Annotated in this window: 49 protein-coding genes (1 of these 49 running past the window's edge); 26 read left to right on the top strand and 23 right to left on the bottom strand. The window is 55.7% G+C overall.

The genetic code is table 11. The features are described 5' to 3' along the window. The 3 genes from B1C80_RS21175 to B1C80_RS21165 all read left to right on the top strand — a co-directional run. On the top strand, positions 1 to 517 hold the 3' portion of the coding sequence (locus B1C80_RS21175; protein ID WP_201723576.1) for a PPC domain-containing DNA-binding protein. Its footprint begins 56 nt before the window's first position; only the last 517 of its 573 coding nucleotides appear in the window; its start codon lies beyond the left edge, outside the window; its stop codon occupies positions 515 to 517. Positions 518 to 666: 149 nt separating this feature from the next. Then, positions 667 to 1,635, top strand: a complete 969-nt coding sequence (locus tag B1C80_RS21170; RefSeq protein ID WP_077923216.1) for a zinc-binding alcohol dehydrogenase family protein — start codon at positions 667 to 669, stop codon at positions 1,633 to 1,635. Positions 1,636 to 1,672: 37 nt separating this feature from the next. Continuing rightward, entirely contained in the window at positions 1,673 to 2,353 is a 681-nt protein-coding gene (locus B1C80_RS21165) for a hypothetical protein (RefSeq protein WP_077923215.1), read from the top strand. A 41-nt stretch (positions 2,354 to 2,394) separates the two neighbouring features. Here the strand turns inward: B1C80_RS21165 and B1C80_RS21160 are convergent, their stop codons facing one another. The 3 genes from B1C80_RS21160 to B1C80_RS29015 all read right to left on the bottom strand — a co-directional run bounded on the left by B1C80_RS21160 (position 2,395) and on the right by B1C80_RS29015 (position 4,056). Then, a complete protein-coding gene (locus B1C80_RS21160) occupies positions 2,395 to 3,090 on the bottom strand; it encodes a hypothetical protein (protein WP_077923214.1) in 696 nt (231 codons plus the stop codon). Between the two features lie 385 nt (positions 3,091 to 3,475). Further along, positions 3,476 to 3,736 carry a recombinase family protein gene (locus B1C80_RS29020; protein ID WP_317126254.1) on the bottom strand — a complete coding sequence of 87 codons (261 nt, stop codon included), beginning with the start codon at positions 3,734 to 3,736 and terminating at the stop codon, positions 3,476 to 3,478. Beyond that, on the bottom strand, positions 3,712 to 4,056 hold the full coding sequence (locus tag B1C80_RS29015) for a recombinase family protein (protein WP_317126253.1): 345 nt from the start codon (positions 4,054 to 4,056) through the stop codon (positions 3,712 to 3,714). Before B1C80_RS29015 ends, B1C80_RS29020 begins: the two co-directional genes overlap by 25 nt. A gap of 330 nt (positions 4,057 to 4,386) precedes the next feature. On the opposite strand from B1C80_RS29015, the gene B1C80_RS21150 reads away from it, so the two are divergent. Both B1C80_RS21150 and B1C80_RS21145 read left to right on the top strand, forming a co-directional pair. Further along, the gene (locus tag B1C80_RS21150) at positions 4,387 to 4,761 is read left to right on the top strand and encodes an antitoxin Xre/MbcA/ParS toxin-binding domain-containing protein (protein ID WP_240699370.1); all 375 of its coding nucleotides are present in this window, start codon (positions 4,387 to 4,389) and stop codon (positions 4,759 to 4,761) included. A gap of 3 nt (positions 4,762 to 4,764) precedes the next feature. After that, the gene (locus tag B1C80_RS21145) at positions 4,765 to 5,232 is read left to right on the top strand and encodes an RES family NAD+ phosphorylase (RefSeq protein WP_077923212.1); all 468 of its coding nucleotides are present in this window, start codon (positions 4,765 to 4,767) and stop codon (positions 5,230 to 5,232) included. A gap of 302 nt (positions 5,233 to 5,534) precedes the next feature. Here the strand turns inward: B1C80_RS21145 and B1C80_RS21140 are convergent, their stop codons facing one another. The 3 genes from B1C80_RS21140 to B1C80_RS21130 all read right to left on the bottom strand — a co-directional run bounded on the left by B1C80_RS21140 (position 5,535) and on the right by B1C80_RS21130 (position 7,848). Next, positions 5,535 to 5,936, bottom strand: coding sequence for a nuclear transport factor 2 family protein (locus tag B1C80_RS21140; protein WP_077923211.1), 402 nt, complete (start codon positions 5,934 to 5,936; stop codon positions 5,535 to 5,537). Between the two features lie 109 nt (positions 5,937 to 6,045). Then, a complete protein-coding gene (locus B1C80_RS21135; RefSeq protein WP_077923210.1) occupies positions 6,046 to 6,909 on the bottom strand; it encodes an AraC family transcriptional regulator in 864 nt (287 codons plus the stop codon). Positions 6,910 to 7,419: 510 nt separating this feature from the next. After that, a complete protein-coding gene (locus tag B1C80_RS21130; protein WP_139361704.1) occupies positions 7,420 to 7,848 on the bottom strand; it encodes a hypothetical protein in 429 nt (142 codons plus the stop codon). Positions 7,849 to 9,315: 1,467 nt separating this feature from the next. On the opposite strand from B1C80_RS21130, the gene B1C80_RS21125 reads away from it, so the two are divergent. The 5 genes from B1C80_RS21125 (at position 9,316) to B1C80_RS21105 (ending at position 16,236) form a co-directional block, all read left to right on the top strand. Further along, positions 9,316 to 9,657: an acyloxyacyl hydrolase gene (locus B1C80_RS21125; protein WP_077923208.1), complete on the top strand. Its 342-nt coding sequence runs from the start codon at positions 9,316 to 9,318 to the stop codon at positions 9,655 to 9,657. Positions 9,658 to 9,904: 247 nt separating this feature from the next. Further along, positions 9,905 to 12,268, top strand: a complete 2,364-nt coding sequence (locus B1C80_RS21120; RefSeq protein WP_077923207.1) for an ABC transporter permease — start codon at positions 9,905 to 9,907, stop codon at positions 12,266 to 12,268. A gap of 196 nt (positions 12,269 to 12,464) precedes the next feature. Beyond that, entirely contained in the window at positions 12,465 to 12,902 is a 438-nt protein-coding gene (locus B1C80_RS21115; protein WP_201723575.1) for a S41 family peptidase, read from the top strand. A 211-nt stretch (positions 12,903 to 13,113) separates the two neighbouring features. Beyond that, positions 13,114 to 15,537, top strand: coding sequence for an ABC transporter permease (locus B1C80_RS21110; protein ID WP_077923205.1), 2,424 nt, complete (start codon positions 13,114 to 13,116; stop codon positions 15,535 to 15,537). A 273-nt stretch (positions 15,538 to 15,810) separates the two neighbouring features. Beyond that, the gene (locus B1C80_RS21105; RefSeq protein ID WP_369822728.1) at positions 15,811 to 16,236 is read left to right on the top strand and encodes a VOC family protein; all 426 of its coding nucleotides are present in this window, start codon (positions 15,811 to 15,813) and stop codon (positions 16,234 to 16,236) included. Between the two features lie 208 nt (positions 16,237 to 16,444). Here B1C80_RS21105 and B1C80_RS21100 read toward each other — a convergent pair whose 3' ends face one another. The 7 genes from B1C80_RS21100 to B1C80_RS21070 all read right to left on the bottom strand — a co-directional run bounded on the left by B1C80_RS21100 (position 16,445) and on the right by B1C80_RS21070 (position 25,272). Continuing rightward, complete coding sequence (locus tag B1C80_RS21100) at positions 16,445 to 16,891, bottom strand: hypothetical protein (protein ID WP_236648874.1); 447 nt, start codon at positions 16,889 to 16,891, stop codon at positions 16,445 to 16,447. 12 nt (positions 16,892 to 16,903) lie between these two features. Further along, a complete protein-coding gene (locus B1C80_RS21095) occupies positions 16,904 to 18,202 on the bottom strand; it encodes a M20/M25/M40 family metallo-hydrolase (protein WP_236648873.1) in 1,299 nt (432 codons plus the stop codon). A 269-nt stretch (positions 18,203 to 18,471) separates the two neighbouring features. Next, a complete protein-coding gene (locus tag B1C80_RS21090; protein ID WP_077923202.1) occupies positions 18,472 to 19,575 on the bottom strand; it encodes a phosphopantetheine-binding protein in 1,104 nt (367 codons plus the stop codon). Further along, positions 19,572 to 19,916 carry a hypothetical protein gene (locus B1C80_RS21085; RefSeq protein ID WP_139361703.1) on the bottom strand — a complete coding sequence of 115 codons (345 nt, stop codon included), beginning with the start codon at positions 19,914 to 19,916 and terminating at the stop codon, positions 19,572 to 19,574. The genes B1C80_RS21090 and B1C80_RS21085 overlap by 4 nt, the downstream gene beginning before the upstream one ends. A gap of 74 nt (positions 19,917 to 19,990) precedes the next feature. Next, entirely contained in the window at positions 19,991 to 20,368 is a 378-nt protein-coding gene (locus tag B1C80_RS21080; protein ID WP_077923200.1) for a photoactive yellow protein, read from the bottom strand. A 48-nt stretch (positions 20,369 to 20,416) separates the two neighbouring features. Next, positions 20,417 to 23,185, bottom strand: coding sequence for a PAS domain-containing protein (locus B1C80_RS21075; protein ID WP_077923199.1), 2,769 nt, complete (start codon positions 23,183 to 23,185; stop codon positions 20,417 to 20,419). Positions 23,186 to 24,048: 863 nt separating this feature from the next. Beyond that, complete coding sequence (locus tag B1C80_RS21070; protein WP_077923198.1) at positions 24,049 to 25,272, bottom strand: ABC transporter permease; 1,224 nt, start codon at positions 25,270 to 25,272, stop codon at positions 24,049 to 24,051. A gap of 189 nt (positions 25,273 to 25,461) precedes the next feature. On the opposite strand from B1C80_RS21070, the gene B1C80_RS21065 reads away from it, so the two are divergent. The 3 genes from B1C80_RS21065 to B1C80_RS21055 all read left to right on the top strand — a co-directional run bounded on the left by B1C80_RS21065 (position 25,462) and on the right by B1C80_RS21055 (position 27,378). Then, a complete protein-coding gene (locus tag B1C80_RS21065; RefSeq protein ID WP_077923197.1) occupies positions 25,462 to 25,839 on the top strand; it encodes a MerC domain-containing protein in 378 nt (125 codons plus the stop codon). Positions 25,840 to 25,868: 29 nt separating this feature from the next. Beyond that, entirely contained in the window at positions 25,869 to 26,822 is a 954-nt protein-coding gene (locus B1C80_RS21060) for an NAD(P)/FAD-dependent oxidoreductase (protein WP_077923196.1), read from the top strand. Between the two features lie 109 nt (positions 26,823 to 26,931). Then, the gene (locus B1C80_RS21055; RefSeq protein ID WP_236648872.1) at positions 26,932 to 27,378 is read left to right on the top strand and encodes a hypothetical protein; all 447 of its coding nucleotides are present in this window, start codon (positions 26,932 to 26,934) and stop codon (positions 27,376 to 27,378) included. Positions 27,379 to 27,565: 187 nt separating this feature from the next. Here the strand turns inward: B1C80_RS21055 and B1C80_RS21050 are convergent, their stop codons facing one another. The 3 genes from B1C80_RS21050 to B1C80_RS21040 form a co-directional block, all read right to left on the bottom strand. Beyond that, positions 27,566 to 28,528 carry an NAD(P)-dependent alcohol dehydrogenase gene (locus B1C80_RS21050; RefSeq protein WP_129602474.1) on the bottom strand — a complete coding sequence of 321 codons (963 nt, stop codon included), beginning with the start codon at positions 28,526 to 28,528 and terminating at the stop codon, positions 27,566 to 27,568. Positions 28,529 to 28,717: 189 nt separating this feature from the next. Next, on the bottom strand, positions 28,718 to 29,173 hold the full coding sequence (locus B1C80_RS21045; protein ID WP_077923333.1) for a hypothetical protein: 456 nt from the start codon (positions 29,171 to 29,173) through the stop codon (positions 28,718 to 28,720). 52 nt (positions 29,174 to 29,225) lie between these two features. Next, complete coding sequence (locus B1C80_RS21040; RefSeq protein ID WP_077923194.1) at positions 29,226 to 29,798, bottom strand: TetR/AcrR family transcriptional regulator; 573 nt, start codon at positions 29,796 to 29,798, stop codon at positions 29,226 to 29,228. A 230-nt stretch (positions 29,799 to 30,028) separates the two neighbouring features. On the opposite strand from B1C80_RS21040, the gene B1C80_RS21035 reads away from it, so the two are divergent. From B1C80_RS21035 to B1C80_RS21025, 3 genes are read left to right on the top strand one after another with little or no spacing between them, the layout of a single operon-like run. Next, the gene (locus tag B1C80_RS21035; RefSeq protein WP_077923193.1) at positions 30,029 to 30,847 is read left to right on the top strand and encodes a 2Fe-2S iron-sulfur cluster-binding protein; all 819 of its coding nucleotides are present in this window, start codon (positions 30,029 to 30,031) and stop codon (positions 30,845 to 30,847) included. Between the two features lie 18 nt (positions 30,848 to 30,865). Next, positions 30,866 to 31,879: a xanthine dehydrogenase family protein subunit M gene (locus B1C80_RS21030; protein ID WP_077923192.1), complete on the top strand. Its 1,014-nt coding sequence runs from the start codon at positions 30,866 to 30,868 to the stop codon at positions 31,877 to 31,879. A gap of 20 nt (positions 31,880 to 31,899) precedes the next feature. After that, a complete protein-coding gene (locus B1C80_RS21025) occupies positions 31,900 to 34,026 on the top strand; it encodes a xanthine dehydrogenase family protein molybdopterin-binding subunit (RefSeq protein ID WP_077923191.1) in 2,127 nt (708 codons plus the stop codon). Positions 34,027 to 34,201: 175 nt separating this feature from the next. On the opposite strand, the gene B1C80_RS21020 is transcribed toward B1C80_RS21025, so the two are convergent. Together B1C80_RS21020 and B1C80_RS21015 are read right to left on the bottom strand one after the other, a co-directional pair. After that, positions 34,202 to 34,762 (bottom strand): GrpB family protein, encoded by a 561-nt coding sequence (locus B1C80_RS21020; RefSeq protein ID WP_077923190.1) that lies wholly within the window; start codon positions 34,760 to 34,762, stop codon positions 34,202 to 34,204. 244 nt (positions 34,763 to 35,006) lie between these two features. Next, positions 35,007 to 35,522, bottom strand: coding sequence for a hypothetical protein (locus tag B1C80_RS21015; RefSeq protein WP_129602464.1), 516 nt, complete (start codon positions 35,520 to 35,522; stop codon positions 35,007 to 35,009). 227 nt (positions 35,523 to 35,749) lie between these two features. Here B1C80_RS21015 and B1C80_RS21005 point away from each other — a divergent pair, with 227 nt between their 5' ends. The 5 genes from B1C80_RS21005 to B1C80_RS20985 all read left to right on the top strand — a co-directional run bounded on the left by B1C80_RS21005 (position 35,750) and on the right by B1C80_RS20985 (position 41,356). Beyond that, positions 35,750 to 36,268 carry an RNA polymerase sigma factor gene (locus B1C80_RS21005; protein ID WP_077923187.1) on the top strand — a complete coding sequence of 173 codons (519 nt, stop codon included), beginning with the start codon at positions 35,750 to 35,752 and terminating at the stop codon, positions 36,266 to 36,268. Beyond that, the gene (locus tag B1C80_RS21000; protein ID WP_077923186.1) at positions 36,252 to 37,052 is read left to right on the top strand and encodes a HEAT repeat domain-containing protein; all 801 of its coding nucleotides are present in this window, start codon (positions 36,252 to 36,254) and stop codon (positions 37,050 to 37,052) included. Before B1C80_RS21005 ends, B1C80_RS21000 begins: the two co-directional genes overlap by 17 nt. Positions 37,053 to 37,236: 184 nt before the next feature. Beyond that, positions 37,237 to 38,016, top strand: coding sequence for a DUF4097 family beta strand repeat-containing protein (locus B1C80_RS20995; protein WP_077923185.1), 780 nt, complete (start codon positions 37,237 to 37,239; stop codon positions 38,014 to 38,016). 39 nt (positions 38,017 to 38,055) lie between these two features. After that, entirely contained in the window at positions 38,056 to 38,757 is a 702-nt protein-coding gene (locus tag B1C80_RS20990) for a hypothetical protein (RefSeq protein WP_077923184.1), read from the top strand. 151 nt (positions 38,758 to 38,908) lie between these two features. Next, on the top strand, positions 38,909 to 41,356 hold the full coding sequence (locus B1C80_RS20985; RefSeq protein ID WP_077923183.1) for a TonB-dependent receptor domain-containing protein: 2,448 nt from the start codon (positions 38,909 to 38,911) through the stop codon (positions 41,354 to 41,356). A gap of 2 nt (positions 41,357 to 41,358) precedes the next feature. Here the strand turns inward: B1C80_RS20985 and B1C80_RS20980 are convergent, their stop codons facing one another. From B1C80_RS20980 to B1C80_RS20960, 5 genes are all read right to left on the bottom strand, one after another. Then, positions 41,359 to 41,643: a hypothetical protein gene (locus B1C80_RS20980; RefSeq protein WP_077923182.1), complete on the bottom strand. Its 285-nt coding sequence runs from the start codon at positions 41,641 to 41,643 to the stop codon at positions 41,359 to 41,361. Positions 41,644 to 41,686: 43 nt separating this feature from the next. Beyond that, complete coding sequence (locus tag B1C80_RS20975) at positions 41,687 to 42,661, bottom strand: arabinan endo-1,5-alpha-L-arabinosidase (RefSeq protein WP_077923181.1); 975 nt, start codon at positions 42,659 to 42,661, stop codon at positions 41,687 to 41,689. Between the two features lie 87 nt (positions 42,662 to 42,748). Beyond that, positions 42,749 to 43,420: a DUF3823 domain-containing protein gene (locus tag B1C80_RS20970; RefSeq protein WP_077923180.1), complete on the bottom strand. Its 672-nt coding sequence runs from the start codon at positions 43,418 to 43,420 to the stop codon at positions 42,749 to 42,751. Positions 43,421 to 43,425: 5 nt separating this feature from the next. After that, on the bottom strand, positions 43,426 to 45,273 hold the full coding sequence (locus B1C80_RS20965; RefSeq protein WP_077923179.1) for a RagB/SusD family nutrient uptake outer membrane protein: 1,848 nt from the start codon (positions 45,271 to 45,273) through the stop codon (positions 43,426 to 43,428). Positions 45,274 to 45,294: 21 nt separating this feature from the next. Continuing rightward, entirely contained in the window at positions 45,295 to 48,459 is a 3,165-nt protein-coding gene (locus B1C80_RS20960) for a TonB-dependent receptor (protein ID WP_236648871.1), read from the bottom strand. Positions 48,460 to 49,208: 749 nt separating this feature from the next. Here B1C80_RS20960 and B1C80_RS20955 point away from each other — a divergent pair. The 5 genes from B1C80_RS20955 (at position 49,209) to B1C80_RS20935 (ending at position 57,348) form a co-directional block, all read left to right on the top strand. Next, positions 49,209 to 49,988, top strand: a complete 780-nt coding sequence (locus B1C80_RS20955; protein WP_077923177.1) for a phytanoyl-CoA dioxygenase family protein — start codon at positions 49,209 to 49,211, stop codon at positions 49,986 to 49,988. Positions 49,989 to 50,267: 279 nt separating this feature from the next. Continuing rightward, complete coding sequence (locus B1C80_RS20950) at positions 50,268 to 52,652, top strand: ABC transporter permease (protein WP_077923176.1); 2,385 nt, start codon at positions 50,268 to 50,270, stop codon at positions 52,650 to 52,652. Between the two features lie 134 nt (positions 52,653 to 52,786). Continuing rightward, positions 52,787 to 55,204 (top strand): ABC transporter permease, encoded by a 2,418-nt coding sequence (locus B1C80_RS20945; protein ID WP_077923175.1) that lies wholly within the window; start codon positions 52,787 to 52,789, stop codon positions 55,202 to 55,204. A gap of 233 nt (positions 55,205 to 55,437) precedes the next feature. Beyond that, the gene (locus tag B1C80_RS20940) at positions 55,438 to 56,577 is read left to right on the top strand and encodes a PA14 domain-containing protein (protein ID WP_077923174.1); all 1,140 of its coding nucleotides are present in this window, start codon (positions 55,438 to 55,440) and stop codon (positions 56,575 to 56,577) included. 321 nt (positions 56,578 to 56,898) lie between these two features. Continuing rightward, positions 56,899 to 57,348: an OmpA family protein gene (locus B1C80_RS20935; RefSeq protein WP_077923173.1), complete on the top strand. Its 450-nt coding sequence runs from the start codon at positions 56,899 to 56,901 to the stop codon at positions 57,346 to 57,348. Positions 57,349 to 57,671 lie beyond the last annotated feature (323 nt).

Here is a 57,671-nt window from a genome sequence, read left to right as displayed (position 1 = left end):
CCAGACGACGGCCTATGCACAAGAATATAGCTCGCCCACACAACCCGTTGAGGTGGGCAAAGCTCCCGGCGTCAAGGTCAAGTTACTGAGCACCAACGGACCCCTCAAAAACTACGTATTGATTTTCGCTATGGGGGATGAAATACGGTCGGGCTTGACGGAATTTGCTCAACAGTATGGGGTAAAGACGGCCCACTTTACCGCCATTGGCGATGCCACCTCAGCCAAGTTTGGTTTCTTTGATTACGGTCGTAAACTCTTCAAAGTCATCCCCATTAGCGAACCCTGTGAAGTATCGTCGTTAACGGGTAACATTGCCGTACTCAATGGTAAACCCATCGTTCATATTCACGCCACGGTGGCCGCCGAGGATGGCACCGTTCGGGGCGGCCATCTGCTTGAACTAGTTACCGGCCCTACTTTGGAAGTGTTTCTCACTGTTGAGCCAACAACGCTCTACAAAAAGGTAAACCCTCAGTTTGGGGCTGGCCTGATTGATCCCTCACTAACGAAGTAACTATTACGGATAGAAATCATAGTAGATCGAAACGAACCAGCTAGTACGTCGTTATTTTGGGAGTAGAGTAACGACCCTGAAAAATAGACTGCTAACTAGTTGCCAACGTGAAGCAGCCATAGCCTTTCTGTAGCACATACCGACCCCTTATGAAAGTAGCCGTAGTATATCAACCCGGAGGCCCGGAAAGCTTTGTTTTAGAGGAACGCCCCCTACCCACGCCAACGGGTGAATGGGTACTGATAAAGGTGAAAGCGTTTGGCCTAAATCGTTCGGAGTTGATGACGCGCAAAGGCTACTCACCCGGCGTTCAGTTTCCGCGTGTACTTGGTATCGAGTGCGTTGGCGAAGTAGAATATGACCCCTCTGGCCACTATGAAAAAGGTCAACCGGTCATGGCTTTAATGGGTGGTATGGGACGGGATTTTGACGGTAGCTATGCCGAGTATACGCTCTTACCCAAAAGCCTGCTCCATCCCTTTGAGAGCACGCTTACTTGGGAAACGCTGGGCGCTATTCCCGAAATGTTTCAGACGGTTTATGGCTCGCTGTATCCAGCCTTGGACATTCAGCCCGGAGAAACGCTGTTGATTCGGGGGGGCACGTCATCGGTGGGCCTGCTGGCAGCACAACTCGCTCACCAGGGGGGGCTGGCGGTAGTAGCGACCACCCGGAATCCCCAAAAAGAAAAAGCCATGCTGGACAATGGGGCCACGCATGTGCTGATCGATTCGGGCCAGGTAGCCGAATCGGTTCGGGCGCTTTTTCCACCGGGTATCGACAAAGTGCTGGAACTGGTCGGTACGGCTACGCTGCACGACTCCTTAAGTTGTCTTAAACCAGGCGGAACGGCTTGTATGAGTGGGATGCTGGCTGAAAGCTGGACGATCTCTGATTTTGCTCCCATGGAGTATATACCGGCTACCGTTCGACTCACCACCTATGACAGCGGTCAGCTTACCAGTCCGACAAGCGTGTTTCAGGACTTTATCCGTCAAGTTGAAGCCCGTCAGGTGAAACTCCCCGTTAGTCGGACGTTTAGGCTGGCGCAAATCGCCGAGGCCCACCAATTCATGGATAACAATCTGGCCACGGGTAAGCTTGTCGTCATACCTTAACTGACTCTTAATCAATTAAACACTTGCATTTCAGGATATGAAACAGATCGTATCGGCGCTGATCAGTAGCCTACTGCTCGGCGCAATGAATGGGAACGCCCAAACCATAAAGCTGGATAAAGCTAAGCTAGCTCCCAACCTGGTATCGATGTCGCTTGAACGAATAAAGGGCAAAGATGCGCTCCGGGTCATCAAGGATTCTACCCTACAACAGGTGGACGAACCTACGTTTGTGCGGCTCATCGACGTTGATTTTACCAACGGCACCATCGAAGTCAAGGTGCTGAGCCGACTCCTGAAAAACGCGCCGGAAACGGCCCGTGGTTTTATTGGGGTTGCGTTCCGGATCAACGCAACCAGTTCGAGTTTCGAGAGTATTTACATCCGCCCCACCAATGGCCGGGCCGACGATCAGATCCGTCGTAATCACTCCATCCAGTACTTTTCTTACCCTGACTACAAATTTGATCGGCTACGGAAGGAAGCACCGGAGCGTTACGAGTCGTATGCTGATATGGCCCTGAATGAATGGATCACAATGAGAATTGTCGTAAACGGGCAGGAAGCAAAACTTTACCTGAATGACGCAAAACAACCCGCCCTGCTGGTCAAGGATCTGAAGCATGGCGTAGGCGCTGCAACAGCGGGGGGCATTGGCCTTTGGGTTGACGTAGGTACCGAAGGCTACTTTGCTGACCTGAAAGTTACCCGGCAATAGAGGTCGTTACCTAGTTCAATTCCCATTGAGCCCGTCTACATTTACTTTTTCGTAATCTTTAAGTCTTTAAAGTAGCCTTCGGTTCCGATGTCTACCCACAAGCCAACGGCCCCTGATTTTAGATTTCCTTTTAGCTGTTTTATAGAAAGAGACGGTTCTTTTTTATCATTGATATACAGGGATGCTTGCTGACCCTCCACTTCAATACGTAGGGTTATCCATTCATCAAGACCAATATCGGCACTTGCTTCAAAGGGACCGCCCGGCGACCGGCCAATATTGTCCATTTTGTAATTAGGATACGAGTAGTACTGAATCGCCTGATTTCGCACAACTGGGTTTCTTACGCGCCCCACTTTAGGCCGTATGTACATCGACTCGAATGCTGAATTGTCGCTGTTGATTCTAAAGGCAAGGCCGATAAATCCCCAGGAATCGCGATAGGGCGTGTTCTTTTGTATCCGGCTTAGCACTTTGACTTCGATCGTTCCGTTTTCAAAATCGGAGTTTTTTAGCCTTGCATAGAGCGGACCGTTAACCGTTGCTCCCAACCGTTTCTCATCAAAAGGCAGTGCTTCTAAATCTCGTTCTACTTTCAGAACTTTCTCGCCATGAAGATCAGCGACCGATCCGGTCACGTTCACCAACTCGAATGACTGATCGTTGAGACGTACTTCCGGCTTACAGGCTACCAGTAAACCAAGGTAATAGACAAAAAATAGGCTATTCTTCTTCATTATCGTTGGTTGAATGATAATGCAAAGTTGCGGTAGCACGATTGGTAGGCCAATAAACTATCTTAAGAAGTAGGCTTAAACTAGATTAAGTCGGCCCAAGACGCTGGGCCGACACTCGGCTCACTGGTTGCGATTTAAGAGCCAGGTCTTCTCTGCTTTTATTCAAAAATTAGGGTAATGGTCAGGTCAACTGGCAAGAAATTCATGAGCTGGCTGAGCCTGAAACAAGGTCAGATGGCTATAATTTTATATATACATTAACAACAATATGTCAGGAATCCGTAATGTTGGTTGCCCCCTTTTGACGGCAAACTGACAACGTATTTTGCAGACCATGCGGTGTAAGGAAAGCGTCTTTTCAAACGCCCATTTAATGAAGCAGCCGTTATTTTACCTCTTGCCAAGCTAAGTAGCGGTAAACCGTTGCTCGGCTTATGTGGAATAACTGACCAATCTCTAAAATCGTATGAGTTTTGAGAACATATATAGACTTAACCGCCCGTGCTTTCGCTTGTGCTTCGGGCGTAAGTCCTTTGGGTCGTCCGCCGATGCGACCCCTAGCTCGAGCCGCAGCTAAACCGGCTTTGGTTCGTTCCCGGATCAGATCACGTTCAAATTCAGCTAATGAAGCAAATAGGTTAAACACCAAGCGGCCTTGAGCGGTGGTGGTATCAATCGCCACCGTGGCGCGGCATCATTTAGACTACGGAAGCCAATTCTTTTGGCTTGAAAGTCGTTGATCAGTGTGAAGAGTTCTTTCAATGACCTACCCAGTCGGTCGAGTTTCCAAACGATGACCATATCATCTTCTCGTGGCATTTCTAGTAACTTTCCTAACTGGGGCCTCTCTTTAGCTGAAGAAACCTTCTCCTGGAAGATCTTTTGACAACCTGCTTTTTTCAGGTCATCCAATTGCAAGTTCAGATTCTGATCTTGGGTCGAAACGCGGGCGTAGCCGAATAGCATACTATTATTTCAATAAAGAAAAGGAAGCGAGTCTGAACTAAGAGCCGCTAACCATATACTCCGTAAGTGAATCACTAAGGGTGGAGCCGATTGGCGAGCTATGACTTCTGCTATAGTTTCTTAGGGAGATGCGACTATCAATCCGTCAGTTGCATCTCCATAAGAAACTATCGTTTTGCGGTACGCTCACTATCACAGGCTATCAAGCTGGCCAAGCATACGGCAAATTTGATCGAGTGAACTTTTGTAGTTATTTTAGTGGAAAAATTCATTCCTATGGCCATCTCTTTGCCTTTCTTACCGCCTAATCAAGCCCTGTTACCCAGGCTCATGACCGAACAGGAGATTATCACTCGCAGTCGACAAGGCGTGCTACGAGCGGAAGCTGACCGCGTAGCAAGGTTAGTTGGGTTAACCGACAAAGAAATGGCTATTGCTTTAGGCTTATCAGCTTCATACCTGCATCGGCTGAAAGTCGATCAACGCATTAGTCAGGATGCCTCCGAGCGACTGCTGCTGTTAGAGAACTTACTTCTACACATGTTAGATACCTTTGAAGGACGTGCTTCAACTGCTCTCAACTGGTTGCGCGCCCCCTTACGTGAACTTGACTACCAAACGCCCCTCCAGATATTAGATACTGTTACGGGCTATACTTTGGTGGATCGGGTACTGGGCCGTATCGACTATGGCATCTTCGGATAAGCGATGGCTATTGTGTATCGAGTGGTGCGCCAGAAGTATGCCGCACAACCCCTAGATGTTACCGGTACATGGCTCAATGGAGGCCGTTGGAATCCACCGGGTGTTGGCATCCTCTATACGGCTGAGCATCCCGCTCTAGCTTTAGTCGAAATCCTAGTACATATGCCACAAGTGCCTTATGATGAGCTACCGGCCTACCGGTTGTTCAGTCTGGAGTTACCCCAGGATAGCCAACGGGTAATAGACGCGGTTGATCTACCGCCTTACTGGCAGGAGAATACCTATAACCGGAGTCAGCATCTTCTGGCTGACTGGCTAGCTAAGCCGGATGTGTTAGCTCTAGGTGTGCCCTCCTCGGTGATGCCATCGGGCATCAATTACTTACTACATCCTGCCCATAGTGGCTATGGCTTTATACGGGTAATTGAAGAGAAGCCTCTAGTGATTGATCCCCGCCTGTGGTCGAAGTAGCCAAGGCAACAGCAATTTTCTTCATCTCACATAGGAGCGATTAATGAGATAGTTATTTTCTAATAAATGTCAAGTGGCCCGCCACCGCGGTCCAGTTAGTAGTATAGGATATAAGAGGCTTTCGTGGCGAATTTAATTCCGAATGTGTTTGCTACCACAGCTATCAAACGCCATTGCGGATTTAAAAGAAAGCCTGCTCAGCTAGCAGGCCATCTAGTTGTTGTATGTGATAAGTGGTAGGCCATTAAATCGGCCTCTTTACCTGAAGTGCGACTAGTACCCTTATTTTGACGTTCGGCATATCATGCAAATACAGGTGATACATCCTGATATACTCGCACCGATTCAACCTGGCCCGTTTCATTTAAATCAGTGAAGGCTACGGCATGGACTGTTGCTTTTTGTCCATCGTGACGAACATAATGATTAAGCGCTTCTAATACATAGTTTCTGTCCGAACCGTAGATATTCGTCAAGTCATGTTCAAGGCCAGCAAACGATTGCCAGTACTGACCCAGACCCTGTAAAACGGCCTCTTTCCCACCTTGTATGGGCGTATCGTTGTTAAACTGCACCGTTATGTTATCGGCTAGAAATTGGCCATAAGCCTCAATGTCCCGGTCGTCCATGGCTTGTAGATAGGCCAGATAACGTTCATAGGCCTGGGTAGAAAGTTGATTGATACGGAGATTGTCAATAATCATGGCTGATCGGATTTGAGTTACTTGAATAACACAAAGTTACGCCAACCAATAGGGTTAGGGGTAGGACAAACTACGGCCTGACTGGCAGTTTCTACTGCATGTAAGCGAGTTAGCCACGATAGGCTAGGGGCGTAACCCCCGTCTTACTTTTGAACAACCGGGTGAAATAAGAGGGGTCATCATAACCCAGCCAGTACACAATCTCTTTGATGCTCATCGCCGTTTGTTTGAGCAGGCTCTTGGCCTCAAACAACACCAACTCGTCAATGCTTTGTTTGGCTGACTTGCCGGTTTCTTGCTTGAGCAACTCCGACAGGTGTTTCGCCGATACATTCAGTTGATCCGCATAGAAACCAACCTCTTTCTGTTGTTGAAAGTGGGTATGTAGCAGCTGGTTAAACTGGCTGACCAACTGGTGATTCCAGCCAACGGCAGTAGTCGAATGGCCCTGTTGGTCGTACAATGCGTTGATGTACTCCAGGAGTGCGAACATAAGTCCTGCCGCTATCTTCGGTACGTCACTATACTGTTGCAGCGGCCTCATCAAGTCCTTCACCCGAGCGTATTCTTGGTCTGACAAGACGAGCACGTGCTGGGCCCCTGCTCTGAAAAAAAGATAATCAAGTAAGAAGTTGTTGTAGAAAGGAGGGCCAAACAAGTCGGGCGTGAAAAAGAAAGTAGTATTCTGAACGTTCCAATTGTTATCAAGCCAAAGACGGGTTATACCCGGCCCAATCAGGGTTAGTGCTTGCTTAGGGACCTCAAAGTCACGAATACCAATTCGAATCCGACATTGATCTTCATGCATGAGCCCAAAGGCATAGAAGTAGCTCCGGTAGGGAAACGAGATGTTACCCGCCCTGGCAAAGTCGGCTTCGGTGGCCACATACAGGTGCCCATCAAGTGCAGGCGTGCCAACTACTTGCCGTAAGAACTGGTGAAACGCAAAGTTGAATGGAGTCTGCTGAACCATAGGGATATATGCTGGACACTAGGAATACTATTTATTTTCTCTTCAGAAAAAATCCCCCACCCTAATATATCGTTATACTTGGTTTGTCCAGTCCTGAAATAACTTTATATTGAGCTTATTAGGACTAGACACAGCTTATCGCGAAATACTCAACAAGCAAGCAGCCTCTGCTAGGGTTCATTTTGACAACAGCAACAGCCAATTTTCAGAGTCATCAGAATTGCAACATCTTACGTTGAGAGCGTATACTGAGAATAGATCAGGAGAACCCTTTTTGTATTATAATTAGTCAAGTTGCATACGAAATCTTATGTCAATGAACTTTTCTAAGTTCATATGCCCTGTACGTGCCCTGAAAATAGGCCGGATTGTACCTTGGAAAGGGGAAAGAAAGAGCCAGTATTATGTTAATGGAATATCTATCGATTAATCCCGCCAACTACGAGTAAAGGACCGCACAAAACGGTCTTATTGTTAACATAACCTTCACTTATACAACAAATTGGGGGCTTAACGAAAGTGTATTGATTGAAATAGTTTGTAAGCTGCAAATTGCTGAAGGGTATCTAAATTTCTCCCATAAATAGTTAGTCTAGTCCCTTTTTGATTTACTTCGGGAAAGTGAATCCCTGTAATCCCCTTTCCTATTCGCTTGGGTAAGACGATTTTCGCTCTTTTACCATTTATGGTGTCATAGAGAAAGTATTCGCTTAAGTGGATGGCTTGCGCTTCATCGATCTCTGGAGTTTTTGAAAAAATCATTCGACCGGGATAATGAAACTTAGCTGCGTCATAAATTTTTTTTCGCTCGAATGAGCGCACAGGTACTACTAAATCATCAAATGAATCCGAGTAAAGTCCGTAGTCTAGGAACAGAGTATCTCCGCTGTCTGTAACAATTCCTTGAACATCAGAGTCAATTCCTTGTAATTGGATCACTTTCCAAGTGTTCGGAGCTCTGGCTGTAAGAAAGGATAAGTTTATCGCCTGTTCACTAACATTTTTTGTTTGGCAAGAGGAAAAGAGCAATAACAGAACGAGACAGATCTTATATCGGAATTGCATTTTATCGATAACAGTTTCTAGAGCCAAAGTAAGACTTTATACTTTACATAAGATTAGGTATAGAACGGGTCTACGATAAGTGCAAACTCACTGTGAGGCAGGAGATTGTATTTTTCCAAGACCCGTTCTATACCATGAGTTATGTTAAGAGTTTTATCTAAGAAACCGGCGTACTACGTTAGATTACCAGATCTAGCAATAATTATATCTGATGGGCCGATCTGCATTAGCTATTTCACTGATATTATTTCTTAATACTTGCTGGACACTAGGGCAAGGTACAAACCTATGCTTGTTCTATGATCCGCTAAAAGCCCAACAAAATATCAGAGATGGCAAACCAAAACTGTTTTTGGAAACTGGCATAGCTCCCATCAGATATACAAACGACTCCACTGTAGAGAAACAGTTTGGTTTTGTCTATGAAGATTTAGGAGACCTTAAGAGTGAAAGTGATAGCTGCTTGATAGTGTATAGTAGGGTAGTTTTTTCCTACCTAGATAGAAGGTATGGCCGAGAATGGAGACGTAGATGTAGGAAGGATGTTCTCTTTTTAAAGTCAATTCGCTATCAATCAAGGTAGGCTTACCTGCTGTATAATCTAACGTTATGTTAGCCAAAGTACAAACTTCAGGCAAAATACCGGCTCACTGAACGCCCGTTTTTTTCAGACGGCTTGTTTAAGCTGAAAACAATAATTATAGAAATTCGCTGCATTCTCAAATTGCCATCTCACTAATCAACGTTTTGCTTTCGTACTATTTGTTGAGTTGATGATGCATTCCAGACTGCCGAGTGACGGACTTTACAGTTGGCCACCGCTGTGCGAAACGGCAAACCTACTCGCTGTGGGGCCCTGTTGCTTCAGATTCCTGCTGACCAGTCTCAAGTTCGAATTTGTCCATTCGATTATGTCAGGCTTGCGGGACCGGCTCAATCCTCCTTGCTTACGACGAACGGGCGTGTATCGTATTACAACGATCAAAGGCGTACGGGGCCATCGGTATCAAGTGACGGTACGCGTCGATCAGAATACGTACACGGCCCTGGCCACCATGCCGCCCAGGGTAGCCCTGGATCAGGTCAGCTACCGAACCGATTCCCGCTTTCAGAACACGGCTATTCAAAGGGTGGCCAGCTATCAGACCCCAGCCCAGCGACCCGCCCACCAAGCTGAGCGGTGGTGCCCTGGGCTATTTCAGCGCGCATACCGTGCAGCAACGAACTCTTGTGATCCCCTGAAGCAATGTATCTTCTCTCCCGTCAGGGGCTCACCATCGCCCTGTTTACCCTGATTACGGTTGCCCATGGGCAAGTATTAACCTATCCGCCCTTCATAAAATGGTATCAGAATCCATTGGGCTTCGAGCCGGTCAAGCTGCATACATCCAGCTGTTTTTCGAGTCCGGGGCCGGACTGATCCTGTTTGCGGAGCCATTCCCGCAACCCACCACTGGTTACGGCCTGTTCTCGGAGTCGCGAACCGGTACACAGCTCAATAGATCACCTAAATACGGCATCGGCAGCGAAATCCGGCTGGCCCGCACTATGTCCCTGCTGGCGGGCATTCGGCATGTGCATATCTCGAACGGAAATAATCCCGGTTACGAGCGCAACCCCGGCCACGACAGCAACGGATTTTACGTGGGCCTAACCTACCGACCAGCCAATAGCACCCGGTAATTTTTTGGATTGTTGGCTGGGCATACATACGAGCCAACAACCCTTCGGCGACACCAGTACCCAGTTTGCCGCTGCCGGGACCATGCTGAAACCGGACAGCTATTGTCCGGAAGCGGACAGGGGAAGCCCGTTTTTTCTGAGTCAAAAAGCCCTCAACAAGCCTCCAGGAGCCTTTCTCAGGAATTGGTCATTGATTTGCGAAGCGTATCGGCAAGCGCCTGTTTTTATCAAGCGCCTGCTCAGGACTATGCTCCGCAATTACCTTAAAATCGCCTGGCAGAATCTCGCCAAAAACCGGGTCTATTCAGGCATCAATGTGTTTGGCCTGGCCCTGGGTATGGCCTGCGCCCTGCTCGTGGGCCTGTGGTTAAGCGACGAGCTAAGCTACAATCGGTACGTTCCCGATGCTGACCGGGTATTTCTGGTGCGGGTCAACTACAACCTGAACGGGGGCGAAACCCAAACTGCATATGCTACGCCAGGTCCCCTACAGGCAGCTATTGCCCGCGACATACCCCAGGTGATGGGCACTACTAAGCTTACCTGGCCTACAGAAGGTCTCGTGCGGGTGGGCAACAGGGTGGCCAAAGAGCAGGGCCAATACGCGTCGGCCACTTTCTTCGATGTGTTCGACCTGCCTGCCGTGCAGGGCAACCCTAAAGTTGCGTTGGCCAACCCCAACCAGATCGTTATCAGCCAAACGATGGCCGCCAAATACTTCCCCGCCGGGCAGGCCATTGGCCAAACGCTTCAACTCGACAACAGCCGGGTTTTTGTGGTGGGGGCGGTGCTGAAAGACTTGCCCGCGACATCGACCCTTGCGTTCGACTGGCTGGCCAACTTTACCGTGCAGGAACAACCGTGGCAGAATCAGTGGGGGTTCAACTCGGTGCAGACGTACCTTCGGCTCCGGCCCGACGTATCGTCGGCGCAGGCCGAAACCGCCATGCGGGGTTTGTTTCGGCGGTATGCTACGTTCGACAACAAGGAGCGCATCGTATTGCAACCGATCACCGACCTGCATCTGTGGGGCGAGTATGAGAACGGTGTGGCTGTTGGCGGACAGATCGAGTACGTCCGGATTTTTGCGGTGGTGGCCCTGTTTATTCTCCTCCTCGCCTGCATCAACTTCATGAATCTCAGCACGGCCCGGTCGGCGGTGCGGGCCAAGGAGGTGGGCGTTCGAAAGGTCATTGGCGCGGGTCGGCGCGGGTTAATGGGGCAGTTTCTGAGCGAGTCGGTACTGTTATGTGCAGTAGGGGCGGGGGTGGCTCTTGGCATGGTGTGGTTCACGTTGCCCGAGTTCAATGCTGTTTTCGACAAACACCTCACACTCGATCTGACCGATCCACTACGTTGGGCAGGCATTATAGGACTGGTGCTGATTACGGGCTTACTGGCAGGCAGCTATCCGGCTCTATTCCTGTCGGGCCTTACCCCCCTTAGCATACTGAAAGGAGCGGGCTGGCGCCCGGCGTCTCGTGGGCCGGTGCAGCTTCGCCGGATGCTGGTTGTCTTTCAGTTTGCCTTGTCCACGTTCCTCCTGATTGGTATGCTGGGCATCGGTCAGCAGATGACCTACCTGCGCACCAAACACCTCGGTCTCGACCGCGATAACATGATCTATGTTCGACTGGAAGGCAAGTTAGACGATTACGAAAAGACAGAAGCCTTTCGGCAGGTGCTGCTCCAGGCCCCATCCGTTGCCGGAGCCACCACCACGGCCCACCTGCCGCTGAACATCCAGAGCCGCTCTACGGATCTGCAATGGCCAGGACGTAACCCTAAGCAGCTGGTGGAGGTATCGGCGATGTCGGTCGGCAATGATTTTATCAAAACAACGGGCATCCGGCTTATCGCGGGGCGAGATTTTCGGCCCAACAGCTATGCCGATACGTCGGCCTACATCATCAACGAAGCGGCCGCAAAACTCATGGGTATGACTAAACCCGTGGGGCAGCCCATCACGTTCTGGTTCGGCAAAGGGCCGATCATCGGCCTGATGAAGGATTTCCATCTTAACTCCCTGCACCAGTCTATTGGGCCTCTGGTGCTGACCTATATGCCGCCTAATGGGCAGTATCTGATGGTGAAACCCCGCCATGGTCAAACCCCGCAGGCTCTTGCCGATCTGGAACGATTGCTGAAACAGTTCAATCCAACTTACCCCTTCGCCTATCATTTTCTGGACGAGGCTTACGAAGACCTCTATCACCGCGAGCAGCAGGTGACTACGCTGGTGACGTCTTTCGGCCTGCTGGCTATTTTGATCTCGTGTCTGGGTCTGTTCGCACTGGCTGCGTTCACCGCCGAGCAACGTACCAAAGAGATTGGCGTTCGGAAAGTGCTGGGGGCTAGCGTGTCTAGCATTGTTACGTTGCTCAGCAAAGATTTTCTGGTATTGGTGCTGATCGCCATTGCGCTGGCAGTACCGCTGGCGTGGTGGGCCTTGCGGGCGTGGCTGAGCTCGTTTGCCTACCGCATCGACACCGCGTGGTGGCTTTTCGCGCTGGCGGGTTTGCTGGCGGTGGGCATCGCCCTGCTGGCGGTGAGCGTCCAGAGCATCAAAGCCGCGCTGATGAACCCGGTGAGATCATTGCGGTCGGAATAGGGGCGAAACGACGTCGCTTGCAGAGACAACGTATGCGTTGTCTCTATAACCAAACCATCCAATAGTTTCCCCATCCAAAAAGCAACCGGATGCCCGTTTGATTGGATCGTATGATCGAAAACAAGGCGTTCTATGCGACACATACTTTGGGGCTTTCTACTGCTGTTTATAACCAGTCACAACCCTGGGCGAAGGTGTGGTTTTTGAACCCGTCCAAACCGACGATTCCGGCTGGCCTGCCAATGGCAAAAAACTATACATCAAACCCGTGGTGGTGCTTACCAGCGGACAGACGTTCTCCGCAGCCGAGGATTTTGCCGTCGTCTTCGACGCCATGAAACGGGGTACCATCATTGGCGAACCAACGGGCGGCAGCACCGGTCAGCCGTTGTCCTTTGCCCTGCCCGGTGGCGTAATGGCCCGCGTGTGTACCAAACGCGACATGTACCCCGACGGTACCGAATGGAACGCCAAAGGTATTCAGCCACAGGTGCTGGTCAAGTCGACGGTTGCCGACTGGAAAGCCGGTCGGGATACCGTTCTGGAAGCAGCTATAGTACATCTGGGCGTGAGCGGAACAGCCGTCAAAGGAAAGAAAGGCAAAAGAGCGAATCAGGCGATTTCCAGCCCATAACCCGTACAGTTTCGGACGGGCGTTGTCCAGTTTCGGACATGACATATAGTAAAATAGCCTTCAACAAGCCCCAAACAACGTTTTTTAGTCGTGGCATGACAGTTGTCTAACAGTTGCTGGGTGATTCTGTACGACAGACGGACCCCGAGCGGTGGTACTCCGTTGTACAGAATCACCCAACCTGATTCAACAACTCTTCCCTTCGACGCATATGCTCCAATCCTACGTAAAAATTGCCTGGCGGAATCTGGTTCGCAACCGGGCGTTCTCGGCCATTAACATCGTCGGGTTGGCGCTGGGGCTGGCGACTTGTCTGCTCATCATGCTGTTCGTGCTCGACGAACTCAGCTATGACCGATACAATGACAAGGCCGATCGGATGGTGCGGGTTGTTTTTCACGCCGTTATGAATGGCGGAGAGATCAACGAAGCCAATGTTATGCCCCCCGTTGCGCAGACGTTGAAAGCGGATTATCCGGAAGTCGAAGACGCCACCCGGATTCACACCGTCGGCTCGCCGGGTATTACTGTTGGCGACAAATCGTTTCGGGATGATCAGCTAGCATATGTCGACTCTAATTTTTTGCAGGTGTTCACGCTTCCCCTCATCCAGGGTGATGCGAAAACAGCGTTGATTCAGCCCAATACGGCTGTGATTACCCAGGAGATGGCCCGCAAATATTTCGGCAATGAAAACCCACTGGGCAAGTTCGTAACGATCAAAAGCTGGAACGCCCTGTTTAAAGTTACCGGTGTTATGAACAAAATGCCGGTTAACTCCCACTTCCATTTCGACATGTTTATGTCGATGGCGGGCGTTTCGGATGCGAAATCGCCTACGTGGATGACGTCGGGTTTCTTTACCTATCTGGTTCTGAATAAGGGGTATAATCCAAAACAACTGGAGGCCAAACTCCCCCAAATGGTCAGCAAATACATGGGGCCGCAAATCCAGAAGGTGTTTGGTCTGAACATGACCCAGTTTCGACAAAAGGGAAACGACATTGCTTTTTTGCTGCAGCCCCTGACCGATATTCACCTGCACTCGAATCTGACCGGAGAAATGGACGCCAACGGTGATGTTCAATACGTGTACATCTTCGGAGCCATTGCTGTGTTTATGCTACTGATTGCCTGCATCAATTTCATGAACCTATCCACGGCCGGAGCCTCGAAACGGGCCAAAGAAGTGGGTATTCGGAAAGTACTGGGGTCTGTCCGGCAAAGTCTGGCGAATCAGTTTCTGATCGAATCGTTGTTACTAACCATGATTGCGCTGGTGCTGGCCATTGGCATCGTTTACCTGGCCTTGCCACTTTTCAATGACTTGGCCGGTAAAACCCTGACCCTGAACTTTGGCGAGTCGGTCTGGCTATTGCCGAGCCTGCTGCTGCTGGGCGTCCTGGTGTCTATACTGGCTGGAAGCTATCCCGCGTTCTTCCTGTCGTCGTTCAAACCCATCGTCGTGTTGAAAGGCACGAAGTTCACCGGCGACAAGAAAAGTATTGGCTTACGCAGCGGCCTGGTCGTAGTTCAGTTTTCCATTTCGATCATCCTGATGATTGGCACGACCGTTGTTTACCGGCAACTGAGTTACATTCAGAACAAGAGGCTGGGTTATTCCAAAGAACAGGTGCTGGTACTACCCGATACATGGCAACTGGCAAAAAAAGAAGAGGTTTTCCGCAACCAGATCATGCAGGACCCTCGGGTAGTGCGGGTGAGTATGTCGGGCTATCTGCCAGCGGGGCCAAGTTACAACAACAACTACATGATGTATTCGGAAAGCAACCCCGACCAGTTTGTGAAGGGCCTCCGGTACGATGTTGATTATGAGTACATCCCAACACTGGGCATGGAGATGGCCGCTGGTCGAAACTTCGCCAAAGAATATGGCACCGATTCATCGGGCGTAATTTTAAACGAAACGGCTGTCCGAACGTTTGGCTGGCATGGCAATGCGGTTGGTAAATCCATCGGCCATACCGAAAACGACGGGTTGAAGAGAACGTATCGGGTGATTGGCGTCGTGAAAGATTTTCATTTTCGCTCCCTGCACGAGTCGATTTCTCCTTTGGTGATGATCCTCGGACGGAATAACGGAACAATGATTGTCAAAGCCAAAACGAAAGACGTGTCCGGGCTGCTGGCTTCGCTGGAGAACCAATGGAAACAGCTTGCCACGGATGCGCCGTTTACCTATTCGTTTCTCGACAAGCGGTTCAACGATACGTACCTGGCCGAACAGAAAACCGGGCGTATACTTGGTCTTTTCGCCGGTCTCACCATCTTCGTCGCCTGCCTGGGCCTCTTTGGGCTGGCCACCTTTACGGCTGAGCAGCGCACCAAAGAGATTGGCGTGCGGAAAGTGTTGGGAGCGTCGGTCGCCAGTATTGTTGGCCTGCTCTCCAAAGACTTTTTAAAGCTGGTGTTGATTGCCATTCTACTGGCCGTTCCCGTGGCCTGGTACGTAATGGACAAATGGCTACAAAGTTTCGCCTACAAGATCGACATGGCGTGGTGGGTCTTCGCGCTGGCGGGTGTGCTGGCGGTGGGTATTGCGTTATTGACGGTGAGTTTTCAAAGTGTGAAAGCCGCCCTGATGAATCCGGTGCAGAGTCTGCGGAGTGAGTAGCGCAGCGCCCTATGCGCCTGCCATGCGTTGACGTTGGGGGGCGTGAGGACACGACCCTGTGTGGTTGGGTTGGGGTGAGATTAATGGGTTTTACCTTTTTTCTTTCTGGTCTTTCCCGGTATAATACGCAGGTGCGGAAAAGCCGCATCCCAGAAGCCGTTTCGGAACCGGCTTTATACGGGAATGGATGTAGCCGGTCGTTCGGCAGGGTAGCCCTGCTGTCTGCTCATCGCCTGTTGCTCGCCCGGCCCTGTTTCGTACCTTGCTGATCCTGTGAACGAAACCCGCCTGATCCCGGCAAAACCCATGGAACAACCGAAAGCGACCCTTCTGCAAGCCTGGCCTTACCAGCAGGATAAATTGAATTTGCCGGTGCAGAACCTCGAATCGGCCCTGCCGTTTTACGAAACTGCCCTCGGCTTTCGGGTGGTTTCCCGGACCGACCTGCCGCAGAAGTCGGCGCTGATCGTGCGCGACGATCTTCAGATTGGCCTGGCCGAAAACGGCGGTGATCCCACCCAGGACGGCTGCTTTTTTGAGGTCGACGACGTATCGGCGGCCCTGGCCGAACTGAAAGCCAGGGGGCTGACCCGCGAACTCTCCGGACTGAGCTTCCAGCAGCATGGCGACGTGAGCTGGCAGGTATTTTTCGTAGTAGCGCCCGACGGGCTGTGCTACAGTTATGGCCAGCGGCAATAAGCGTTGTACGACCTGCCCCACTAGCGGTGCGGAGCCGGATAATTGGGGATGTTGCGACCCAGGTAGATAGGCCGCTCGGCCTTGTACAGGTTACCCACGTCTTTCAGCTTCAGAATGCCGCTACCACCCCGGTTAGCCAGCTTCTGCCGCTTATTGACAGTAAGCAGCGGGTCGTCGTCGAACAGGAATTCGTCGATGTAGTATTCGGTCAGGCCCGGCTCTTTGAGAGTGATATGAATGTGGGCCGGCTCGTCTGCATGGGGTAAGGGGCCGGGCGGAGCGTAACGAACTTGTATTCGCCCTGCTCATTGGTGCGCATCCAGCCGCGTAAGGACCCATGCCGACGTTCCCATCCCCTGGCGCCCTGCCTGGCTACATAACGGCCGGTCTGGTCGGTATGGTACACGTAAAGGACAACGCCCGGCGCGGGGGGTTTGCCATCGGCTTTATAAACGGTTCCGTTGATGCTCAACGGCTTGTTGCCGGTCCAGGTAGCATCGGACATCGTCAGGAAGCTTGTTAGTTTATCGAAGGGAACCGGGCTTTCGTGAATGGCCTCGCAGCCTTCACAGGGGCCACCCACGCGTTGAGTTTGCCCCGTGACGTTCCGGGCCACGAGGCAAATCAATAGCAGCAGCAAACGCCGGCTTTTCATGGGCAGATCGGGTTATTTTACACCGGCTTCGGCCAGCAGTACCAGCAGAATCCGCTGCATACCCAGATAGCCTTTGTCGTTCAGCCACCATTCGTTCAGCGAGTGGGCGCCCCCACCTGTGCCCCCGCTGCCAATCGTGACGGTGGGTATACCCTTGGCAATGGGCGTGTTGGCATTGGTAGAGCCTACGCTCAGCTGGGGCGTAACCCCCATAAATCGGGCTACGGCCATGGCCCGCTGTACCAGCGGTACGGTTGGCTCGATCCGGCCCGATGGTCGGTCTCCAACCTGTTTTACGTCGACCGTCAAATCGGGTCCGGCGCGTTTCATCTGATTTTCTTCGGTGAGCGCCCGCTGAACGGCAGCCTGCAGGAGCTTGTCGATGCCGTTCAGCTTGTCGGGGCTTTCTGACCGCATGTCGACTTCCATCCAGGATTCGTACGGCACGGCGTTGACCGACGTACCGCCCCCGATCACGCTGACGCTGTAGGTGGTTTTAACCCCCTCGCGGGTAAACTTGTCGGCTTCCTGAGTGAAGTAGTAGATGGCTTTCCCGAGTGCGCCATGCGGGTTCACGATCCCGAATGCGCCGTAGGAGTGACCACCCGGTCCTTTGAAGGTAATCCGGTAGCGGTGCGAACCCAGTCCGCGGTGAACAATGCCGTCGATCCCATCGCCATCAACGGCGATGTACGAGTCGATTTTCGGGCCATTGGGTTTGAAGAGGTTCTTCACGCCCCGCAGGTCACCCAGCCCTTCTTCGCCCACGGCCCCCACGAACAGCACATCCGCGTCGGTTTCGATGCTGTGTTTTTCGAGACCTTTCAAGACCGCCAGTACGGCGGTCAGGCCGCGGGTGTCGTCGCCGATGCCGGGTGCATACAGGGTGTCTCCTTTCTGTTTCACTTTCACATCGGTACCTTCGGGGAACACCGTGTCCAGGTGAGCTTCGAGCACTACGGTTTTCCGGCGGCCTTTGCCCCGGCGCAGGGCCAGTACGTTGCTTACCTCATCGAGCCAGACCGAATCGGCCCCGGCGGCTTTCATCATGTCGGCGTATTTTCTGGCGCGTACCTGCTCCTTGAACGGGGGAGACGCCGTTTCGGTCAGGCTGATGAGATCCTGCCTGGTTTGTGGTTCCAGTTCAACGAAGGTTTTGAAGGCACTCTGGACGGCCGGGCGCTTCGCCAGACTTTGAATTTCGGTTTGGTAACGGGTGTCGATGGCTACCGGTTTTTCGTCCTGCGCCTGGACCAGACAGGCTGAGCCGATAAAAAAAGGAATAATACAAGCAGCTAAAGTTGGCTTCATCGGCATGAGATAAAAATCAGTAAGACAGAATAAAGAAGAAATGATATAATTCATTGTCCAAATTATATGGACTGTATTTGGCTATAATACTACAATAAATATGGCTATTGTCGTGGTGGGCGAGTTGTCATAACGACCATGAAGCAACGGAGTTGGTGCCGATTTGGCGCGTAATAGTAAGGTGTTGATCTTTTGGATGGGTTTGCCGGGGTATTCGGAGAAGCCGGTAATCGCTGGTCTGTCGCCCTCGCTGGCTATTCCTGTTTCGCTTAGTACAGGTACAGATGGTTTGGTAGTTCGGGGGCGCTAAGGTGCTGGCGGATCCAGCGCAGGCAAGCCTCCCGAGTGCTATCAGTGAGGTTACGTAATCGAACGGCTGCGTAGAGCTGCGTATCACCCGCTACCGCTTTGGCATATACATCACACTCAGCTACCAATGGACATTGTTCGATAATCTGCCGGATGTAAGCCGGGTAAACATTTACGCCCGCTATCTGTACGGCGTCGTCCAGGCGGCCCAACAGCCTGATCTCACGAGAAGACAGTTGTTCGAGCCGGTCGGGAATAACAAAGGTTTCGCTGGTGTCGGTGCGGGTAACCGTCGGCGGTTCTGAGCGGGATAGAACCACGTACGGGAAGAGAACGAAAGGCGCGTCGGGCGCATGACGGAATCCTAAACCACCCGTATCCGACGAGCCATACACTTCGGTCAATGACACCCCTGCCTCCATAAGCCTGGTAAACAGGCCCGGCGGCATAGGCGCGGTCGATGAAACACCCCGGCACGGGAGTTTAGCGGCTCCCAAAAATGACTGGTCTATGAATTGCCAGGTAAACGGGGTGCCAACAAGCAGCGAGTCAGCCTCAATATCGGCCATTGACACGTCGGTCAACAACCGCATTGGCCGTTTCCAGAGCGATGGGAGCAGAACCGTGTACAGGAATCCGTAGATGTGGTTGGCTGGCACCGAACTGATGATCTGACCTGGCGGAGCAAGCAGCTGAGCCAGAAACTGAGCCTCAGACACGAGTGACGCCATCGAGTGGGTAATGGATTTGGTAGCCCCACCCGTACCCGATGTGCGAAAGGTTAGAAACCGGTCATCGTCAGACCGCGCCCGCAAAATGCAGTTTGTCCAGTGTTCGAGCGTGGTTCCGGCCAGCAGGTAGTTGGTGGCTGACGTTTGTAAAAGGCCGAAAAGCTCGTTCAGGTAAGCGGCCAGCTCCATCCGTCTGAGGGAGTCCAGCCCCAGATCGAGCGAAAGGTCAAGGTCGGGCCGAACCTGTGTGGGAAGACCAGCGTGAGGGATCTTCAGAATTCGGCCCGCTACGTCGAGAATGATTCGCTGAACGTTGTCGGTAGTCCAGATCATAACCCGTGGCGCATGGCGTCTGCTTTGATTAAAAAATCGGTTACATCGTCAACGAAAACCAGCAGGGTGTCGGGCGATAGTTTCTCGATGGTGAGACAGAAGTGCCGATCAAACCAGGACTGCGAAACAGCAAACCGGATGGTATACGGCTCGTGGTCGATAATCAGGCCCGAGTCTGCACCAAAATCGGCAACTGCCTGACCAACGGATGGCAGGTAACCGGTCAGGACATCGAGCAGATTATGACCGGGTAAACCAAGGTGCGCAGCCAGGGGCATCATCAGTTGAACCGCTCTCGGATTGAGCTGACTGATAACTCCCTGCGCATTGATTTCAGCCATTGCCAGGGGCGAATGGTGAAACAATGGGAGTAGCCGCTGCAGGTGTTGCTGGGCCTGTTGCGCTGGATTCGTCATTAGTCCACAAACTTGCGATTCACCAGGAAATACTGGTACTGACTCTGGGGCGACTTGAGCAGTCGCAATGTGACTTTGACGGGTTCACACACGTAGGTCAGGATATAGTCTAATTCTTCATCCAGAACCGGTTGCGCGTATTTGGCGGCAACCATCATGTTGTTGGCGCAGGGGGCAATCTGAGTAAAGTAGTATTTACCTACCGCATAGGCGGGGTCAATACCGGTAATGTGCGATTCGGATTTGCAGTAGGCCACCACCACGCCCTCGCGGGTCATGCGAACCACACCAAAGGGGGCATTGTCCAGTTGGTCGGGGGTTTGCTGTTCAAGCCAGTCGAGCAGGTTAGGATCGGAGAAGGTAGGCGAGGAGGTCATGTAGGCCGGGTTTATCGGGGTAAGTAGGGTGTTCGGGAATGGGTTTGTTTACGCCAGGTGAAGTTTGTCTTTGCTGATGGGTTCGCCAACCGGCAGGTAGACCCGGAACGTTGAGCCTTTACCGGGTTGACTCGTAGCCGTCAGAAGGCCCCGGTGGGTTTCGATCACCTTCCGGCAAATGGCCAGTCCTATGCCCGTCCCCGGGTATTTGCCTCTGCCGTGTAGCCGCTGGAACACCTGAAAAATGCGGTCGAGATAGTGCTCTTCAAATCCGATTCCATTGTCAGCCACGCTGATTTCATGAAACTGCAAATCAGACCCATCATCCATAGTCAGGATAGCCAGTGATTTCTCGATCAGCGCCGGGGGCATTTCCCGGATACTCACCGTACGGGCGGTCAGGTGGACCTGGGGCGAAACGCCTTCAGGCCGGAATTTTATCGCGTTCGACAGTAAGTTCTGGAAGAGTTGGTACAATTGATTTTTATCACCAACGATCATCGGTAGCGGGTCCCAGGTAACCCGGGCCTTCGATTCATGTACGACTACAAACAAATCACCGAGTACCTCATTCAGCAGATCGGACAGATGAACGGGCGAAAAGGGCCTGCGGTGCGTGGTAATCCGGGAGTACTCGAGCAGGTCTTTTATCAGCCATGACATCCGGGTGGCCGAGTCCTGCATGCGGGTCAGCATATCTTTGGTGCTATCATCCAGCACATGGGCATTGCGAGTGGCAATAATGTCGCCGAACGCCTGAATTTTACGCAGGGGTTCCTGTAAATCGTGGCTGGCGATATACGCAAACTGCTGCAGATTATCGTTGCTGTGGCTCAGTTCCATATTGGCTACTTCCAGCGCCTGCTGTTGCCGCTTTAGTTCGGTGACGTCGAGAAACGTAAACAGAATCTGCTCGCCGTGGGGAACCAGGGAGGCCTGGAACCAGCCCTGAATACCGTCGCTGAAATAGGGGAGCAGCCATTCCTGCCCCTGCCCCGTTTCGGCTACGGAAACCATCTTCTCGAATAACTGCTGACCGTCGTGGCTGGGAAACAAGGTTCTCAGCCGCTTCCCGATCAATTCATTAGCCGATCTGCCTACCAGTTCAAGCTCTGCTTTATTGGCCAGTTCGAACACAAAATCAACGATAGGCCCCGGCTGCCCCTCCTGAGTCGGCTCCCGCACTACGCCATACAGCACTATGCCTGCCGGTTGCCGGTTGATAACCGTCTGGAAAAGGTCGTATTGTGCCTTCTGGATCAGCTGGGCCTTGTACCCTTCGGAAACATCCATAAAGGTCATCAGGACGCCGTCGCCATGCCGCACAAACTGGGCATCGAACCAGGCACCGGGTCGCTCGTTGTAGTAGGTGAAAATCATGCGCTGGGTACGGCCTGTTTCAATCACTTCGCGCAGGCAGTACTCCAGTTCGGTTCCTCTAAACCGCGGGAACAGTTCCAGCAGGTGGTTGCCGGCCAGATCACTGTCGGCATAGCCCGTCACCAGCGCGTTCATGAGGTTCGTCATCCGATAGCGGAAATCGATTACATTACGCTGGGGCGTATCATCTCGTACGGCCTCCCAAAGGACCAGACCCGCCGGGGTGTTATCGCTGATTTTCTGAAGGAGCTGGGCCTGGGTGCTATGTACCTGCTGCGCTTCTTTGGTGGCCGACACATCGGTCAGTGTCAGAATGAGCTGGCTGTCCTGGCAAACGATTGACACCCGGTACCAGCGCGTTGAGCCGTCTGTCAGATAAGGTAAATCGTATTCCTGTTGTTGCCCCTGCTCAAACGCGGTTATACAGGAACTGAGTAGCTCTGATCTGCCCGCTGCCTGGAAAACAGTTGTCAGGTAATGTCCATACGAATCCGACGCCGACAGGTTCAGCATCCGCCGAAGACCGTTGTTCATACGCACTACCCGAAAGTTGGTAGCGCGATTTTGGCCCTCTGCCTGATTGTAAACCGGGCTTAGTACGGCGATACCCACCGTAACGCTCTCCAGAATAGTCTCAAACAGCTGAGTCTGCTTAAGCGTTGCCAGTTCCGTTGTTTTGCGGGCTGTTATATCGACGTAAGTCAGCATAACACCACGCTCAACCGGTACGATGGATAGTTCAATCCAGATATCGTATTCAGGATAATAGTGTTCTCCGGAATAAGGCTGCCCCGTTTCGCATACCTGCACTTTCCGATCGAAAAGGCCATTGATTCTGGTAGCCGGGTAAATTTGCCATACACTCTTTCCGATCACCTGCTCATGGGTGTGGCCACTCATACGCAGGCCCGCTTCGTTGATCATCACGAGCTGAAAATCATCGATCACCCCTCGCTCATTGCGAACAGCCTTGTACACCGCAACGCCGTGGATCGATGCCTCGAAGGCCTTCTCGAGCCAGTAGGCTTGCTGGGCGGCTTTCGTATCGGCTTTGGCCTGCGTAACATCCTGAAAGGAGACTACCAGATTACCCTCTAGGCGCATGACCGATATAGCGAACCAGGCGGGTTGGGGTTGGCCGGGTCGGGTACACTGAAACTCAACGTGAGCGGCCTCGCCGGTTTCCATCACCTGCCGATACTGTTCCAGTAGGGATGTCTCTTTCAGGTGCGGATACAGCTGGGTAAACCGCTGTCCTATCAACTCGTGAGCCGGACGGGTCATCTCCCGTTCGGCCATGCTGTTAAGCATCACCAGCCGAAAATCGACGAGTGCGCCCGTGCTGTCACGTTCGGGCAGATAGACCATAACGCCGTTTTGCGCTGCTGTCAGTACGTTCTGGATCAAAGCTGGAGCCGATGGGGTAGTCGATTTCATAGCATACTAGTCAGTCAGACGGTTTACGGAAACCCGGTGAGTCATAGCCATTCAGTCCTCCGGGGTAAACCTATACGAACTTGTGATAGCACCGGGCAGGTGTGCGCCCGGACCTTGGAAAGCGGCCCAAGAGCTACCATAGCTAACTACTGTTTGTTGGTCTCATCAGGTACTTACCCTTACCCGGCCTTCGAACATAAGAAGGATGTGAGAGTATTTATAACTAAGTATAATAGCTAAAAATACTTAATTATAAAGTTATTTTTTTTGTTCAACAATTCATCAACAGGAAGTATGGCGCGTTCAAGAAAGAGCCAGAGTTATCGTTCGGTAGGGGGGAGATGCCATAAAAAGAAGATAACCGGCTATGCGGATAGCCGAAGGAAATGTTGTCCCTCAGCGATGGGCAGCCCCAAAGCAGAGGCAGACAGAGTTACTATGTAAGCCGCTTTCAGGTCTGTAATCGCCGTGAATAAACCTGAGTAAACAATAACAGTACCCCCGGGTGTGTTCCTCGTAGAGACGCGACCCATCGCGTCTCCCCTGCGTCAGCAATCATCTGCGCGTCAGCAACTCTTTTTTCTTCTTTTATCAATTACCGCCTATACGCTGGCAAGCAACCTAACCAGACTGATTGAAGCAGGAATAGGAGACGCCTGAATTGCTGACGCGTGTTAGACCTAAGGGATAAGGTAATTGCTGACGTACAGGAGACGCACAGAGACGCACAGAGACGCGAGGGAGATGTACAGAGATGTACAGAGACGTACAGAGATGTATAGAGATGTATAGAGACGCACAGAGACGCGAGGGAGACGCACAGAGACGCGAGGAGACGCACAGAGACGCGAGGGGTCGCGTCTCTACTCGCGACGGATGGCTTCGACGGGGTCGAGCCGGGCGGCTCGCAGGGCGGGGTAGGTGCCGAAGATGACGCCGATCAGCATGGCGATGACCATGATCAGGATAAAGGTGTTCCAGGTGTAGGCCACCTGAAACGATACGTCGGTCAGCGCTTTCACGATGGGGATAAACGCCAGTGTGCTCAACAGACCCAGACCCAGCCCCAACAGGCTGCCAAAGGTCGAGATCGTGATCGATTCCGACAGAAACTGCCACATGATATCCCGCCTTTTAGCGCCAAGCGCTTTCCGAACGCCAATTTCTACGGTTCGTTCCGTGACCGAAATTAACAGTACGTTCATCACGCCGATGCCGCCGACCAGCACCGAGATGCCTACAATCAGGCCCATGATCAGCCGGAACAGTAAAAAGCCCTGGGTCGCCTGGCTGACGCGCTGCTCGTTGGTGATAAGTACGAAATCATCCGGCTGACCCTTCATGTTGGCTTTCAGCCAGGCGCCTGCGTCGGTTTTCAGTGCTGGTACATCTTCTACGGTATTGGCTTCGATGACACCCATGGGCGGAGATGCCCGCAACGCACTGTCGGGGAGCAGCGTTATCGGCATCAGCAGCTGGCCGGCTTTGGCATCCTTGTCGGCCAGAATACCGATCACGGTCAGCGTTGTTCCGCCGTAGCGTAGCTGTCGACCGAGGGCTGATTTTTCAGATTGTTTGCCGACCAGCTGACGGGCCAGAATCTGGTTGACAACCGCCACCCCACGCGCCCTCTGCAGCTCCGGTTCGGTGAAGGCCCGGCCGTGAACCAGCGTCAGGTCGGGGTGGAGGGGCAGCGTGGTCCCCGTAACAATCGTACCGATTTTGCCGGTGTCGGACACCACGCTGATCTCGCTGTTCTGCTGCCAGTAGAGGTAGGTCCCGGCGGGTTTGCTCAGCGATGACCGCATGGCCCCCCATCTTTTGGCGTCGAGGTAGTCGTACTCGCTTTTCCGAACCTGTACCTCGTTGACTACTTTATAGGGATTCGACTGCACCAGTACGGCTTTCAGCGAGGTGGTCCTGGTAATCTGCTCGCGCGCGTACTGCTCCATGCCGTCAATCAGTGACAGGATGGCAACCAGAGCCGCCACCCCGATCACGATCCCCAGGATGGACAGCACCGTATGAAAAAAGCGAGTGCGGATGTTTTGCAGCGCATGGGCGAACGACACCAGTATTTTTTTCATCGGGAAGGGTGCCCGCAATTAGAGGGAGGCTATACAAAATAGCAGCGTATGCTACAGGAAGCCAACCGGTATGTGACAAGCGGTGAGGCTATTTGCAACCCCATCAGAGTCTACAGGATTCATTTATGCAACATTGTTGCATAAATGAATCCTGTTCTCTACCTTTGCCTATCGATCAACCCATCTGGTATGGCTACACACGTACTCCGTCGCCGGGCCGACTACATCGGTATCACCGGTTCGCTGCTCTGCCTTATTCACTGTATTCTCACCCCGGTATTGCTGATGACCTCTACCTGGCTCACGCATGATTCGCTTCGGGCCGGCTTTCTGAGTCTGGATTATCTGTTCATCATCGTCAATATGGGGGCGGTCTGGTCAGCTACCCGACGTACCGCCCACTCGATCCGGTTTGCCCTTTGGGGGTTCCTGGGGCTGTTCGCTACCGGGCTGGTGTTCGAGGAACTGAACGATGGATTCGAATATCTGGCCTACGCGGCCTCCCTGGGCCTGGTTGTGACGCACCTGGCCAATATCCATTACTGCCGTACGCATCACGTTCACTGAGCGGCCATTGACACCAACCAACATACAACATGACAATCCGCGAGCATTACGATGTAATTATAGTAGGGGGCAGCAGTGCCGGGCTTAGTGCCGCGCTGGTACTCGGCCGGGCGGTACGTCGGGTGCTGGTCATCGACGCGGGGCAGCCCTGCAACCGGCAAACGCCCCACTCGCACGGTTTCCTGACCCGCGACGGAGCAACCCCGGCGGAGTTAGTGACCGCGGCCCGCGAGCAGATCAGCCAGTACCCGGGCGTGCAGTTCTGGTCGGGCACCGCTACCCGGGCCGCCCGCACTGAGCACGGACTCAGCGTTACAACAACGTCGGCCGATGGGGGCGATTTACAGTTTTCGGGTCGTACGCTGCTGCTGGCAACGGGGCTGTTCGATATCATGCCCGAGCTGCCGGGCTTTGCCGAATGCTGGGGCCGGTCGGTGCTGCATTGTCCTTACTGCCACGGGTATGAAGTACACGGGCAGCCGCTGGGTATCCTGGCCAATGGCGATGTTGGGTACGATATGGCCAGCCTGATTCAGCAGTGGAGCCGCCAGCTCACCCTGTTCACCAACGGACCGGCCACCCTGACCCCCGATCAGCGGCAGACCCTGGCTCAACTGCAGATTCCGATTGTCGACACCCCAATTGCGGCTCTCGAGCACGAAGAAGGCCGGCTAACCGCTGTGCTGTTCGCTGATGGGACACGGGCCCATCCGGCGGCTGTTTTTGCGCGGGTACCCTTCCGCCAGCATACTGATCTGGCCAGTCAGCTGGGCTGTACCCTGACCGAGCACGGCCTGATAAAAACTACAGAGGCCGGCGAGACGAACGTTCCCGGTGTCTATGCGGCTGGTGATGCAACCACCCTGTTTCGGCAGGTGGCTATCGCGGTGGCCAGCGGAGCCAAAACGGGCGCGTGGCTGAACCGGCAGCTGATCGATGAAGACATTCGTCGACAGACCCGACTGGCGGGAGCCGACGCCTGACCGGCCGCTGCGCATAAGGTTGCTCAACTCAGCCCAGGCCGCTTATTGGTTGATTTGTTTTTGCAACATAGTTGCAAATTTTTTACTTTGCTGGCTAAACAACCAGCCTATGCAACCGAATCGACTTGTTTACACGCTTTGCCTGATGGGTGCTTTATCCGCCTGTTCATCGTCTGGTCAGCAAGATCCACTGCTGGAAGAAGCAGCAACGTACCACCGGCAGGCTACCGACATTCAGGCCGTGCTGGAGCCGAAAATCGATCAGATCGATTCGCTGAAGGCGGTATATACGGCCCAGAAAAAGCCAGCCGCAGTGGTGGTTTCGCTCGATAGCCTGAAAAAAGCCTTTGAAGACTGGGAGGCCAATCTGGTCGAAGTACCCGGTATGCCTCATACCCATACGCATGAACACGGACACCATAGCCACCAGCATGCCGACGCCACCCTGGCCGATCTGCCGGCCGAACAGATGCGCGATCTGCAGCGCGCCACCCTGACCAGCATCAAACAGATACAGGTTCGGCTCAACGAGCTGACCCCAGCTCCGAATCCATAATTCATACCCCCACCGTCCGCTACGAACCAGGCCGTCATGAAGCCAATCGTTAGCCTCTTCGTTGTTCGTACATCCTGCACAGGCTCAGTACCGATGGGGCTGCGATTCTGATGGCCGCGCACGACATTTTCCGGGCCCGGGAGCTGGAAGCCATCTACCTGCAAACGGTATAGCGACCGAGCCGGGCTCAGGCCAGGGTGATGACTACGTTCCCTATTTTTTGCCCGGTTTCTACGTACCGATAAGCGTCGACGATCTGCGACAGCGGATACCGGCGGTCGATAACAGGCCTGAACGCTCCCTGGCTGACCAGGTCTCTCAGAAAAACGATGTCGTCTCGGGTAGTTGTCGGGAGCGGGAACAGCACCTTTTTGCCGCGCTGCAGCGGGGCCAGGAGGGCCCGAAAAACGTTCTCCCCGTTTTTGCCGAGTTCGGTAGATATGTAGTTGCCCGTCTCGCTGAGGATGGGTTTGCACTGCCCGAAAGAGCTTTTGCCAACGGCATCGAACACCACCTGAAATACCTCACCGGTTTTGGTGAAATCCTCGCGGGTGTAGTCGATAACCCGGTCGGCCCCCAGCGATCGGACCAGACCTACGTGCGGGCTGGCGCACACCGCCGTAACGACCACCCCGGCCTGCCTGAGCAGCTGCACCGCGGCCGATCCAATGGCGCCGGTGGCTCCGTAAACAAGGGCTTTCTGGCCGCGCGTTATTCCGGACGCCCGGATGTTGCAGAGCGCGTAATGAGCGCCTTCGGCAATGGGCGCGGCTTCGTCATAGGCGAGTCCGGCGGGAATGGTCGTTACGGCCGCGTCTTCGGGCAGGGTCATGTACTCGGCATGGCCACCAAACTGGCTGTCGTTAAACCCAAATACCCGGTCGCCGGGGCGAAAGAGCGTCACGTCGGTGCCAACGGCTTCGACCTGGCCGGCAAACTCGCAGCCGAGCGTTTGCTGTTTGGGGCGCAGCAGCCCGCTGAACAACCGGGAAATTACGTACTCGGCGCTCCGAAATCCGCAGTCGGTGCGGTTCACGGTCGACGCATAGACCCGAATCAGAAGGTCGCGGGGGCCGGGCGTGGGTTTGTCGACCTCCCTGATCTGAACGACCTCGGGTGGTCCGTAGTGGGTGTGTATGGCAGCTTTCATGGGCGGTGAATGGGAACCGGCCAGCAGGCCCGGAAGAAGATGTTCGGCCCTGCTGGTCAGTAGTTTATCCGGTATTGGCCGGGCCCAAATGTATTCACCGCTGGCTGAACGGGCCGCCGGGTATGTGTTCTGTGGCTGAATAACGGGATAACCCCGCCGGTGGGGACAGATGGATGGTTACCTGGCCGGTCAGTGGCTGGCCGGGCGCCATAGCGGGCCTATCGCGATCAGCAACACGATTATATTGAATACCACATTCGACGGGTTGCCCGACAGAACGGAACCAGTGCTGTCGCAGACGAACCAGGCCAGAATGCCCACGACAACGGTTCGGCGAACGGCTTCCGGTGCTTTGTCATACACCCAGACCGACAGCGCCCAGACCATGACGCCCCACCCGATGAGAAACCCGCCCGTCAGCGCCGACAGAAACCGCGTATCGGGCGAGGCATAGGTCGTGGCGCCATCGATGGGCCAGCTTAACAGATCCAGTGTCAGCCGGGCGGGCTCGGCCGTAGCGACCATGGTTCCCAACGAGAAAACGGGGCCGAACGCGCCAACGACCAGGGCCGTGATTTTGATCCAGAACTTATGAAATCGGTGCGACGATCCTGTCGCCTGCTGTGTTGTTACTGTCTCCTGCATGATGAGTTGGTTTGTGTGCAGGTGCATAGGTAGTTATAGCAGACCTCCGGTTTTAGACGCTACCGTCCAGAACGGCGGGGGAAGCTGTTCCGGTTTTGCTGAATGCCCGGACCAGGCCCTGCAGGTCGCTGAAATACTGCGTCAGCCAGCCGTGGTTCAGGGTTTCTTCGGTTATCTGGAGGTAGAAGTTATCGAGACTCAGGGTAAGTACCAGCCCGGCCAGGTGCGACTGATCGGTCAGACCCAGGATGGCGGACCAGATACCCATGATGGCGGGCACCGTGAGCTGGTTCGTTTTTACGAAACACGCTTCAAACTCCTTGTTCGTCCGATGAATCCGCAACTGTCGATTGACCAGCAGGTCCAGTTTGTGGGTAACGATAATATCGATCAGCTCGTCCAGTGATGTACACTGCGATTCTTTCCGGGCAATCTGGCCAACCTGCTCCATGTGATAGTCGAGCAGGATACTGGTGAACACTTCCAGATCGGCAAAGTGGTGATAGAACGACGATTTGTTCTTGCCCACAGCCGCGGCCAGCCGTTCTACCTTGAGTTCCTGAGGCCCGCCATACGCGAACATCCGGTACCCTTTTTCTATCCAGCTTTTCTGTATCTCTTTCATCGGCTGTCAATCTAGGCGTTTTTCCATCATCGTTGACGGGGACGCAAAAAACGGCTTGGGTTCTCCCGGCTCGCCGGTGGGGTGCGCAGCGCTGCGTGGGGGTTAAGTTGATGTACCCGTTGATAGGTAATTCATAACAATAGCTGCGTTCGGGTGGTTACTTCGGGGTGATTCTATGCCCGATGAGGCTGTGCTGAGTAACCAGTCACAACGCTTTGACAAACTGCCCGATGGACCAAAACGAAAACCTGGACCTGTCCGACGACGAGAAAAAACTCTTCGAGGATCTGATGCCCGAAGACCTGACCGAAATCCTCGATACGGGCGTCAACCGGCGGCACTTCCTGAAGCTGATGACCCTGGCCGGGGGTGGGGTGCTGGCCGCTCAGTCGGCCGTGGCCGAGCAGCTGTTTACCAAACCGATCAGTGGCGCCATGCCCGAAGAGCTGTCGGCCGCTGCCATCGAAAACGGCGTCAACCTGGCCCTGAACGTGAACGGATCCGCCCGGAAGCTGACCGTCGACTCGCGCATGACGCTGCTCGATACGCTGCGGGAACGACTCGACCTGACGGGTTCCAAGAAAGGCTGCGACCACGGTCAGTGCGGTGCCTGCACGGTACTCGTAAACGGCCAGCGGGTGCTGTCGTGCCTGACCCTGGCGGCCAGCTGCGAGGGCAAAACCGTAAAAACGATCGAGGGCCTGGCCCAGACCGGTACGGGTCGATCCCGCGCGGGCGATTCGGGCGCGCAGCTGCACCCTATGCAGGAAGCGTTCCTGAAACACGACGGCTTTCAGTGCGGGTTCTGTACGCCCGGCCAGATCTGCTCGGCGGTGGCGCTGCTGGACGAAGCCCGGCGGGGCGATGCCAGCTACGTCACGGAAAACGTGCGCCGGAAAACAGGCCCGGTTCAGCTGTCGGCCGAGGAGATTCGGGAGCGCATGTCGGGCAACCTGTGCCGGTGTGGGGCTTACCCCAATATTGTAGCAGCCATTCAGGAGGTTCATAGCGGCAAGCCCGTAGAGCAGACCTTCCGGTTTTCGGCTTAACCCTATACCCCGTATTCCATGAGACCGTTCACCTATACAAGGGCCAAAGACCCGGCCGCAGCCACGCAGGCCCTGGCCGGTAACCCGACGGCCCGCTTTCTCGCGGGCGGCACCAACCTCATCGACCTGATGAAAGAGGATGTCGAACGCCCCACGGCCCTCGTCGATATAACCAATCTCAGCCTGGCCGAGATCAAACCCATAACGGCGGGCGCCAGCAAAGGCGGTCTGTCCATTGGCGGACTGGGCAAGAATACCGAAGCGGCCAACCATCCGCTGGTCCGCCAGCACTACCCCTTGCTTAGCCAGGCCATCCTGGCGGGCGCGTCGGGGCAGATCCGCAACATGGCTACCAACGGCGGTAACCTGCTGCAGCGCACCCGCTGTCCGTACTTCTACGAGGTGTCGATGCCCTGCAACAAGCGCGCACCGGGCAGTGGCTGTGGCGCACTGGAAGGTATCAACCGGCTGCACGCCATCTTCGGCTGGTCCGAAAAATGCGTGGCCGTTTACCCCTCCGATATGGCCATTGCCCTGGCGGCTCTCGACGCAGTAGTCAGGGTCAGAACGGCCAGCGGGCAGGAGCGGAGCATACCCTTCGCCGATTTCCACCGGCTCCCCGGCAATACCCCCGAGCAGGATACCAACCTGGCCCACGGTGAGCTGATTACCGCCATCGACCTGCCGCAGAATCGCTTTGCCGACAGGTCGTACTACCTCAAAGTGCGCGACCGGGCGTCCTACGCCTTTGCCCTGCTTTCGGTGGCAGCCGCCCTGGAGGTGAGCGAAACGGGCAACCGCATCGTTCAGGCCCGCATCGCAATGGGCGGAGTGGCACATAAACCGTGGCGGGCGCTGACGGCCGAAAAAATGCTGATCGGTCAGGAAGCCACCCCCGCCAACTTCAAACGGGCTGCCGACGCCGAGATGGCCGCTGCCCAACCGCTGGAACATAACAAGTTTAAGGTCGAGCTGGGCAACCGAAGCATAGTGCTGGCGTTGCAGATGGCCCTGAACGGAGGCAAAGCCTGAGGAACCCTTCACCAACCGCCATGCAAGACAAAAACAAACTAACCGGCACGCCCGTCAGCCGCATCGACGGCATTGCCAAGGTGACCGGAAAAGCGGCCTATTCGACTGACTATCCGGTGAAGAATCTGGCGTATGCCGTTCTGTTCAAAAGCACCATCGCGGCCGGCACCATCCGGTCTATCGATACGGCCGCGGCCGAAAAAGCCCCCGGTGTGCTGGCCATCATCACCCACCAGAATGCGCCGAAACTGAACGTCGACGGCGGTATCCGGGGTGGGGCGCTGCTCCAAAGTCCGGAGATCGAATTTCACGGGCAGCATATCGGGCTGGTCGTAGCCGAAACGTTCGAGCAGGCCCGACACGCTGCGCACCTGATTAGCGTCACCTACGACCGGAAAGAGCCAAAAGCCGATTTCGAGAAGCTGATGAAAAACGCGTCGGTGCCCAAGGATAAGGACAAAGCCGACGCCAAACGGGGCGACGTCAAAGCCGCCCTGCGCGAGGCCGAAATCAAGGTCGAAGAGGTCTACGAAACCCCCATCGAGCACCACCACCCGCTGGAACCCCACGCCACCATTGCCGAATGGACCGGCGATCGCGTTACGCTGTATAACAGCTCGCAGATTGTAAACGGTGCGCAAACCGCAGCGGCCAAAACCCTGAACATCAAACCCGAGCAGGTGCGTATCGTTACGCCCTATATCGGAGGAGGATTTGGCTCGAAAGGGGGGCAGTGGGCCAACCTGGTGCTGACGGCCGTAGCCGCCAGACAGGTCAACCGGCCGGTGAAGCTTGCCCTGACGCGGCAGCAGATGGTGAACTCGGTCGGGCTGCGTCAGCGGAACCATCAGAAGGTGAGTCTGGCGGCTACCAAAGACGGGAAGCTCACGGCGCTGGCCCACGAGACCACTACGCACGGCGCTATCAAAAACGAGTTCATCGAGCCCTGTGGCGACTGCTCGAAGATCATGTACGACACGCCCAACTCGCTGATTACGTACCGGATTGTTCCGATGAACGTAATTCTGCCAACCTACACGCGCGGCCCCGGCAAATCGACGGGGAGCTTCGCGCTCGAGTCGGCTATGGACGAGCTGGCCCATAAGCTGAAGATGGATCCGATCGAGCTGCGCCTTAAAAACGAGCCCGAACGCGACCCCTCTAACGGCAAACCCTGGTCGTCGCGCACAACGGTACAGTGCCTGCAGGTAGGAGCCAAAGCCTTTGGCTGGGACAGGCGCAAGCCCGAGCCGGGCCAGAACCAGCAGGGCAACTACCTGATCGGCTATGGCGTATCCTGCGGTACGTACCCCGCGCATCAGCGCCCCACCTCGGCCATCGTGAAGCTGAAACGCACCGGCAACGACGTCATGGCCACGGTCGAGCTGGCCGCGGCCGATCTGGGAACCGGCACCTATACGATTCTGGCCCAGACAGCCGCCGACGCCCTGGGCCTGCCGCTCAACCAGGTGAAGGTCGTCATCGGCGATTCGGACCTGCCGCCGGCGGCCGGGGCTGTGGGGTCGGTAGGGGCGTCGAGTTACGCCAACGCCGTAAACGATGCCTGTCAGAAAATCACCGACGAGTTGCTGGCTCGGTCCGGCAAGCAGTTTTTTGCCCGTCCGACGGCGTCGCAGCTGATGCTTTCCGAAAAGCTGACCGACTTCCAGACCCGTATCGATGCCAAACCGCTGGAGAGCGCGGAGGAGTACTCGGCCCATAGTTTCAACGCCAACTTTGCAGAAGTGGCCGTAAACCGGTTTACGGGCATGGTTCGGGTCAACCGATTCCTGGCCGTAACCGGCGCGGGTACGATCCTGAACCCGAAAACGGCCCGTTCGCAGATCATCGGCGGCAACATCTGGGGCATCGGCATGGCCCTGACGGAAGAGTCGGTGGTGGACCCGCGCTGGGGCAACTTCGTCACCCGCTCCTTCGCCGACTACCACGTACCGGCCAACCTCGACATTGGCGAGATGGAGGCTATTTTTATCCGGGAAGACGACCAGAAAGCCAACCGGATGGGGATTAAAGGCATCGGCGAAGTGGGCATCGTTGGGGTAGCAGCCGCCGTAGCCAACGCCATCTTCAACGCCACCGGCAAACGAATCCGCGAACTGCCGATCACCCCGGACAAGCTGCTGTAAACCCTGACACAACGAACGCCGTCCGGTACGACACCTTATAAACGGGTATCGTACCGGACGGCGTTCGTCTACGAATAATGATTTGCTGAAGGCAGTTGCAGCCGAAGTATTGACCATTAAGTAATCTGGTTCAGTAATTTACCCGGCCGTTCCGGTTGTCCGATTCTAATAACAATCAAGAAAGCCGATTAGAATCGGTTCGTGTTTCGTCTAGCCGGGCTTTTTCGATGATGTCGTTGATGAATGCCGTTGCCTGCTGCTCTTTCAGCTGGGCGTAGCGCTTTCGGTCCTGGTTGGCGGCCCGGGCAAGGTCATATTTTAACCGCTGGTAGTGCGCTCTGGCGTCCTCGTGGGCAATCAGATAGTTTCTGAACAGCCGGTGTTTCTGCCATTCGTCACTGTCGGCCCGGCAAACGTACAGGTGGTGGGGGATGGAATCGAGTACAGTATGGGCAGGGTCAGCGTGGGCGCGCTTGAATACCTCCCGGCCAGCAATGCCCTGATCGCCAGCATGGTAGTACCCAATCGCTTCGAGCCTGCTTTTGATATCATCAAAGACTATCGGCTGATCGAAGATCAGATCGATATCGATGACTGGTTTGGCTGCCAGCCCCGGAACCGACGTACTGCCTACGTGTTCAACGGAAACGGGCAGGTTTGTCAGCGCTTCCTCAAGCACCCGTTTCAGGGCGCTGAAGTCTCCGACCCAGGATTCTTTATACGGTTCAACTACCATGCAATCTTGCCGGACCTTGGCGAGTCTTGTTCAATCCGTTATGTATCAGCTAAGTGTGCGGGCCGTGAATTTGTTCCGGCCAGTCGCGGAGGTACCCCGACAACCCCGCTGCCAACGCCTGCTTATGCTTATGAGCCAGACAGGTTCGGGAACCAGTACGCCCTGATACGCCAGAAGGCCTGCAGGACGCCCGTAAACCGGGCACCTGCAGGCCTTCTGGCAATAGACGCTATTGATCAGGTACTTATTTTGTTTTTTCCAGCTTCTCCGCCAGACCGTTTTTGAACGAGTAGTCCTGTGTGAATCGTATGGAATCCTGAAACAGAATCTGATACGTATCCTTGTAAAACCTGATTTTGAGCTGTTCGTCTTCGTTCTCGAAGAGTATAGGCATCGTTTCGCCTTCAACTACCTCTTTCTTTTCCAAAACAGCGGGTTTATCCGTTTCGCCGAAAAAGACTTCCGCTTTGGAATGGTCGTCAGACAGAACGACATAGGCGGTAGTGACCGGATTTTCGGGGGCCGTCGATTCGTATTTCTCAAACGGGGTGCCTTCTTCAAAAAAGCGGATACACTTTTTCTTTACGGCCGACCAGGTATAGCCAGCCGATCCTTTGCAGCCGCTGGGGTCGACGTCGTTCCCGACCATTACCGGTGAATCGGGCTTTTCCGAAGCCTGCTCAGACTCCCCGGTGCCAGACTTTTTACCTGAACAGGCCATAACTAAACACAATAGGGCAATAGATAGGGTCGATTTCATGATTTGCGTTTTACAGTGGGTTTCCTGATTTACTTTATTGTGATTGCCATCTGACTGGTTGTTTTGTGGAAGTAACCGGGCAGCTGACTCATGATTACCCGCAAATCGTATGCCGTTTGCAGAACTACCCGCCGATCAGGCCGAAAAAGCGGCCTGCCTGACCGGGCTTGAAAAAGAAGTGGTCGGCGCTGTAATGTTTTGCCGGCTCGGTCGTCTTTGCTCATGACATGGATCTACAGGCGTTCAAACAACAGATTCTGCCCATTCAGAATCGACTCTTCCGGCTGGCTACGATGTTTTTGCGCAACCGCGAAGATGCCGAGGATGCGTTGCAGGATGTGCTGATGCGGCTGTGGTCGAACCGGCAGCAGCTGAATACGTACCAGAGCGTAGAAGCCCTGGCAGTACAAATGACGAAGAATCTGTGTCTGGACCGGCTCAAGTCACACGCCCGGCAAAAAAACGTCGACAAGGCGGATCTGGGCAGCGTGGCCGCCAGCCAGCTCTCGCCTTATCGGCAACTGGAGCTGGCCGACAGTGCCGACCGGATGCGGCAGCTGATCGATCAGCTACCCGATGTGCAGAAGCTGGTACTCCATCTGCGGGATGTAGAAGAGTACTCCTTCGAGGAAATTGAGCAGGTAACCGGGCTGTCGATCAACGCGATCCGGGTTGCGCTCTCGCGGGCCCGGCAACGACTGCGGGACGGTTACCTTAAACTGAACGACTATGAAGCCGACTATTGACCAGTTGCTGGCCCGTTATTATGAAGGCGAAACCACGCTGGATGAAGAGAATCAACTGCGCGCCTATTTTCAGCATACCGAATCGATACCAGACCACCTGCTGCCCCATGCGTCGCTGTTTCAGTACGTGACCAGCGCCAGGGCCGGGCAGCTGTCGCCCGACTTCACCACCCGGCTGGATCAGAAACTGGTCCCGCAACCCGTACGGGCCATGGGCCGGGTTCGGCAACTGACTACCTGGGGTATGCGGCTGGCCGCCGGGGTGGCGCTGCTGCTGATCGGGTTTGCGGGCGGGCAGTTCTACTCGCGCCAGTCGCCTGATGCCGCCGAGTCGGTCGAGCTGGCAACGACCGGGCATCCGGCTGGCGAGTCGATCCGGAAAACGCTGGCGTTCGATGCAGTGGCGCAAACGTCGGCCAGCGATCGGATCCACGCCATCAACCAGAGCGCCGAGCTGGACCGGGCCGACCGCGAGATTACGCAGTTGCTTATCAACACGCTCAACTTCGACGCGAATGTCAACGTCAGGCTGGCGGCCTGCCAGGCTCTTGTGCGCTTTGAGCAGGAAGAAGGCGTTCGCGAAGCGCTCATTCAATCACTGCGGATACAGAAAGATCCGAATGTGCAGCTTACCCTGATCGACGCGCTGGTGGCGATCAAGGAAAAACGGGCAGCCGCCGACATGCAGCGACTCGCCCGCAACCAGCAGGTGCTCGACATTGTCCGGCTCAAAGCCGAAGAGGGCGCCGGAGCCCTGAGCCAGGTTGCTCGCTCGACATCGTGATCGGCGCCATCACCGTGGTCCGTGTCCGTCGTGCGTCACCGTGGTCCGTGTCCCCACGGACCACCTGACCGGATGGTCTTGCTGTCGCGAGAGTGGTCCGTGGGGACACGGACCACGGTGGGGGGGCATGGCGTGGCGGGACCACTGAACATCATTTGTATTAACTAGTCAACCACATATTCTTATGAAAAAAATGCTGTTACTAGGCATCGGATGCCTATGGCAATGGACTGTGCTGTATGCGCAGGAGTACAAGACGAAACTGGCTAACAATGGCGATCAGAAAGTGATGCTCATGCTGGACGCCAGCAATCTGAAAATTGAGGGTTACAACGGCAACGAACTGGTGATCCAGACCCAGAGTAAGATGGAAGCGCCCCCGGAGCAGGCAAAAGGGCTGCGGCCGCTGTACAACTCGGCCGTCGACAATACCGGCATCGGACTGGCCGTAACGACAGAAGGCAATACCGTCAGAGTCGAGAAAGCGTCGCGCCGGCACATGGCGTATACGATCCGCGTACCTAACAAAGCCGCTATCCTGTACGAACAGGTCAACTGGGGTAGCAACGGCAATGTACACATTCAGAATATGGATGGCGACCTCGAAGTCAAAACGCTGAACGGCAACATCAGCCTGGTCAATGTGACGGGTCCCGTCGTGGCCAACTCGACCAACGGCGAAGTCAAAGTGGTGTATTCGACGCTGAATCAGAGCAAGCCTACCGCCATTTCGACCATTAGCGGAGACATCGACGTCACCCTGCCGGCCAGCACCAAAGCCAGCTTCAAACTGAACTCCATCAACGGCGAAATGTATACCGACTTCGACCTGGGTATGGCCAAAAAAGACGGCCTGAACCGCATGGGGGGCGGCCACGTCATCAACGGCACTGCAAACGGGGGCGGAGTGGAGCTACGGCTCAAAACCATCTCCAGCGACATCTTCATCCGCAAGCAGAAATAAGCGTTTGTCCCACTCTCTTTTCCTCTTTCTCCTGCAATTATGAAAAATCACTTGCTTCTGCTCCTGGTTCTGTTTCTGGCCAAACCCGTTTTCTCCCAGAAAATCATTACCAAAACGTTGCCGCTCTCGGCCGGTCAGGCCGTGCACCTTAATCTGAAGTTTGGCGACAGCATCGACGTACAGTACTGGGATAAGTCCGAGGTGTCGATGCGGATTGCGGTTACGATCAACAACGGCAAACTCAACGATGCGCTGGAGGTCAGTACCGAATCGACGGCGGACGCGGTCAGCATCACGACCGATTTTGACCATGAACGGATCAAACAGGGCCGGTCCGAGGATTGCCCCGGCAACCGCCAATCTACCTGGCGGACCGACAAAGACGGCACCTCCCATTCGATATGCAGCACGATCAACTACACGGTCTTTCTGCCCAGAAAAGCCCCCCTGCGCGTCGAAACTATTTCGGGGAATATCCACATCAAGGGCGCTACGAGTGCCGTGTCGGCGAAGTCGATCAGTGGGTTCGTCGATATGAGCTGGCCGGGCTCGAAAGGGGCCAACGTAGCCATGAAAACCATTACGGGCGAAGTGTATTCTGACCTGACGATCGATTTCAAAGGAAAGCGCCCCAAAAATCCGTTAGTAGGCTACACGCTGGAAGGTACACTCCTCAGCGGTGGCCCGCAGGTGCGGCTGGAGTCGATCAGCAACAACATTTACCTGCGGAAAGAAAAATAATTGGCCGGTTCCCAGCCGCCGATGCAACACTAAGTTGTTTATCGTCTCTTTGGTAAAAACCGATAAACACAGGTTCATGACAGCCTGAAAGGTCCTGCAGGCCTTTCAGGCCTGATAGGCCCCGTCTCACCCCAGTTTAAGCCAACCTCTTATGAAACGTTTATGTACCGTAGCCGCCCTGGCGCTATGGGTTGGGAATGCTTTGGCCCAATCCAGCCCGACCGCCAGCGTAACCGGGTCGCTCATCGACTCAACAACGGCTCTGCCCGTGCCGTTTGCGACGGTGGCTGTGCGGGATGCCGCCACCCTGATTGCGGGCGTGACGACCGATAGTGCCGGGGTGTTTGCGCTGCCCAACCTGCCGCTGGGCAGCTATACGCTTACGCTTTCATCGGTGGGGTACCAGGCCCGGAGCCAGTCGCTCGTGCTGCGGGCCGACCAGCCGTCGGTTCGGCTGAGCGGGCTTCGGCTGCGGTCGGAGAGCCGTACGCTGGGCGAGGTGACGGTAGCCGCTCAGAAAGCGCTGATCGAAGAAAAAGGGGACCGGCTGGTTTATAATGCCGAAAAAGATATTTCGAACGCAGGCGGTTCGGCGGCCGATGTGCTGCGCAAGGTGCCGTCGCTGAGTCTGGATCTGGACGGTAACATTCAGATGCGGGGCAACAGCAACATCAGGGTGTTGATCAACGGCAAACCCTCGGCCATGATGGCCCGCAACCTGGCCGACGCGCTCAAACAGATGCCCGCCGACAATATCAAGTCGGTGGAGGTCATTACCAGCCCCGGCGCTAAATACGATGCCGAAGGGGCCGCGGGTATTATCAACATCATCACCAAAAAGGCGCTGCAGGGGTTCAACGGCTCGATCATGGCCTCGCTGGGGAACCTGAACCGCAGTACGAATACCAAGCTGGCCCTGAAAACTAAAAAGATCGGCTTTTCGCTGTCGGCCAACGGCTACCAGTTTCGCAACATACGGGAGGTGCAGACCACCCGTGCGACCCTGCTGGCCGGGCAGCCGCTGAACTACCTCTTCCAGCGCAGCACCGCCGACAATACCGGCACCGGCGGCTACGGCGAGCTGAGCCTCGACTACGACCCGGACTCAACCAGCCGCATCAACTTTTCGGCCAACGCCTGGGGGGGCTATTATCCCAACAACAGCACCCAGATCAACCGGCTGACCGACCCGTCGGGGGCCATCCTGCAAAACTTCCGCAACGACATCCGGTTCAGCAACCCCTACGGCAACAGCCAGTTCGACCTGGGCTACACCAAGACCTTCCAGAAACGGGCCGGGGTGGCTACGCCCGCCGAGTTTACCCTGCTGACCCAGTACAGCCGCATGCCGGACAACTATTTCTACGACACCGACCGCTATACGCTGGGGGAGAATGAACAGCTCAGTTTCCGGCAACACAGCACCAACTACAGCCGCAACAAAGAGTATACGTTTCAGGCCGATTATACCTACCCCTTCCTGATCCGCACCGGCAGCGACACCACCCAGCTCAAACTCGAAACGGGCCTGAAGGCGATCCGGCGCGATATCGGCAGCGAATACCGGGTCGAGGAGTCGCTGGATGGGCAGCTGCCGCTGGTGCCGGACCCCCGCCAGTCGAACGACTTTGATTACAACCAGCGGATCGTTTCGGGCTATACCGCGCTTCGGGTCGAAACCAAACAGAAATGGACCCTCAACCTGGGCGCCCGGCTCGAACGGACCTTTATCGACGGTAATTTTCTGACGACCCAGACCACGCTGACCAACCAGTATACCAACCTGATACCGAGCGTAACGATCTCGAAAGGGCTAAAAACCCACACCCTGAAAACGAGCTACACCCAGCGGATTCAGCGGCCGCAGCTCTGGTTCCTCAACCCCTGGGTCAACGCCAGCGATCCGCGCAACCTGCAGACGGGCAACCCCTATCTGGACCCCGAACTGAACCACGCCATCGAACTGGGGCATAGCGTCACCACCAAATCGAACCTGTCGGTCAATACGGCCTTTTACTGGCGCATGACCAACAACGCCATCGAATACGTGCGGACGGTCGACGAAGCGGGGATTGCTCTCAGCAAACCGCAGAACATTGCCCGGCGCATCGCCTACGGCATGAACATGAACCTGTCGGGCCAGGCTACCAAAACCTGGACCCTGAACGGTGGCCTGGATGTTCGGTACGTCGACCTGAACAGCCCCATGCTGAACCAGCGCAACAGCGGCCTGGTGGGTAACGCCAACATCAGCAGCACGTACAAGATGCCGCACAACTACACCTTTCAGGCCAACGGGAATTTCAACTCGGGCTGGGTCAATTTACAGGGGAAAGGGTCGAGTTTTTACTGGTACGGCTTCGCGCTGAAACGGGAGATGATGAACAAAAAGGCGAGTCTGACGCTGGGTGTCAACAATCCCTTCAACCGGGGCGTGTCGCAGCGCCTGCGCCAGTCGGCCCCCACGTTCGAGTCGGATACGCGGTTCTTCTTCGTGTCGCGCTCGGCCCGGCTGGCGTTCGAGTGGCGCTTCGGGCAGATGAGTTCGGGAGGCAAGCAGAGCCGCAAAGTACAGAACGACGACGCCGGAAGCCGGTAAAGTCAGGCTGCCTGGTAACTGAACTGGATGATCACCGGGTCGGGGTCGGGGGGCAGCTCGTACAGGGGCGGGTCGGTTAGTTCTTCGATCTGCAGATCGGTCGGAAAAACGCCGGCCTGGTTGGCGGCTTCGGTGGCGTAGGCGCTGGCCACCCGATGAATCAGCGCCAGCCGGGAGTAGACCGAACCCGCCGGCGACTGGCTGAGGCTCAGCTGCCTGAGTCGCTCGCTGAAATCAGAAGCTGGTATGGAGATCGTTTGCCAGTGTCGGTCGGTTGGTGGCTGCATAGGGTTATAACCGATCCGGACCGGCTGCGGTTAAACCGGCGGGTTAGTCCGTACCAAATCGTTCGGGCGTCAGTATAGGCCAGCCGTTCTGAAAGCTGAGTTGACAGAACGCCAGTTTGGATTTGCCCCGATCGTTCGGATCGTAGACATGAATCGATACCAGGTTACGCCCTCCGTCGCGAAGCAGCCCCACGTGGCCCGGCCCCAGGTAGTTGCCTTCGGTGCGCAGCACGAGCGTACCACCCCCGGCCGTCAGGTCGCGGCCCGACCGGTCGACAAACGGCCCGAGCGGACTCGACGACCGCCCGACCACCAGATAATAGGTACTGTTGATACCCTTGCAGCACAGGCCGTTGTTGGCAAACAGGTAGTAGAAGTTGCCTTCTTTGATCAGCGCAGCCGCTTCCCAGTCGGACTGACGCCCACCCGCCACCGTTTTCACCGGGGTGCCGGCTCTGATTTTACCGGTTGTCGTATCGATTTCGGCCGCGCCGATGCCCCCGTGAAAGGAGCCGTAGACCATATACACCCGACCGTCCGTATCGCGCATGAGGCTGGGGTCGATGGCGTTGATGTCGGTTCTGACTTTGGAGGATACCACCATACCCTGATCGGTCCAGCGGTAGGCCGGCGACTGCGGGTCGAGCACCGGTGAGGTGGCAACCCCGATAGCCGATACCGGCGAGCCAAACGTGGAGCAGGAGTAATAGAGGTAATAGTTTCCGTTCATGCGGATGGCGTCGGGCGCCCAGAAATGACCTTTAAATCCCCTTACGGTACTGTCGACCCAGCCGGGCCAGGTATTTTTTTCGAAGATCGGTTTTTCGGATTTCCAGCTTCGCAGGTCGGCAGAGCTGACGACCTGAATGCCGTTTCCGGTCGAGAAATACCAGTAGCGACCGGCTGCTTTCAGGATCGTACTCGGGTCGTGGGTGGTGAGGGGCGCTTCCTGAGCCTGCGCAGCGAAGCGTCCGAGCAGGGTCAGCAGTACGAGCAGGAGCGTGTAGAATCTGGTCATAGCAGGACGGGGTTAGACATAAACAAAACAGAAAACCGGCTGAAAGTAAACGGGATCACTTTCAGCCGGTTCGGTGTTGGGGTTGATTTACAGCGTAATTTTCTGTACCGGCGTATAAATCATCTCGGCCACGCCAACGGTTTTGACGCCCAGCCGCGCGTAGCAGTATCCCTTGGCCACGACCGATGCGGGTGGCGCCATCGAGAACGACAGCGGCTTGGTCAGGTCGGCCAGGGCCGCCCCGGTCAGACTAACCGACCCGGCGTTGTTATTGATGTCTACGTACTGGGTGGTGCTGACATAGAGGGTAGCCCGCTCAATGGCGCGACCGGTTACCACCTGCGCCACAGTGGCGGTGGCCGTCAGGCTGGTCCCGCTTTTCTGCATGGTCGGGTTGCGGATCACGAAGAACGGCTGTACCGGCACGTCGATCTGAGCCGCCCCGCGCACCTGTACCGGAATCGTATCGGTATTATCGACCCACGGCCCGTTGCCCCGCAGCCGAACCAGTTTGTAGTCCCCATCGAAGACCGTGGCCGAGAAGGTGCCATCCTGCGCGATGTATACCGGAATTTTGGTAAACAGCTGAAATCCCGGTTGCCACAGCTCCAGCTGAACCCCGTTGGTACGAACCCCAACCGGCTGGTTGTCGTAGATGACCCGGCCCGTAATGGTGGAGGTAGGCGGTTCGAAGTTGTCTTTCGCGCAGCCGGCCAGCAGGGTCAGAGCCGCCAGCAGGCCCATATAAATAGCTTTCATGATCGTTAATGGAAAGGATTACGAACAATTTTCGGGTTGTTGTTGATCACCGCCTGATCGATGGATGCGTAGTAGTTACCCAGCTGGAACAGGCGCGGAGCGCGGAAACGGGGCGCTACCAGCTTCACGAACACGTACTTGCCATCGCGTGGGTCGCCGGGGCGCACGATGCGGTAGGGGTAGAGGGCGTACATGACGGCATCGGGATTGGTGGCGTTACCGTTCCAGATCTCATGGGCAATGCGCCAGCGCTTCAGATCCCAGACGCGGTGGTCTTCAAAGGCCAGCTCGACCCGCCGTTCGTTCTGGAGCCGGGCCAGGGTCAGCGTGGTCAGGCTGTTGGCCGGGAAGCCCGCCCGTTCGCGCACCTGGTTGACGTAGGTCAGCGCTTCGCCCGTCTGGCCTAGCTCAAAGGCTGCTTCGGCTGCGTTGAGCAGAATCTCGCCCAGCCGGAACCGCACCCACCACATATCGCTGCGGATACCGCGGGTACTCGCCAGGGGCGTTGGATCGATGTATTTCCGCATGTAGAAACCCGTATTCGACACCTCGGTCTGCGACCGCTGCGGCCCCGACGTACCCGTCAGGAGTTTCCCGTCGGTATAAACCTGGCCCAGGGTGTTGCCTTCTACTACCTGGTAGTTGTTGCTGGTGGCATTCCAGACCATAACGCCAGCCTGAATCTGCACCTCCTGCCCCCGGAAACTGGTGCCGGGGTAGATAACGGTACCGTAGAGCCGGGCATCTTTGTTGGCAAACGGCCCGCTGAGGTTATCGTAATAGATAAAGTCGCGGTCGTCGGGGGTGCGGGTTTTCAGCTCGCCCGAGCTGCCGTCGAGGTATTCGAAATCCTCGACCAGGTTCAGGGTGGGCGTAATGTTCGACGACGAGAGGTTGTCTTCGCGGACGTTACGGGCAATGTTGTCGTAGGTGAACCCGTGCCGTTTGTCTTTGGCCGTCAGGAAATCCTTGGCCAGGATAACCTCCGAGTTGTTCAGCTTTTTGGTGATGGCCTCGAAGAAGTTTTCGCCCAGGTTGGGATTGACCCGGTAGAGCCGATAGGGACCGGCAATCACTTCTTTGGCGGCTTCCAGCGCTTTGGTATAGTACTCCTGCGCCCGGGCGGCCGGAATGCCAACCTCCCCACCCGGTGTGCTGATCGGCGCACCCATGCGGTTGTTGTATTTAGCGATCGACCCGGCGTAAAGCATGGCCCGGCTCTTCAGCGCCATGGCCGTATAGCGGTTGGCGCGGGTGTTGCTGCCCGTATTGCCCAGGTCGTTCTTCACCGCATCGAGTTCGCTGGCAATGAAGTCATACACCTCCGACTCTTTATTGCGCGGGAACTGGAGCGAACTTGGGTTGCCGCTGAAGTCGTAGATGAGCTGTTTGGTAATGATCGGTACGCCACCCATCCGCTTCACCAGCTCGAAGTACATAAAGGCCCGCAGGAACCGGAACTCGGCCGAAAACTGGGTTTTCTGAGCCGCCGTCAGCGCCGTACTTTTGGTTTCGATGTTCTCCAGCGCGAGGTTGATATCCCGAATCAGGCCGTAGTCCCAGAGCCGCCAGCGCTCGAAGCCGTACGAGATGATGTTGTTGGGGCCGTCGTTGTTGCCCGACCAGGACGCTTCGTCGTAGGCGGCAAACTGATCCCAGCCGTTATCGATCTGGGTATGAGCGGGGAGCCGGTCGTAGTAGTTGGCCAGCAGGCTCGTAATCAGTTTAGGGTCGTTCCAGACCTGGCTCTCCAGAATGATATTGGGCGGCTGGCGTTCCAGAAAGTCTTCTTTGCAGGCCGTCAGGCTGAGGGTCAGCAGGCCGATCGACAGGAATTTATGAATAGGCTTCATGCGTAAAGTCGTTTGTGAGGGTTAGAAACTCAGCGCAAAACCGGCGTTATACAACCGCTGGGGCGGATAAACCAGCGCGCCGTTCGACGAGATTTCGGGGTCGACCTGAATGGCTTTCAGGTTGTCGAACGATACCAGGTTGGTGCCGTTGATGTAGACCTTCATGGCCGATACGCCAATCTTGCTCAGGAAGGGCTTGGGAATGTTGTAGCCGATTTCGAGGTTGCGCAGGCGCAGGTAACGTACGTTGGTGACCCAGAAGTCGCTCCGGCGGCTGTAGTTCACGTGGCTCGGGCTGTCTTTCCGAACGGCGGGATAGGTACCGGCCACCCACGGACTGTCGTTATTGAACGGGTCGGCGCGGTGCCAGCGGTCTTCGAAGAGGTAGTTGGGCGAGGTCCCGTTGTTCTGGAACGGAATTTTCTGCTCCACCTCGCGCCGGAACGTTTGCAGACCCGCGCCCACCACATCGACCTGGAGCGTAAAGCCCCGGTAGCCCAGCGTACCGTTGAAGGCGTAGTTGAAGTAGGGCGTAGCGCCTTCGGCATAGCCGATGGGCCGCTCGTCGAGGCCGTTGATAACCCCATCGCCGTTGACGTCCTTGTAGATGAAATCGCCGGGTAGCTGGGTGCGGTTGCCCTGGCCGTCGTTATCGACGCGGTAATCGTCGATCTCCTGCTGCGACTGGAAACGGCCTACTACCTGATAACCCCAGTTGATGGCCGACCAGCGGTCAACGGCCGAGTTGCGGTACTGATCCCAGGAGTTGCCGAAGCGGGGTTTGTAGATGTCCAGGCTCCGCTGTCGCGCCAGAGTAGCGTTACCCCCCACGGTATAGGTCAGCTCACCCGCTTTGCCTGTGTAGGACAGCGCCCCTTCTACGCCCCGAATGGCGTCGGAGTTGAGGTTGGCGTTTGGCAGGGTGTAGCCCACTTCGCTGGGGAGCAGTACGTCATACTGCGCGGCAGGCAGTCCCGACCGCTTCCGCTCGAATACGTCGAACTGACCCGAAATCTTGCCGCCCAGCAGCCCGAAGTCGATCCCTACGTTGGTCGAGATGTTGTTGACCCACGACAGGGTGGTGATGGGCAGGCCGCGCGGCTGAACCCCGATTACGTAGTTGCCATTGAAGATGGCACTGCCCGCCAGGAAGTTGTAGCCGGGCAGGTAGCTGAACGGCGCCACAATGAAATTGTCGTTGATCAGGTCGCTACCGGTGCGGCCGTAGCTGGCCCGCAGTTTCAGCTCGCTGAGCGTATTGCCCAGGTTTTCCTTGAAGAACGGCTCTTCGCTCACCCGCCAGCCCAGCGACGCGCCGGGGAAGAACCCGTACCGGCGACCGGGCGCAAACAGGAACGACCCGTCATACCGACCCAGCAGCTCGACCAGGTACCGCTGTTTGTAGTTGTAGTTGAACCGGCCAATGTAGCCCGCCCGCGCCGTCACGTTCCACTCGTCGATGAGCAGGTCCTGGTTGGCAAACGACATCAGCGGGATGTAGTTATTGGGCGGAACCGTATGCACGACCATGTATTTGTTATCGGTGTCGTAGCGTTCGTAGGCAGCCACCGCGGCCAGGCTGTGATCGCCCAGCTGCTTGTTGTAAGTAGCCTGCATCTGCATGAATCGGTCGGCCACGTTGCGCTTCCGCCGTTCGCGCCAGGGGTTCTGGTTCCCCCCGCCCGGCACCGCGTTGTAGGTATCGGTGGCTGCGTCGTAGGTGTAGGCATCGTAGGTGTACTCGAAGCCGTCGAAGTCGAAGTTGGTGAAGTTGTAGGAGTAGGTACCTTTCACGCTCAGGCCAAAATCGAAGTCGTACTGCGCGGTGAAGTTGGCTTTAACGGCCCGCCAGGTTTCGTTGATGTAGCCCGTCACCTCTTTGCGATAGGTAGCCGGGTTTACGTTTACGTTGTGCGTCTGGTTGATGTACTTCGGGTTGTCGTTGGCGTAGGGCCGCTCGGTGGGCCACATTGAGAAAATACTCAGGAACGGGTTGAAATAATCGTCCAGGCCCGGCACCCCGACCTGAAAACGGTCTTCGATCCGGCCGCTGATCTGCGTACCGATCCGGAGCTTTTTGCTGAGGCCGGCTTCGACGTTAGCCTGGAAGTTGCTCCGCTTGAAGTTATAGTCCCGGATCAGGGCATCCTGGGTCAGGTGGCTGGCCGATACGTAGTAGGTGACGTTCTCCGACCCGCCCGATACGCTGCCGTTCAGGTAGGCCTGCGGCACGTTGGGGCGCATGACCATGTCGTAGTAATCGAAGCTCTGGAACCCTTTCTCGGTGCCGATCCGCCATTTTTCCAGCTCGGTAGGGGTAATGGTCGTCGGAATGCCCCGGTTCTGGTCCGACTCGGCCAGGGCCCGAACGTGCTGGTAGGCGTTGGCCGGGCGCGGGTAGCGGGTGAAGTTCTGCAGACCGTAGTAGCCCGACAGGCTGATGACGGGTTTCTGACCGGCTTTGCCGCGTTTGGTGGTAACCAGCACAACCCCGTTGGCGGCCCGCAGACCATAAATAGCGGCTGAGCCGTCTTTCAGAATGGAAATGTTCTCAATGTCGTTGATGCCTAAGTTGTTGAACTGACCCACATCGGCCACAATGCCGTCGATGACGTAGAGCGGAGCGCCCATATTCCGGATCTGGATATTCGTACCGCCACCGGGCCGGGCGTCGGTTTGTCGGGCCGTAATACCCGGAACGCGACCCACCAGCGCACTGGTAGCCGCAACGGCCGGCGTCCGGATAATCTCTTCGGCTTTTACCGACGCTACCGAACCCGTTACGGTGCCACGCGACTGGGTGCCGTAGCCCACTACCACCACTTCGTCGAGCGACTGATCATCGGCCACCAGCTTGATGGCGAGCTGACTGGCGTTACCGGCAACGATCTCCTGGGTGCGATACCCCACGAAGGAGAAAACGAGTACCGTGTTCGGGTCCGGCACCGTAATGGAGAAAAGTCCCTGCGCGTCGGTAGTGCTGCCGCGGGTCGATCCTTTGATCACCACGTTGACGCCGGGCAGGGCCTCTCCCTTGTCGTCAGTTACTTTTCCTGAGACAACCACATCGGCGTGCCGGGGTATGGCGTGCCAACCTTCCGTCCGAAATTTCAGGGCCGTCGGTCTGGCCAGCGCGTCTTTACACGGCATAGCGCAGGCCAGCGGAATGAGGGCGTACGCTGTCATTTTACGGGCAGTATACCTTTGTACTGATCGTCTCATAATGCTGACTGTTTAGGATGGAGTAAAAAGTAGAGGAGAAAAGAGCGGTTCATATTGGGTTGTTATCATTCAATTTACAAGTAGAATAATCCTAAAAATCAAAGCTATAGTGTTGATATATTAAAAGGAAATTAAAATCAAAATACAGTCAGCATTAGTCAATCCTTGCCAAATAAACAGCACAATTTGTAGGTTCGATGTAAATAAAGAGAAGATGTTGACCTTAATTTGACATACGTCTACTGAATTGAGTTTAAATACAGTCTATATTGATCAACTATGAATTAGTTGACAACGATTCGGTCGTCTGATTGAGTTGGTTAGCCTCACAGGCAACTTCCTCCGGGCGCTGTGTCAGGCGGTACGCAGGTGGCTGCCGCGGTTTGTTTGGCGTTGGCGGGCCGCGAGGGACTGGGGTCCGATTAGCGTCCATGTTTTTACCCGCAACGGGGTTTTTGCTATATTCGCCCCATGAGGATGGCACCCATGTTATAAACTTCACTTGCCTGCTTTTCCAGACAGGCGGCCCTGATCCCGGGCCCCATTATTTCTTTTGTCTTTTCTCCAGTATATACGCCGGTTCGGCCCGTCAGCTGAACGGGGTTCCGACTGTCTCATCTGCCTAACTGAAGCTGGCTCGTGGCCAACGGCATCGGTATGGGTCGGGGCAGCGCATAACCGGCCAGTCAACGCTAGTATTCTACTGATTCCTCATGGGCGATCAACTCACCAACCAACAGGTCGAACAGTTTATCCGGGATGGATTTGTTCGTATAGATCAGGCCTTTACGGCCGAAACCGCGCAGCAAGCGCGTACGATTCTCTGGGCCGATATGCAGGCTGAGCCCGATGACCCGGCAACCTGGCTGGAGCCGGTGGTCCGGCTCGGGATGTACAGCCAGCCCCCTTTTCAGGAGGCCGCCAACACGGCGGTGCTGCATCGCGCCTTCGACCAGCTGGTCGGGCCTGATTACTGGATTCCGTGCCGCAGCATGGGTTCGTTTCCCGTTCGTTTCCCGTCGGCAACCGATCCGGGCGATACCGGCTGGCACGTCGATGCGAGCTTTCCGGGCGCCGATCCGGCCAATTATGTTGAGTGGCGGGTCAACGTCCGATCGACCGGGCGTGGTTTGCTGATGCTGTTTCTGTTCTCCGACGTGGGCGAACACGACGCGCCTACCCGCATTCGGGTTGGGTCTCACCAGGACGTTGCGCAGCTGCTGGAACCCGCCGGTGAGCAGGGCCTCTCGTTCATAGAGCTGGCTGAGCAGCTGCCCCGGCTGCCGGCGCGGGACGAGGTTGTTGCCACCGGAAAAGCCGGCACGGTTTACCTGTGTCATCCGTTTCTGGCCCACGCGGCTCAGCCGCACCACGGCACCGCTCCCCGATTTCTGGCCCAGCCTCCGCTGCTGCTGCGTCGTGAGCTGGAGCCAACCGTCGAAAAAGCGACCTACTCGCCCGTAGAAGCAGCCATCCGGGCCGCACTGGCGTAGAGGACGGGTTTATTCCGGCTGATCCGGTAACCACTGGGTTAGCCGGAATAAACCCGAAAGTAAAGCACGGGCTTTGTTCCGTATGGTGGGCTGGATTGGGCGCCGGGGCTACTATGTTGTCTGCCTATGGCTGTCCGCAACTGTACGAAGCGCTGTCCATTTCCGGACAGAATGCGTGTTTGGTTGTGTTGGTTATTGACTGATTGTCAGTATGTTGGCTTTATGGTACAGGTTTTGGTGGTACAGAGACACAGGTTCGTATCTAAACATTGCAGACTCATGGTTCGTAATTATCTGAAAATCGCGCTCCGCAACTTGTGGAAAAACCGGCTGTTCAGCGGGCTCAACATGGGGGGTATGGGCGTCGGCATTGCGGCCGTTGGGCTGATGAGTCTGTATGTTATTCACGAGCTGAGTTACGATCGGTTTCATGCCAACGCCGATCGGATCGTTCGGGTGGTACACCACGCCAGCTGGCCGGGCGGCAGTCTGAACCTGGCACCTACCTCGGCCCGCTTTGCCGATGCGCTCAAAAGCGAGTACCCCGCTATCGAAAAAACGGTGCGGTTTCATCCCGAAGGCGGTGGCCAGATTACCTATAAGGATAAAAAGCTGGACGAACCCGCAATCCTCTTTGCCGACCCATCGGTGTTTGAGGTGTTCTCGTTTCCGTTTCTGTACGGAAATCCCGCTACGGCCCTGACCCGACCGCAGACGATCGTACTGACCAAAACCCTGGCCGAGAAGCTGTTCGGCGATGCCGCCCGCGCCGTTGGACAAACCGTTACCTTCTCCAACAACTTTCCCAATCAGGTTACCGGCGTCATCGACGATCTGCCCGCCAACTCGCACCTGCAATTCAGCGCGTTGCGGGCATTGCCGGCCAACTACACCAGCGGCTGGCAAAATTTTGAACTATACACCTATCTGCTGCTCAACAAAGGCGCAGACTACAAGGCGCTCGAGTCGCGGCTGGGCAGTTTCTATCCCAACTACCTGAAGTCGGAAATGGGCGAGCTGAACTACCGGATGGCGCTTCAGCCGATCACCTCGATTCACCTGGAGTCGCATCTGGACTATGAAATCAGCCCGAACGGCAACCTCCGGACAATCTACACCTTTGCGGTGGTGGCCGCGCTGATCTTACTGATTGCGGGCATCAACTACGTAAATCTGTATACGGTTCGGGCGGTGGCCCGGACGCGCGAAGTGGGCGTCCGGAAGGCGATTGGCTCCCGGCGGGGGCAGCTGATCGGCCAGTTTCTGACCGAGTCGATGCTGATGGCGGTGCTGTCGTGTGGGCTGGGGCTGATCCTGGCCAATATGGTCCTGGCGCTGTTCAACGAACTGGCCGGTACGAACCTGGCCCTGACGCAGTATGGCTGGCTGCCTACGATACTGGTTGTTCTGGCCTTCACGGTGCTGCTCGGGCTGGTGAGCGGGCTGTACCCGGCGCTGCTGATGTCGGGTTTCCGGCCGGTGGTGGCGCTGAAAGGGCGTATCAGCAGCCCGCTGGGTGGGGGCCTGTTCCGGCAGTCGCTGGTCGTGTTCCAGTTCGTAGCGGCTGTGGTGCTGATTGCCTGTTCGTGGGTCATTTACCGGCAGATCGGCTATGCGCTGCACAAGGATCTGGGTTTCAACAAAGACCAGGTGTTAACCTTTCACCTCGACAGCGACGACGTTCGGAAGCAGGTTCAGGCCCTCAAAAATGAGTTGCGGAAAAGTCCGCTGATCGAGCAGGTAGCGGCTGCCAGCAACCCCATCGGCAATAACAATATCGGTGACAACGGGATGTTCTTCGAGCAGAACGGCGCCATCAGCAATACCGCGCAGGTGGTACAGACGTTCTCCGTCGATGCGGATTACCTGCCTACGCTGGAAATCAACCTGCTCGAAGGCCGCAACTTCCGGGAGTCGGCCAGCGACGGCCCGGGAGTGGTTCTGGTCAACCAGGCGCTGGTTCGGCAGATGGGGTGGCAGCGGCCGCTGGGTAAGCGGGTTAAGTACTTCGTCAACAAGGATGTGTCGTTCGAAGCGCAGGTGGTGGGTGTGGTCAGCGATTTCCATACGTATTCGCTCCAGCATAAGATTCAGCCGCTGGTCTTGCAGATGCCCGCGCCGACCGAGAAAGACAACCTGTACGTGCGGGTCCGGCCCGACCAGGCTACCGAAGCCCTGGCGTACATCCGGGCTGTCTATAAAACCTTCGATCCGTCGGCCGACCTGACGTTTCATTTCCTGGACGAGAACTTCTCGCGGCAGTATCAGGCCGAGCAGAAGCAGGCGCAGGTGCTGCTGTCGTTTACGGTGCTGGCGGTGCTGATTTCGTGTCTGGGTTTGTTCGGGCTGGCTGCGTTTGCGGCCGAGCAGCGGACGAAAGAGATTGGCGTTCGGAAAGTGCTGGGCGCTTCGGTGGCCAGCATCGTAGGCCTGCTCTCGCGGGATTTTCTGAAGCTGGTTCTGATCGCGATCGTGATTGCCAGTCCGCTGGCCTGGTATGCTACCCACCGCTGGCTCCAGGATTTCGCCTACCGGATTGAGGTCGAGTGGTGGGTGCTGGCCCTGACGGGTTTGCTGACGGCCGGTATCGCTCTCCTGACCGTGAGTTTCCAGAGTATCAAAGCTGCCCTGACCAACCCGGTAAATTCGCTGCGATCGGAATAGGATTGTGAGTGATGAATGATGAGCGATGAGCGATGAGTGAGTGCCTCACCGTGGGTTCGTGAGGACACAGACCGCAGTGAAGAATGATACATGGTTGGGTTGGTGCGGTTGTCCTATCCCTTTCTCTTTTTGTTATGCTAACGAATTATCTAAAGATCGCGCTGCGGAACATCAGCCGGAACAAAGGGTTTTCCTTCATCAACATTGCCGGGCTGGCCATGGGGATGGCGGCTACGCTGCTCATCGTACAGTACGTTGCCTTCGAGCGAAGCTACGATCGCTTCCACGAAAAAGCCGACCGGATCTTCCGCGTCACGGCCGAGCGGTATGAACGTGGAGTTCTTTCGACCGAATGGGCGGGCGGTCCTTTTGCCGTGGGCAATCACCTGAAAAGCGCCTTCGACGAAGTAGACGAGTACACGAAGGTGTACATGCGGGATAAGCTGCTGCTGGAGGTCAACAACCGGAAATACAGGGTAGATAAGGGCGCGTTTGCTACGCCTTCGTTCTTCTCCGTTTTTTCGTATTCGCTGCTCACCGGCGATCCCCGAACCGCCCTGGCCGAACCCAACACGGGGGTTATTTCGGCCTCTCTGGCGCAACGCCTGTTTGGAACCAACAACCCCGTGGGACAGGTGATCACGATTGAGCGGGAATTCCCGATCCGGGTAACGGGCGTTTATCAGGACTTCCCCAAAAACTCACACCTGGCCGCTGACTACCTGATGTCGTTCAGCACGTTTCAGCGCATAGTCAACCCCAAAAATGAGCCCGACAAAAACTTCGACAACGCCTGGGACTGGGACGGCTGCCTGACGTATGTGGTCTTGAAAGAAGGCGCTAATCCTGCCCGGTTGGCGGCCAAACTCCCCGCCTGGCTGGCGACCCTGGATCAGCGCGACCCCAAAACCAACAGTGGGCTGATGTTGCACCTGCAAGCCCTGCCCGATATTCATCTGTACTCACATCTGATGTTCGAGGCCGGTGCCAACGGCGACGGCAATTCGGTGTATGTGCTGCTCTGCGTTGCTTTTTTCATCATCGCCATTGCCTGGATCAACTACATCAACCTGGCTACGGCACGGGCTGTTGGCCGGGCCCGGGAAGTAGGGGTGCGGAAAGCCATAGGCTCGTACCGGCGTCAGCTGATCAGCCAGTTTCTGATGGAGTCGGCTCTGCTCAACTTCATCGCCGTTGTGGTGGCGTTTGGTCTTATTCTGCTGGCCCTGCCGCTGTTCAATCACTTCACCGATCAGGAGCTGACGTACTCGTTCGTTCGGTCGGGGCGCTTCTGGCTTGGTCTGGGAGCGATGTATACCGCCGGCACGTTGCTGTCGGGGGGGTATCCTGCCTTTGTGCTCTCGGGCTTCAACCCGGTTTCAGTCCTGAAAAATGGCGTTTCCGCTTTCCGGGAAGGGGTTATCCTCCGAAAATCGCTCGTCGTTATTCAGTTTTCGGCTTCTGTTTTTCTGCTGGTTGGTACGATCACCGTATTCCGTCAGCTGCAGTTCATGCGAGCGCAGAGTCTGGGCATCGACATTGGACAAACGCTGGTGCTCAACAGGCCGATGAACGATTCGACTCGTATCAGCCAGACCCGGGCTTTCAAAGATTACCTGCTTCGTCAGTCGGCTATCAGGCAGGTGGCCGTATCGGGGAGCATTCCGGGCGAAAAGGTCGAGTTCAACGCTGGCGGCATCCGGCTGGAGAGCGCCCCGCAGGATGAAGGCAAGCAGTACCGCGTTATCGGTGTCGACTACGACTTTGTCGACGCCTTCGGCATGAAGCTTATTGCCGGCCGCAACTTCGATGCCGGTCTGGGCGAGAAAGGAGCCGTCGTGTTCAACAAAACGGGAATCCGGCAGCTGGGTTTCAGCGATCCGGAAAAGGCCCTCGGCAAAAAAATCGACTTCTGGGGCGATATTCTTACCATCGTAGGGGTCGTCGACGACTTTCACCAGCAGTCGCTTCGGGAAGCCTACGAGCCGCTCATCTTACGGCTGGATCCGGGGGTCAACGGATCGATCTCGATCAAACTGGCTGACAAGGACCCCACCCAGGCCATTGCGGTGGCCCGGGACGCGTGGTCCCGTTTTTTTCCTACCGACCCGTTCGAGTATTCGTTCCTCGACGAAAGGTACGACAAGCAATATCGGGCCGACGAGCGGTTCGGACAGGTGTTTGGCTTTTTCACCCTCATGGCCCTGCTGGTGGCCTGTCTGGGCTTGCTGGGCCTGGCTACCTTCACGGCTCAGCAGCGGACGAAGGAGATTGGCGTCCGTAAAGTGCTGGGCGCTAGTGTGGGGAGTATCATTTCGTTGCTTTCCGTTGACCTGCTGAGGCTGGTGCTGGTCGCTATCGTGATTGCCTCGCCGGTGGCCTGGTATGCCATGCATCAGTGGTTGCAGGGCTTTGCGTACAAAATCGACATTGAATGGTGGGTGTTTGCAGTAGCCGGGCTGCTGGCGCTGGCGATCGCCTTCCTGACGGTGAGTTTCCAAAGCCTGAAAGCCGCGCTGATGAACCCGGTGAAAAGCCTGCGATCAGAATAGAGCGATGAGCGATGAGTGATGAGCGATGAATGAGTGCCTTCTCACCGTGGTCCGTGTCCGCACCGGTGAGGCAGTCGGGCCACTTGTTCGGATGGTTTTCTACGGCTGAAGCGAGGTGGCTGTATGCTTCTGCCAAATTCGGCAACGGCATGGCGGTTTACGTGGGCAGAAGCTTCTGTCATACGTAGCGTTTGACTATCTTGAGGGCAGGTTAAACACTAGGTCTCGCGGCTATGAAGTGTGCTGGCATCAAGACAGGATTTGGTTGGCTGGGGGTTTTCTTCTGGTTGTTGTCAGAACCGGCTATAGCGCAGCAGGGCCTGAAAGGAGAATACTACAACGGCAGCAATTTCGAGAAGAAGATCCTCACCCGTATCGACCCTGAACTGCGGTTCTCCTGGAAATCCAGCAGTCCGGCCTCGGGCCTCGACTATTCGTACTATTCCATACGCTGGACTGGAAAGATCCTGGCGCCGGCCTCGGGTCGTTATACGTTTTACGCCAAAGTGGATGATGGCATTCGGGTATGGGTCGGTAACCGGAAGGTTATGGACGTCTGGCAACTCAATGACTCCAATCATTTTACGGGAACCGTAGTGCTGGAAGCCGGGCGTTATTATGATCTGAAAGTAGAGTATTTCAACGCCATGCTCGGGGGCGTTCTGGAATTGTTCTGGCAACGGCCCGATCCGAAAGCGCCCCTGTCGGTGGACATCAACCGCCCAATGGAGCCCATCGCGGCCCGTTATTTCCGGCAACAGGCTCCACCTGTTGCGGCATCGCCCCAACCAGCTGCGCTGCCACCGGTGTCGGGGCTGGTGCGGGCCACCCCGCCCAAACCGGTTGTCCGGCCGCCGGTACTGGCTACGGTAAAGTCTGTCAAACCGGCTCCAAAGTCTGTCAAACCAGCTTCTGCTCGTCCGGTGCCGCCCGTTACTGCCGTTCAACGGCCGGTGCCGCTCCCTGCGTCGTCATCAGCAGCCGTTGCCAGGGTGGTGCCCAGGAATGAACCGCCCGCTTCTGAATCGGTGATTGCCACGCCTGTTACCCTGCGGCATGTCCAGTTCGAGCAGAGCAGCTATGTGTTGCTGCCCGAGTCGTTTCCCGAGCTGGACAAACTGGTTGAGCGCTTGCGGCAGCAGGCCCACTGGCGTATCGAGGTGATGGGTCATACCGACAACGTGGGCGATCCGCGCCTGAACCAGGTGCTGTCGGAATACCGGGCGAAGGTGGTTATGAATTACCTGATCCGGCATGGTATTGCCGATGATCGTATCGAAGCGAACGGATACGGTGGGTCGCGTCCCATTGCCGGCAACGACACCGAAGACGGCCGGTCCCGAAACCGGCGCGTCGAATTCATCCTGAAATAAGGCGTATTACCCCCAAATCGTGCTGGCTACCGACATGCTACCGACATGCTACCGACGCTAGCTGTTACGTCCCTATGGGACGGTGGGTGGGGGGCGGTGCGATATTCCACAGAGGTTAATAGTATCACATCGTAGATAACTCTTTGTCCCGTAAGTAAATATCAGCGCAGCGTCACTGACAACGAGCGTTCGCTAACTCCTTGTCCCGTAGGGACGTAACAGCTAGCCCCGCTAGCGTCGGTAGCCAGGTAGCCACCCCAAAATACGGTAAAGTCTGTCAAACCGGCTCCAAAGTCTGTCAAACCAGCTTCTGCTCGTCCGGTGCCGCCCGTTACTGCCGTTCAACGGCCGGTGCCGCTCCCTGCGTCGTCATCAGCAGCCGTTGCCAGGGTGGTGCCCAGGAATGAACCGCCCGCTTCTGAATCGGTGATTGCCACGCCTGTTACCCTGCGGCATGTCCAGTTCGAGCAGAGCAGCTATGTGTTGCTGCCCGAGTCGTTTCCCGAGCTGGACAAACTGGTTGAGCGCTTGCGGCAGCAGGCCCACTGGCGTATCGAGGTGATGGGTCATACCGACAACGTGGGCGATCCGCGCCTGAACCAGGTGCTGTCGGAATACCGGGCGAAGGTGGTTATGAATTACCTGATCCGGCATGGTATTGCCGATGATCGTATCGAAGCGAACGGATACGGTGGGTCGCGTCCCATTGCCGGCAACGACACCGAAGACGGCCGGTCCCGAAACCGGCGCGTCGAATTCATCCTGAAATAAGGCGTATTACCCCCAAATCGTGCTGGCTACCGACATGCTACCGACATGCTACCGACGCTAGCGGGGCTAGCTGTTACGTCCCTACGGGACGATGGGTGGGGCGGGGCGTAATATACCCGCGTTGACCGACCGACGCGCGTGCTACCGACGCTATGCTGTTATGTTCCTATGGGACGATGGGTGAAGGGGAATGTCTATGTTGACCGTTCCGACGCCCACCCCAGAGGGCTGGCATGTCAATAGAAGTAAGTCAACCAAGGTGGTTAATAGCTCCAGAGGGGCGGCATGTCAATTGACACAACCGAAACCTAAAAATTCCGGGA

It is taken from the genome of Spirosoma sp. 209 (assembly GCF_002006735.1).
Taxonomy (GTDB): Bacteria; Bacteroidota; Bacteroidia; order Cytophagales; family Spirosomataceae; genus Spirosoma; species Spirosoma sordidisoli.
The sequence above is the reverse complement of the archived record's forward strand: the minus strand, read 5'-3'. Positions and strand labels throughout refer to the sequence as shown.

What these genes read in the sequence shown, in the direction of transcription:
- B1C80_RS21165 (WP_077923215.1), top strand. Translation starts at nt 1,673, where the DNA reads ATGAAACAGATCGTATCGGCGCTGATCAGTAGCCTACTGCTCGGCGCA.
- B1C80_RS20940 (WP_077923174.1), top strand. Translation starts at nt 55,438, where the DNA reads ATGAAGTGTGCTGGCATCAAGACAGGATTTGGTTGGCTGGGGGTTTTC.
- B1C80_RS21110 (WP_077923205.1), top strand. Translation starts at nt 13,114, where the DNA reads ATGCTCCAATCCTACGTAAAAATTGCCTGGCGGAATCTGGTTCGCAAC.
- B1C80_RS20945 (WP_077923175.1), top strand. Translation starts at nt 52,787, where the DNA reads ATGCTAACGAATTATCTAAAGATCGCGCTGCGGAACATCAGCCGGAAC.
- B1C80_RS20985 (WP_077923183.1), top strand. Translation starts at nt 38,909, where the DNA reads ATGAAACGTTTATGTACCGTAGCCGCCCTGGCGCTATGGGTTGGGAAT.
- B1C80_RS21085 (WP_139361703.1), bottom strand. Translation starts at nt 19,916, where the DNA reads ATGGCTGAAATCAATGCGCAGGGAGTTATCAGTCAGCTCAATCCGAGA.
- B1C80_RS21065 (WP_077923197.1), top strand. Translation starts at nt 25,462, where the DNA reads ATGGCTACACACGTACTCCGTCGCCGGGCCGACTACATCGGTATCACC.
- B1C80_RS21000 (WP_077923186.1), top strand. Translation starts at nt 36,252, where the DNA reads ATGAAGCCGACTATTGACCAGTTGCTGGCCCGTTATTATGAAGGCGAA.
- B1C80_RS21120 (WP_077923207.1), top strand. Translation starts at nt 9,905, where the DNA reads ATGCTCCGCAATTACCTTAAAATCGCCTGGCAGAATCTCGCCAAAAAC.
- B1C80_RS21160 (WP_077923214.1), bottom strand. Translation starts at nt 3,090, where the DNA reads ATGAAGAAGAATAGCCTATTTTTTGTCTATTACCTTGGTTTACTGGTA.
- B1C80_RS21140 (WP_077923211.1), bottom strand. Translation starts at nt 5,936, where the DNA reads ATGATTATTGACAATCTCCGTATCAATCAACTTTCTACCCAGGCCTAT.
- B1C80_RS21150 (WP_240699370.1), top strand. Translation starts at nt 4,387, where the DNA reads ATGACCGAACAGGAGATTATCACTCGCAGTCGACAAGGCGTGCTACGA.
- B1C80_RS21090 (WP_077923202.1), bottom strand. Translation starts at nt 19,575, where the DNA reads ATGATCTGGACTACCGACAACGTTCAGCGAATCATTCTCGACGTAGCG.
- B1C80_RS21055 (WP_236648872.1), top strand. Translation starts at nt 26,932, where the DNA reads ATGCAACCGAATCGACTTGTTTACACGCTTTGCCTGATGGGTGCTTTA.
- B1C80_RS20980 (WP_077923182.1), bottom strand. Translation starts at nt 41,643, where the DNA reads ATGCAGCCACCAACCGACCGACACTGGCAAACGATCTCCATACCAGCT.
- B1C80_RS21075 (WP_077923199.1), bottom strand. Translation starts at nt 23,185, where the DNA reads ATGAAATCGACTACCCCATCGGCTCCAGCTTTGATCCAGAACGTACTG.
- B1C80_RS21025 (WP_077923191.1), top strand. Translation starts at nt 31,900, where the DNA reads ATGCAAGACAAAAACAAACTAACCGGCACGCCCGTCAGCCGCATCGAC.
- B1C80_RS20970 (WP_077923180.1), bottom strand. Translation starts at nt 43,420, where the DNA reads ATGAAAGCTATTTATATGGGCCTGCTGGCGGCTCTGACCCTGCTGGCC.
- B1C80_RS21030 (WP_077923192.1), top strand. Translation starts at nt 30,866, where the DNA reads ATGAGACCGTTCACCTATACAAGGGCCAAAGACCCGGCCGCAGCCACG.
- B1C80_RS21145 (WP_077923212.1), top strand. Translation starts at nt 4,765, where the DNA reads ATGGCTATTGTGTATCGAGTGGTGCGCCAGAAGTATGCCGCACAACCC.
- B1C80_RS21035 (WP_077923193.1), top strand. Translation starts at nt 30,029, where the DNA reads ATGGACCAAAACGAAAACCTGGACCTGTCCGACGACGAGAAAAAACTC.
- B1C80_RS21095 (WP_236648873.1), bottom strand. Translation starts at nt 18,202, where the DNA reads ATGAAGCCAACTTTAGCTGCTTGTATTATTCCTTTTTTTATCGGCTCA.
- B1C80_RS21040 (WP_077923194.1), bottom strand. Translation starts at nt 29,798, where the DNA reads ATGAAAGAGATACAGAAAAGCTGGATAGAAAAAGGGTACCGGATGTTC.
- B1C80_RS21045 (WP_077923333.1), bottom strand. Translation starts at nt 29,173, where the DNA reads ATGCAGGAGACAGTAACAACACAGCAGGCGACAGGATCGTCGCACCGA.
- B1C80_RS21020 (WP_077923190.1), bottom strand. Translation starts at nt 34,762, where the DNA reads ATGGTAGTTGAACCGTATAAAGAATCCTGGGTCGGAGACTTCAGCGCC.
- B1C80_RS21015 (WP_129602464.1), bottom strand. Translation starts at nt 35,522, where the DNA reads ATGAAATCGACCCTATCTATTGCCCTATTGTGTTTAGTTATGGCCTGT.
- B1C80_RS29015 (WP_317126253.1), bottom strand. Translation starts at nt 4,056, where the DNA reads ATGCTATTCGGCTACGCCCGCGTTTCGACCCAAGATCAGAATCTGAAC.
- B1C80_RS21100 (WP_236648874.1), bottom strand. Translation starts at nt 16,891, where the DNA reads ATGAAAAGCCGGCGTTTGCTGCTGCTATTGATTTGCCTCGTGGCCCGG.
- B1C80_RS21060 (WP_077923196.1), top strand. Translation starts at nt 25,869, where the DNA reads ATGACAATCCGCGAGCATTACGATGTAATTATAGTAGGGGGCAGCAGT.
- B1C80_RS21125 (WP_077923208.1), top strand. Translation starts at nt 9,316, where the DNA reads ATGGTATCAGAATCCATTGGGCTTCGAGCCGGTCAAGCTGCATACATC.
- B1C80_RS21005 (WP_077923187.1), top strand. Translation starts at nt 35,750, where the DNA reads ATGGATCTACAGGCGTTCAAACAACAGATTCTGCCCATTCAGAATCGA.
- B1C80_RS21050 (WP_129602474.1), bottom strand. Translation starts at nt 28,528, where the DNA reads ATGAAAGCTGCCATACACACCCACTACGGACCACCCGAGGTCGTTCAG.
- B1C80_RS21135 (WP_077923210.1), bottom strand. Translation starts at nt 6,909, where the DNA reads ATGGTTCAGCAGACTCCATTCAACTTTGCGTTTCACCAGTTCTTACGG.
- B1C80_RS21170 (WP_077923216.1), top strand. Translation starts at nt 667, where the DNA reads ATGAAAGTAGCCGTAGTATATCAACCCGGAGGCCCGGAAAGCTTTGTT.
- B1C80_RS20995 (WP_077923185.1), top strand. Translation starts at nt 37,237, where the DNA reads ATGAAAAAAATGCTGTTACTAGGCATCGGATGCCTATGGCAATGGACT.
- B1C80_RS20990 (WP_077923184.1), top strand. Translation starts at nt 38,056, where the DNA reads ATGAAAAATCACTTGCTTCTGCTCCTGGTTCTGTTTCTGGCCAAACCC.
- B1C80_RS20975 (WP_077923181.1), bottom strand. Translation starts at nt 42,661, where the DNA reads ATGACCAGATTCTACACGCTCCTGCTCGTACTGCTGACCCTGCTCGGA.
- B1C80_RS20950 (WP_077923176.1), top strand. Translation starts at nt 50,268, where the DNA reads ATGGTTCGTAATTATCTGAAAATCGCGCTCCGCAACTTGTGGAAAAAC.
- B1C80_RS20960 (WP_236648871.1), bottom strand. Translation starts at nt 48,459, where the DNA reads ATGACAGCGTACGCCCTCATTCCGCTGGCCTGCGCTATGCCGTGTAAA.
- B1C80_RS21070 (WP_077923198.1), bottom strand. Translation starts at nt 25,272, where the DNA reads ATGAAAAAAATACTGGTGTCGTTCGCCCATGCGCTGCAAAACATCCGC.
- B1C80_RS21080 (WP_077923200.1), bottom strand. Translation starts at nt 20,368, where the DNA reads ATGACCTCCTCGCCTACCTTCTCCGATCCTAACCTGCTCGACTGGCTT.
- B1C80_RS20955 (WP_077923177.1), top strand. Translation starts at nt 49,209, where the DNA reads ATGGGCGATCAACTCACCAACCAACAGGTCGAACAGTTTATCCGGGAT.
- B1C80_RS20965 (WP_077923179.1), bottom strand. Translation starts at nt 45,273, where the DNA reads ATGAAGCCTATTCATAAATTCCTGTCGATCGGCCTGCTGACCCTCAGC.